Consider the following 57,509-nt stretch of genomic DNA (forward strand, 5'->3'; position numbering starts at 1 on the left):
GCCGTCGGGCCAGCGCCCGCAGGAAGCCGATGTTGCGCATCGCGGCCAGCACGAGGGCCACGAACACCACCGACCAGACGATCCGGTGGGCGAGGATCTCCACCGGCCCGGCCGGCCGGAGCAGTTTCAGGTAGATCGGGAAGAAACCCCAGATCAGGTACGCGCCGAGGCCGTACAGGTAACCGAGGCGGGTCTGGTTCACGGCTCCACAGTAAGTGGTGAAGCGGCCCCCTGCTCCTTTCCGGTGACCGGCGTCACCCGCGCGTCGAGCTGCATCCACTGGCCCGGCTCAACCGGGGTGAAGCCGACCTTGGCGTACACCCCGTGCGCGTCGGCGGTGGCCAGCACGACGCGGCGTACGCCCAGCTCGGCCAGGTGGTCGCGGACCGCGCCGGCCAGCCAGGTGCCCAGCCCCAGACCCCGGGCGGTCCGGTCCACGTAGACGTCGCAGAGCCAGGCGAAGGTGGCCCGGTCGGTGACCACCCGCGCCACCGCCACCTGCTGCCCGTCGCCCGGCCGGTAGACGCCGAAACCGAGCGAGCCGGCGAAGGCCCGCTCGACCGTCTCCCGCTCCCGCCCGATCGCCCAGTACGCGTCCGTGGCGAGCCAGCGGTGCACCCGGTCGAGGTCGAGCCGCGCCGGATCGGTGCTGAGCTGGTAGCCGTCGGGGCGGGTCAGGGTGAACACCCCTGCCACGCTAGTGCCGGTCTCCCCGCCCCTCACCAGCCAATTCCCGCCCACTGGCCTGACCGGTGGGCGGGAATCGGCGGGTGTAGCCGGTCAGTCGCGGTCGAGGACGGTGCCGAGGAGCCAGGTCACGATGCTGACGAGGAGTGCGCCCAGCACCGCGGCCGGCCAGAAGCCGTCCACGTGGAACGGCAGCCCGGCCTGACCGGCGATCCAGCTCGTCAGCAGGAAGAGCAGGCCGTTGACCACCAGTGCGATCAGGCCGAGAGTGAGCAGGTAGAAGCCGCAGCCGACCGTCTTGATGATCGGCTGGAGCACCGCGTTGACCACCCCGAAGATCGCCGCGACCAGCAACAGCGTGAGCACCTTGTCGGCGACCGTCTCGGCGTTCAGGGTGATGCCCGAGATGAGCAGAGTGGCCAGCCAGAAGGCCACCGCCGTCGAGGCCAGCCTGATCAGAAGACCCTTCAGGAAATCCATGGCCGGGATCGTGCCACGCTCCGTCCACCAGCGGAACCCGTGAAGATCGACGGATCGCGGCCGGATCAGCGGCGGATCGGGCGCCCGACCAGTTGCGACTCGATCGGCGTCGGCGACAGCAGCGCCCAACGCAGCGCCCGGCGGTTCACCACGGCGACCATCTCGTCCCGGATCCGGGTGAGCCACTCCGCCGAGCCGCCCAGGCCCAGGGCCGCGCCGGCCAGCGCCGCCTCGCTCGGATCGAGCGGTTGCAGGATCGCCAGGTCGGCCCGGGCCAGCGCCGCCGTGTCGGCCGGGGTGAGCTCGTCCCGCACCACCAGGACGGATCGCCAGGCGGCGACCGGTCCCGCCTCCGGCGGCACCGGTCCGGCGTCGACCACCAGCAGCAACGGGTGCAGCGGCGAGCCCGACGCGCCGCCGACCGGCCGCCCGGGCGGGATCAGCGGCACCGCCCCGCCGGGGCCGCCCACACCGCGTACGAACGGCTCCCACGCCCGTGGCCGGGTGGTCTGCACCACCACCCGAGCGCCCAGCGCCAGCGCCCGCAGCGCCATGAGCTGCGCGGCGCGTACCCCGCCGACCAGCAGCAGCCGGGTCGTCCCAGGGCGGAAGAGGCGTACGGTCACCGGGCCGCCCTGCCGGTTGGCGCCCACCATCAGGCCGGACTCGCCGAGGTCGAGTTCCAGCGTGTCCAGCTCGGCCGGGGCCGGCGTGGTCGTGGCCCGGGCCGCCGCCAGCGGCAGGGTGGCGGCCAGGCCGGCCAGTTGTTCGCCGTCGAGCCGGCGGATCTCCGCGCCGAGGTCGCCGGTGAGCCGGCGCAGCGCCCGCTCGGCGGCGGACAGCTCCACGGCGGTCCCGGCGGCCAGGCGTACGGTCAGCTCGGCCGGGACCGGCGCGGTGTCGGCGCCGGCGCGCGGACCGACACTGAGCGAGACGGTGGTGGCGGTGGCCGGCAGGGCGAGCAGTCCGGGCACCAGCCGCCGCCCCGCGTCGGTACGCGGATCCGGCCAGCGCCGCAGCCGCCAGGTGGCCTGCGCCAGCCCGCCCACCGCCAGCGCCGACCAGGTCTCGCGCACCGGCGCGCCGGCGTCGTGGTGGGCCAGCTCGGCGATCACCCGGAGTGCCGCCGCCCCGCCCAGCGGCCGGCCGGTCAGCGGGCCGAGCCGGCGGACGATCCGCCGTACCGTGCCGGAGAGGGCCCGGCGCAGCTCCTCGTCCGACCAGCCGTCGGCCCGCAGCACCCGGACGGCCAGCACCGCTCGGGCCCGGCCCGCCAGCCGCCCGTCGGTGAGCTGACGGTACGACGCCCCGGCCGCGCCCACGGCGACGGCCGGCGCCGGAGCGGGGGAGGCGGAGAGCAGCAGCTGGAGCCGGACCGGGGGGCTCTCCGGGGCCGGCGGCGGCAGCAGGGTCCGTGGCGCGGGAAGGGCCTGCGGGCCGTCGCCGAGCAGGTCGCCGGGGTCGCCGATCTCCAGCAGCGCGGTCATCCCGCCGGCGTCGTCGACCACGGCGGCCGGCTCGCCGGCGAGGTCCGCCGGACGCACGGTCGCCCCGGGAGCCGCCAGTTCCAGCACCGCACCCGCCCCGGAGGCCGCCGGCAGCGACCGCCGGCGGGTCAGGTGTGCCAGCCCCACCGGCAGCCACTCGTAGAGCCACCAGCCGCGGAACCGCACCCAGGCGGCGGGCAGCAGCAGCGCCGCCGACAGCGCGGCGGCCACGGTGGCCACCGCTCCCCGGCCGACGGCCGCGGCCAGCAGCGCCACCGCGACCTGCGCCGCCGCCACCTGTCCCGCGCGTACGCCGGGGACGGGACGGGTCCACTGCGGTGGGCGCCCGGAGGTCGGCGCCGGCCGCCCGGAAGTGGTCGCCGTCACCGCGCCTCCTCCGCCTGTTCGTCGCGTGACGTTGGCGTGGCACATCGTAAGCCTTCGTTGTCCACAGGGGAGCGGAGGGGGTAGCACAACCGGAGTCGGACGACTACCGTCAGCGACGAGTTCCGCCGAGTGCGCGCCGCACCCATCCCCCCAGATCCGGATCGCGCCCGGCGAGTCCACGGTGGTCGTTCCCGCGACCAGCCACGACCGAGGAGACGAGGTGACGTCCCGGGTGTCCCAGACCCAGGCAGAAGCCGCGGTGATGCAGCAGACCGCCGCGAGGTTCGAGCAGGTGGACCAGTCGTTGCAGAGCATGCTCAGCGGCCTGATGGCCGAGCTGGAGGTGTTGCAGCAGGCCTGGCGTGGCGCCGGTGGGCGCTCGTTCGAGCAGGTGAAGCAACAGTGGGCGCAGGACCAGGCGACGCTGCAGCGCGCCCTGCGCGAGACGGCCACCGCGATCCGCACCGCCGGAACGCAGTACGACGTCTCGGACACCGAGGCCGCCGGCCGGGTCGCCGGCACCCACCGCGGCATCCAGCTGCCGCTCTGACCGGGAAGGACGGATCCGATGGACCACGGTGTGCTGGTCGTCAACTTCGCCGCGTTGCAACAGGCCGGCGCGGACATCCAGAAGGCGCTGAACACCCTCGACAGCCAGCTCGGGCAGCTCGAACGGGACGCCGCGCCGCTGGTCGCGAGCTGGGCCGGCGAGGCCCGCCAGGCGTACGAGCAGCGGCAGGCGCGGTGGCGGGCCGCCTCGCAGGACCTGCAGGCCATGCTGCGTGACATCAAGCTCGCGGTGGAGGACTCCGCCGCCGACTACCTCGACACCGAGAAGCGGAACGCCAACCTGTTCCAGTAGTCGCCACCGCCCGCGCGTCCAGATCCGCACAGCCACCCGGCCACGGCCTTCACGGTTGTGCGGATCTGGAGGCGTGGTGCCCGGCAGGCCGGGCCGGCGGCGACCAGTCCCGGCACCGCTCGGCCGGGCTGTCGGGCGGCGGTCTCTCCCGGTCGTGGTCGCCCCGATGGTGCTCGACAAGCCGGCGACCCACGGCAGGGCCGGCGGGTCAGGCCGGGTCGGCCGGACGCCAGCGGCGCCGGGCCCCGCGCGGCAGCACCACCGCGAGCAGCACCACCACGAGGATCGCCGCCCCGGTCGCCCCGGCCACCAGCAGCGCCCGGTCCCGGGCCGCCGCCCGTCGGGTCCGCCGCGCCACCTCGGCCGGGTCCGGCCGGTCCACTCCCAGGGCCACGCCGCGGTGCGGGCGCGTCGCCGCCGGCCCCGCCGACTCGGTGACCGCCCGGTACGGGTTCAGCACCCCCGCACCGGACCCGCCTCCCGGGGCCGGATCGGTGCTGTCCACGATCCGCCGGGCCACCTCGACCGCGGACAACTCGGGACGATACTGCCGCAGCAGCGCGGCGGTGGCGGCCACGAACGGCGTCGCGTAGCTCGTCCCTTCCGCCCGGTGGTGCCCCTGCCCGGTTGCCGCCATCACCACATCGCTGCCGGGAGCCACCAGGTCGACGTAGGGGCCGGTCTGGGAGAACGTGGAGCGGACGCCGTCCGCGCCGATCGCGCCCACCCCGAGCACCCCGTCGTACGCGGCCGGGTACGGCCGGGGGTTGCCGCTGTCGTGCAGGTTGCCGGCGGCGGCCACCACCACGACGTCGCGGCGCAGCGCGTACGCGATCGCGAGGCGGACCGCCGGGCTGTCCACGTACAGCACGACGGAGAGGTTGAGCACATCGGCGTCGTGGTCCACCGCCCACCGGATGGCCCGCGCGAAGTCGGCCGCGCCGACCGTACGCCCCGACTCCCGCCCGTCGACCACCTGCTGCTCGCTGACCCGTACCGGCAGGATGCGCGCGCCCGGGGCGAGCCCTCGGAACGCCACCCCGGGCCGGGATGTGGCCGCGATGATGCTCGCCACCCCGGTGCCGTGCCCCGCGCAGTCCCGCGTGCCGTCGCCGCCCGGGTCGAGGAAGTCGGCACCGGCGAGCACCCGCCCGGCCAACTGTGGATGGGTGCGGTCGACCCCGGAGTCGACCACCGCGACGACCACCCCGGCGCCGGTGGCGAGCGGGGCGAGGCGGTCCGGCGCGTACCGTTGCTGGGGCCACGGCTGGTCCGCCACCGGGCGGGCCGGGGCGGGCGGCGCGGCGCAGGCCGACGGCGCCCGGGCCGCCGCCGGACCGGTCGGCGGTACGGCCGCGAGGACGGCCGCCAGGACGGCCAGGACCGGGCGCGCGATGAGCCGGGACATCGACCGCCTCCGTAACGTGTCGGCTCCGGAACAGGATGTTAGTGGCTCGTCGGCGTCCCGACGCACCGCGCCGGCCAGCCATTGTGATCTTGTTACCACCTTGTAGGTTGTAGGCGATGCCTGTGGCCTGTTCGCGGAAGGAGAGGTGGCCGTGACCGGATGGGAGCCGGCCACCGAGGCCGAGGTGGCGATGCGGGACGCGTTGCGTGCGCAGGACCAGCAGCTCTACTTCCGCATCCTGACCCGCGTCGATCTGCTGCTGCCGGTCGCCGCCGAGATGCCCGGGCAGGCCCCGTCCGGCTGGGGCACCTGGACCACCGGCGGCCGGACGCACATTCTCGCCTTCACCTCCGTCACCGCGTTGCGGGCGTGCCTGGGCGGGAACGCCGGCGCCACCCGCCGCGTCCCGTACGCCGAACTGGCCGCCGCGTGGCCGAACCACGAGTGGTGGCTGGCCGTCAATCCCGGCCTTCCGGTCGAGGGCTACCTGCCCGCCTGGTTCGTGGCGCAGCTCTCCCGGGGCGACGTCCGGCTGCCGGGTCGGACCATGGGTGCCCGCGCCCGCCTGGAGCGGGTGGAGACGGCCGCCCGGCTCCGCACCGGCACACCCGGCCGGGACGGCACGTCGCCGCTCCCCGACGCGTTCGCGGGCGGGGCGCCGGCCGCGCCGATCCCATCCGGCCCGGGCGGTCGCGTTCCGGCCACCGGGGACGAGTCGTCGACCGTACCGATCCCCACGCCGGCCACCCGGCCCCGCGCCACCGGATCGACCGGTCCGCCGGCGGTCCACCGGCCGGAGCCGGCGATCGACCCTCCGGCGCCGGACCGCCCAGCCCCGCTCAACCGGCGTCCCCGGGATGACGGACCGGTCCGCGACGCGTGGCCGGCCCGGCCACCCCGCACCGCGTCCGTCGGCGGCGCCGTCGGGCCGCCCGGTGACCGGCCCGCCCCCGGCTCCGACAATCTCTCCGGCTGGCTTAGAGACCTGCGCCGGCGTCCGGACGAGTCGGATCCGTTCGCCGGCGCCGGGCGTACCGGTTCGGCGAACGGCCCGTCCGGCGAACCCGCGCCGCCACCCCCCGCCCGGTCGTTCTTCGAGCCCTCCTCGTCCCGCCGGCCGCCGTCCCCGGGCCCGGTGCACCCGGTCGGTGAGCGCGCGGTTCCGCCGCCCCGGCTCGGCCAGGGCGGCCAGCCGTTTCCGCGCCGTCGCCCGCTGAGCGAGCCGGTGCCGGAGCAGCCCACCCGGCCGTTCGGAGTGGACGGCGGGGAGGTCACGCAGGCGCTCCGTCCGCAGGAAGCGGCCCGGCCGTTCCGGCCCAGCCCGGCCCCGAACGAGGAGGCCACCCAGGCTCTCCCCCGTCGTCACTCCGTCCCCGGCGACGGGCCGGGTACGGCCGAGCGGACCCAACCGATTCCTCCCGGGGCCTTCGCGCCGGCCGAGACGGAGGAACTGTCCTCGTCGATCGCCGAACCGGTGTCCGGCCCACCCGCGCCGCAACGGGGTTTCAAGCCGATCGTCATCGAGGGCACCGTGATCGAGTCCCGGGACCTCACCGGGCCCGAGGAGTCGCCCCCGAGCCCTCCGGCCTTCGACGCGGCGTCCGAGCCGCACGCCGTGTCGACCGTTCCCGCCGCCACCTCGGCGATGGCGACCGCGGCCGGTTCGCCGCACCGGACGGACGGCGACGGTTCGGGCACTCCCTGGGCCGGCCCCGCCGACCCCACCCTGCCGCTCACGATCGATCGGTCCGCCGAGCCGACGGTTTCGCTGTTCGAGCCGCCTGCGCCGGCCGCCCCGGCCGCCGCCGAGCCGACGGTTTCGCTGTTCGAGCCGCCCGCTGCGCCGCCCGCCCCGTCCGCCGCGCCGCCCGCCCCGTCCGCCGCGCCGCCCGCCCCGTCCGCCGCGCCGCCCGCCCCGTCCGCCGCGCCGCCCGCCCCGTCCGCCGCGCCGCCCGCGCCGGAGCCGGCGGCGTCCAGCGGACCGGAGCCGGCCCCGCCGGAGCCGGTGCCACCCGACTTCGTACCGGCGAACGACGTCGAGGAGGAACTGCTCGGCGCGGCGGGCAGCGGCAGCACCGACGGTTTCCTCTCCACCCTGCTGCTGGCCCGGGTGCTGCTGCCCGTCGCGGCCGGCTCCGCGCCGGGGAGCCGCCCCGGCGACCCCGGCTTCGTCTGGCAGACGGAGCAGCTCGACGGCGAGACGTACGTGGTGGTCTACACCTCGCCCGAGCGGCTGGCCGACCGCGTCGACGGTCCGGTCGACACGGTCCACGTGAAGTTCGTCCAGCTCATCCGGCGCTGGCCGGACGAGAGCTGGTCGTTCGCGGTGAACCCGGGCGCCCCGATCGGGGCGAAGTACCCCGGCGAGCAGGTCCTCGCGCTGGCCAACTGGGCCGCCGAGGTCGGCCTCGGGGACGACCCGGAGGGCGAGCCGGAACAGCCCGCCGCCGAGGCCGAAACCATCCCCGCGGCCCGTCCCGCCGCGCCGCCGGTCGACCCGAACCGGCCGGTGACCATGCAGAAGGCGCTCGCCCCGAGCCAGCTCGCCTACTACCTGGAGCGCGGCTACGACCGGGTGTCCGGCTTCGTGCACCGGGCCGGCGAGGTGGCCCACCTGAGCACTCCGGCGCAGCTCTTTGACGCGCTCGGCCTGGGCCACCCCGACTCACCGTTCTCCCGGGACGCCGAGGAGATCTACGTGCTGCGCTGGCCGGCGTACCGGCCGAGCCTCTACCGCATCCCGTACGGCGGGCAGAACGAGGCCGCGATGCGGGCGATGGAGGGCTGGGTGATCGAGCGTCCCCCGTTCCGTGGCAACGGCTTCGCGCCAGGGGAGAGCAGCGACGTGGTCGCCGAGTTCAAGGTGGACAGCGCCCGGCTGCCGCACGGTGCGCAACTGTGCCGGATCGGTGTGGACGGCATCGACCGGGTGGTGGCGATCCTGGACACCGACGCGCTGCTCTGGCGACGGGTCGGTGAGTCGTGAGCCGCGACGGCTACGTGGCCCGCTGGCGGGGCCGGGAGTACCAGGCCAGCCCGGACGGCGACGACGTCCGCCTCTACCAGCCCGAACCGGGCGAGGGCTTCGAGGAGGTACGCCCCGGGCGACACGTCCGGGTGGTGCCGGCCGCCGAGGTCGACGAGATGGCGTACGTCCGGACCACCTGCACCTGGCAGGGGCAGCCGTTCATCGTGCTGGCCGAGCACGACGGCTGGCTGCGGGTGGAGTACACGGGTGGGCGGTGGCCGGTGGCCCGCGCGCTGGGTCTCGAAGCCTTCGACTTCGGGGTCTACCAGGGCTGGGCGCCGGCGAACGAGGTCGCCGACCTGCGCGAGCAGCGGGTGTGAGTCAGGACTTCGCCCAGCGCAGGATCTCCCCGAGCACCACGTCCGGTGCCTCCATGTGCGGGAAGTGCCCGACCTCGTCGAGCAGCCGCCACTCGTACGGGGCGATCACGTAGCGGCCCGAGCCCTGGGCGGTACGCGGCAGGGACGACCGGTCGAGGGCACCGTGGAGCTGGAGGGTCGGCGTGACCAGCGGGCGTTGCATCAGCTTGACGAACCGGTAGCCGTGCAGCCGCAGCACCGACCGGAACGCCCACCGGTAGCCCTCCATGGCGCAGAAGGCCGCCTGCGGGATCTGCATCGCCTCCCGGCAGCTCCGGGCGTACGCCGCGAAGTCCGGGCCGTTCACCCAGCGTGGCCCGCCCCAGCGGCGCAGGATCGCCTCCACCTCGGCGGCGTCGTCCCGGGTCAGCACGTGCTCGTAGCGGGGTAGCTGGAACTTCAGGGTCGGGGTGGAGGCGGCGAACTGGCCGCGCGGGTCGGCGAAGATGGCGGCCCGCAGCCGGAGCGGGTGCGGCGCCCCGAGCACCACCAGCCGCCGGACCAGGCTGGGGTGGAACGAGGCGGCGGTCCAGGCGATGAGGCCGCCGGCTCCGGAGCCGACCAGGGTCGCCGACCGTTCGCCGAGCGCCCGGATCAGCCCGGCCACGTCGGCGGCGAGGGTGTAGCCGTCGTACCCCCGGGGTGGCTTGTCGCTCGCGCCGTACCCGCGCAGGTCCATCGCGACCGCCCGGAACCCCGCGTCGGCGACCGCCGGCAGCAGTTCCTGCCAGGCCAGCCAGTATTCCGGAAAGCCGTGGAGGAAGAGCACCATCGGGCCGGTGCCGGCCTCGACGACGTGGAAGCGGCTCCCGTTGGCGCCGACGAACCGGTGCGTCCACGGCCCGTCGGGGAGGACGCAGGACTCGTCGACGGGTCCGCGTCGCTGGTCGGTCATGTGGCACAGCCTAGGGCCGGCAACGCGCGGGTGGCTGTGCAGGTGGCGAGGATCAGGGGATTCTCCGGGAGACCACCGGAGGGGCCGGTGCGGGGGCACACGATTCCGCAAAGGGCGATGCCCGGGCAGGTGACCTGCCCGGGCATCGGGTGGTGCGTTGTCGTGCCGATCAGCGGCTCAGGAGAACTTCACCTTCATCGAGGTGCCCTTCTGCTGCTGAACCGTGATCTTGACGCCGGCGGCCGGGAGCTTGACGCCGTGGTTCGGCAGCTCCGGGTACCAGTACTGCTTGGTGTCGTTGAACACCGGCTGCGCGTCCTGGCCCCGGATGTACTGGGCCTGGCCGTTGATGTGCAGCGTGAACGAGTCGGCCTTGTTCAGGCTGAACGGCGCGTCGTAGACCTGGACGCGGGCCCGCCAGGGGTTGCCGGTCAGGTTGTAGATCGGCCGCGGGTGCGCGTCGATGATCAGGTTACGACCCTCACCCGGGTGGTCGAACGTGTCGTTGTCGGCCCACCGGAGGTTCCAGTAGGAGATGAGCAGACCCTCCTGGTACGCGTAGTGGTCCACGTAGTCCGGGCGGGTGTTCAGGTAGCCGAAGTAGTACGGGCCGGTCTTCAGGTACTTGTCGTACGAGACGTACGACCGGTTGCCGGCGATGTAGTAGTTGTCGAACTTCCGCTTGTAGCTCTCCTCGACGATGCTCCAGCCGCTGAGGGTCCAGCCGCTGGCACCCGCCTCGGCACCGTCGCTGAGCACGGTCTGCCCGTCGGCGGTGACGGTGATGGTGTCACCGTAGAAGCCACCGGCGGAGAGGCCACCGTCGGTCTGGTAGCGCAGCCGGAACTGCGCGACCTTGCCGGCGAGGGAGTTCAGCGGGATGTTGACGTCGACCCACTGCCCGTTGCTGGAGCCGTCCAGGGCGAAGCGTCCGGTCGAGATCTCCTTGAGGGCCTTGCCGTTGGCCGTGCCCGGCAGGCTCGACCAGGTCTGGCCACCGTCGGTGGACGCCTCGAAGAAGAGGTAGTCGTAGTCCTCCTCGATGCTGTAGCGACCCTTCATGGTGAGCGCGGCGCTGCTCTTCCCGGTGAGGTCGATGGTCCGCGTCATCGTGTTGTTCAGGTCGTCGGCGTTGCCCGAGAAGAACTGCTTGGTGCCCTCGAACGGCTTGCCGTTCTGGAAGGTGTACTCCCGCTGCGGGAGCACCACCACCGCGGCCTGCGCCTTGCTGGAGTTGTATTCCTGCGGGCCCAGCTCCAGGGTGCGCTTCTGGCCGGCCTTGACGACCTCGTAGTCGAGCCAGCCGAGCTGGAGCTTGTTCCAGGCGCCGAGGTCGCCGCCGCGCTCGCCGATGCCGCCGTCGTTCTTGTCGCCGAGGCGGCTCTGGGCCATCAGGGTCCAGTGCTCGTTGTTGTTGTCCCCGCCGTTGTTGATGTTGTAGTCGTCCGGCAGGCCGAGGTCGTGGCCGTACTCGTGGTAGAAGACGCTACGTCCACCGTTCTCCGGCTGGATGGTGTAGTCGCCGATCCAGACGCCGGTGTTGCCGATCTGGGTGCCGCCGAGCGGGTTGGCGGCCGGGCCGGTGTTGCCGATGTCGGAGGCGTAGGCGTACCAGCGGTGGCTCCAGATGGCGTCCTCACCCTGGAACGGGTCACCGTCGGCCTGGTCGCCGCCGGCGTGGACGATCTGGAAGTGGTCGATGTAGCCGTCCGGCTCGTTGAAGTCGCCGTCGCCGTCGTAGTCGTACCGGTCCCACTGGTCCATCGCCCGCACGTCGGCGGCGATCTCCGCGTCCGACCGGCCCTGCGCCTTCTGGTCGGCGACCCACTGGTTGGCGGCGTCCCGGACCAGGGCCCAGGTGTTGGAGCAGACGTTGGAGGCGCACGGGTAGCCGTTGGAGCGGCCGTAGCGCGCCTCGTTGTACCGCACCTTGACCCAGTTGGTGACCTCGCCGTCGACGCTGTAGCGGCCCGAGGACTGCGCCTCGTAGTACTGCTTCAGCGACTCGTCGCCGGGGGCGGTGCCGAAGTACAGCTTGCGGTAGTAGTCGGCGTTGTAGTCCGACTGCCAGACGGTGGAGTTGTCCACCGCCCGGTTGGGCTTGTCGATCTCGTTGCGTAGCGGCCCGTCGAACCGGGTCGGGCCCGCGGTGTTCGGGTCGGTGTCCTGGTCCGGGTAGCTCGGGTGCCGCTCGTTGCCGAACTCGACGAGGATCACGAAGATCTGGTCGGTCTGCTCGCGCGAGAGCTCGACGTACTGGTCCTGGGTCGGACCCTTGCCGGCCTTGGTGCTCTTGGCGGCCTTACCCGCCTTGGGACCCTTGGCCGCCTTCTCGCCGACCTTGACGACCGTGCTGCCGTTGATCTTCTCGGCCTTCGCCCGGCCGGAGAGGACCTCGCTCAGGCCCTCCTGGCGCAGTGCCCGGCGCTTCTCTTCCAGCGGGTTGGGCAGGTCATGGTCGGCCCGGGCGGGCTCGGCCACCGACGGAGCGGCGGCCGGCAGCTTCGCGGCCGGCGCGGCGCTGGCGGCCGTGCCTGCCACCAGTCCCGTCGCGGTCAGCGAAAGCCCGAGCAGACCCACTGCGACTTTCCGCACGTGGTACCTCCGGTGTGAGGGAACCGGCCCAACGGGGGTACGGGCCGGTGAGACGTCCCACTAGTGGGACTAATGGTGAAGATAAACATTCCAGTGACGGGTGGGAAGACAGGCGCTTCGATTTGTAGCAACTTTCTGTTGGGGTCGCCCCCTGCCGTCACATCCGCATCGGTCGATCGGCTGGTCGGGTTAGGTGACCGCCCCGGGTACGCGAAGAGGGGCCGGTGGCGTCGCCGCCACCGGCCCCTCTCGGAACCGCGGGTCACCCGATCAGTTGCTGACGTTCACGACCATCGGGTCGGTCGGGTTGGTGCCCTGCTTCACGATCTCGATCTTGATGCCGGTGCCGCCGACCTTGACCGAGTTCTGCGGGTTGCCGGGGCTCCAGTACCGGTCGACCTTGTTGTCGTGGAAGACCGGGTTCGGCGGGAGCTTCGGCACGGTCAACGCCACGCCGTTGCGGTGGAACGTCTGCGCCGGCTTGGCGTAGAGGCTGAACGTCGCGTCGTAACCGCCGCGCCGGTTGGTGATGTTGCCCGAGCCGATGGTGATCGCGCCCGGCCGGACGTCGACCGGCAGGTTCAGGCCGTAGCCCGGGTGCTCCGACGTGTTGTTGTCGCCGTACGCGTAGTTCACGTACCAGATGAGCAGGCCGGGCTGGTTCGAGAACCGCTCGACGAACTTCGGCCGGGTGTTGTTCCAGCCGAAGTTGTACCCACCGGTCCGCAGCGTGTCGTCGTACCCGACGTAGGTCCGGTTCTCGGCGATGTAGAACCGGGGGTAGGTGTCGGTCACCGAGCCGGTCATCCGGGTCCAGCCCCTGGCCGTCCACGCGGCGTCCTGCGTCTCCGCGTCGTCGGTCCAGACGACCGAACCGCTCTTCACCAGCGAGATGTTGTCCAGGAACACGCCGGCGAAGTGCACGCCGCCGTCGGTGGCGTAGCGGTAACGGAACTGCACGGTCTGCCCGGCGAACGCGGACAGGTCGTAGGTCAGGTCGACCCAGCCGCCGTTGCTGGAACCGTCGATCCCGGTCTCACCCGGGTCGATGAGCGAGTTGCCCAACTGGGTCCAGGTCGCCCCACCGTTCGTGGAGACCTCGGCGTAGAAGAAGTCGTAGTCCTCCTCCGTCTCGTACTGGGCCTTCGCCGTGATCGACGCGGTGGTCGCGCCGGTCAGGTCCAGCTGCCGGGTCAGGGTCGTGTTCAGGTCGTCCGCGCTGCCGCTCCACCACTCGTACGACCCGCCGAACGGCGTGTTGTAGTTCGTGGTCTGGGTCGTCGAGGGCAGGTTCACCACGACCGCCTGGGCCTTCGGCCCGTCGCTGTCACCGGCCGGGCCGAGGGTCACCTGGGTGCTGGCCTTGCCGTAGTCGACCGTCGAGTAGTTCAGCCAGCCGAGGTAGAGCTTCGACCACGGGTCCATGTAGCCCGGGGTCGAACCGATGTCGTCGGTGCCGTGGCTCAGCCACGAACCCGAGGCCATCAGGCTCCAGAAGCCGACCCCGTTGTCACCGCCCGCGGTGTCGTACAGGTCCGGCAGTCCGAGGTCGTGGCCGTACTCGTGGGTGAAGACGCCCAGACCGCCGTTCTCGGGCTCGGTGGTGTAGTCCCGGACCCAGAAACCGGTGTCGCCGATGCTCACGCCGCCGGCCTTGTTCGCACCCGGACCGGCGGTGCCCGCCAGGTTCGGGAACGCGGCCCAGCGGTGCGACCAGATGGCGTCGTCGCCCTGGGCGCCGCCGCCGGCCTCCTCGCCCTCACCGGCGTGCACGATCTGGAAGTGATCGATGTAGCCGTCCGGCTCGTTGAAGTCGCCGTCGCCGTCGAAGTCGTACCGGTCCCACTGGTCGAACTGGGCCAGGTAGTCCTTGACCTGCTGCGGGGTCCGGCCCGCCGCGATCTGCGAGTTGTACCAGGAGGTGACGCTGTCCTTGACGAGGTTCCAGTACCCGTCGGACTCCGCGATGGCGTTGCTGCCGTACCGGGCCTCGTTGTAGGGGAGTTTCACCCATGCCGAGACGTCACCGTCCACGGTGTAGCGGCCGCCGGACTGATTCAGGTAGAAGTCCCGGAACGACTCGCCCTCCCCGAAGAACATGTCGAGGTAGTGGTCGCGGCCGAAGTCGGGACGCCACAGGGTGCTGTTGTCGTCGGTGGCGTCGCCGTTCCAGTTGCGGTCCGGCTCGGGGATCTGGTTGCGCACCGGTCCGGGGGTGCCGCCGGTACGCGGGTCGGTCCGGTCCCCGAACTCGACCAGGATGGTGAAGATCTTGTCGACCTTCGGTGCCTGCTGGTACTCGACGAACAGGTCGTCCTTTACCTTGATGACCTTCGAGCCGTTGCGCGTCTGAAGCTTGGCCTTGCCCGTCACCAGGTCGGCGATCGCCTGCTTCCGGACCTCCCGGTGCTGGTCTGCCTTCGGGTCCGGGAGGTTGTCCTTGCCGTGGTTCGCCTTCTCGACGCCGGGGGCCGGCTCGGCCGCCGGTGCGGCGGCCGCCGGTGCCGTGACGACGCCGGCCGCCAGCAGCGCGGCCGTGGCGGCGGCCAGGCCCGCTGTGACTCGTCCCCTCAAAGGTTCTCCTCCTTTGTGGATCTGTTACACGACAGGAATAGCCACAGCCATCACTGTCATGTCATGCGTCACCACAATGGCAGAGGTAGGGATTCTTGTCACCGATCAATTGTCGCCTCGGGCAGCCTTCATACCGGGCCAAATCGGGACTAGATACCGCAGAGATTTGATGCCTGTTCACGTTACGTTTTGGCCACGATCACTCTGAGTGGTGAGTGGTTATAGGATCCCCAGGGAAAGCGCCGAAACCCAGGGAAATGTCACGTCTCGCTCTCCAATGGAATTCCGGGCGTACCAGGACGACGGGGCCCGTCCGGAGCAGTGTGCTCCAGGACGGGCCCCGCCGGGTGTGCCCGATCGACGACAGTCGGTCAGGTCACCGCTTTGCCGGGGTCACGAAGACCGTGGCGTAGGAGTTGTCCTTGGCGGCCCGCTTGATGGTGATCGAGACGCCGTACGCGACGCCCGCGTCACCCGGGTTGCCGGTGCCGAGCACGATGGCCCCACCGCTCAGGGTCGCCCCGTAGAACTCCGTCGCCGGGGTGCCGTCGGGGTTCACCACGCGGGTGGTGTACTTCGCGTTCTCCTTCGACGGGACCACCACGGAGGCGTCGTTGTCCCGGGCGTACGCCGTACCGTTGCGGATCTCGATGCCCGGGTACCAGCCCTTGGCGTCGGTGAAGGTCGCCACCGGAGCCTGGGCACCGAAGCTGGTGCAGTACTCGCTGTACGGCTCGCCCGCCGCCTCCAGGCACTCCCGGAACGGGTACGTCGGGTTCAGCGAGAAGGCCGCGTTGGACGACTGCGGACGGCTGGGCAGGTTCTTCAGCGTCGACGTGTCCTTGCTGGCCGCCGCGCCCGTACGGCGCAGCGGGTCGAAGTGCGAGTCGACGATGAGCAGGCCGCCCTTGGCGCCGTAGCTCGGCAGCGAGGTCATCTGGGCGGTGACGTGGTTGACGTTGCCCAGCATGGTGTCCCGGTACCAGACCAGCATGCCCGGGGCGTTGTACGCGACCTTCTCGACCTTCCACGCCTCGTGCGAGTAGGTCGTGTCGTAGGTGTACTTCAGGCCGGCGTCGAAGCCGTCGAAGTTACGCCACTCGGCCAGGTAGTACTGGGCCTTGACCTGGGTGCCCGGGTCGTTGTGCCAACCCGCGCCGGTGGTGTCGGTCCAGGTGCCACCGCTCTGGGTCCAGCCGTTCGCGCCGCCCTCGACGTCGTCGCTCCAGGTGGTGGCCCCGCCGCCGGTGACCGAGAAGTCGTCGGCGAACCAGCCGCGCTCCAGGAACGCCGCGTCCGTGTCGTAGCGCAGCCGCACCTGCACCGTCTTGCCGGCGTGCGCCGACAGGTCGATGTAGTCGTGGCGCCAGCCGTGCGTGTCGCCGGCCAGGCCGTACTTCTTGCCTCCGTAGTCGGCCATCCGCCCGTTCGGGTCGGGGTAGCTGTCGTTGGTGGAGACCAGCTTGCCGGACTCGTCGTACACCTTCTGCTCGGCCCAGGTGGCGCCGCCGTCGGTGGAGACCTCGACGAAGCCGAAGTCCCAGTCCTCTTCGATGATGTAGTTGTTCCACATCCAGAACTTGGCGTCGGCCGCCGCCGGGACGTTCACCGTGCGGCTGAGCTTGACGTCGGCCCAGTTCTGGTCGGCGCCGCTGTACCACATGTTGGCCCCGCTGTGCGGCTGGGCCAGGGTGACCACCTTGTTCGGCAAGTCGATCTTGATGCCGTCCTCGGTGCCGACCGGCGTACGTGAGGTCTGGCCGAGCTGCACCGCGTGCCCGTTGTCACCCGGCTTGAAGGTGAGCGGATCGGCCCAGCCGAGCACCCACTTGTCCCAGATGCCCATGTGGCTGGGCAGGGCCTGGAAGATCTCGCCGGAGTGCGAGCCAGAGGCCATCAGGTCCCAGAAGTCGACGTCCGAGTCGGCGTTGCCCGAGGTGTCGTAGAGGTCCGGCAGGCCGAGGTCGTGCCCGAACTCGTGGGAGAACACGCCGACGCCGGCGTCCTCCGGCTGCACGATGTAGTTCGACACCTTCAGGTTGGTGCCCGGAATGGTGTAGCCACCGGCCACCGCCGAGGAGTGCGCCCAGACCGCGTAGACGCCCTGGGCGCCGCCGCCGCTGGACTTGCCCTTGCCGGCGTGCACCAGCACCAGGTGGTCGATGACGCCGTCCGGCTCGTTGTAGTTGCCGTCCCCGTCCCGGTCGCTCTGGTCCTCGATGTCGTAGTCGGCCCAGGGGAAGTTCGGGTTCATCTTGGCCAGCGCGTCGATCGCGTCAGTGGCGAGGCGCGCGGCACCCAGCGGGTTGTCCGGGTGGCCGTTCATCGACTGCTCACGCCCGGGAACCCAGTTGCCGTTCTCGTCGCGGGTGCAACGGTTGGCGGCGTACCAGGCCTCCGAGTGCGGCAGCTTGATCCACGGGCTGGCCTGCCCGTCGACCGTGTACGCGCCCTTGGACATCTCCAGGTACATGTTGTGCATGGTCCGGCCGGCCAGGCTGACGCCCGGCTTGCCGTCCGGCCCGGTCAGGTCCTTCCGGACACGCTCGGTGATGCCCTGCTTGGTGTAGAGCATCTTGTTGTAGTGCTCGGGCGAGAAGTCCGGCACCCACATCGAGTTGTTGTCCTTGTGGGGCAGCGAGGCCGGGTTGGTGATGTTGTTGTGCGTCGGGCCGTTCTGGACGGTGCCGGGGACGCAGGTCCGGTCGTCGAAGACCGTCTTGGGGACCATGACGTTGGTGAAGTCGTCATTGGCCTCGTCGTTGAACTCCACCAGCAGCGTGAGCAGCTTGGCCGTCTGGGTGCTCTTGGCCTGCTTGATCTTACGCGGGCTCTGGCCGGTCTTGATCGCCTTGGCCTCGATCTTCGCCAGCTCCCGCGCGGTCGCCGGGTTGCCGCCGGCGAACTTGCGGTCGTAGGCCCGGGCCGCGTCGCCGGGCGAGGTGTAGATGCCGTCCTTGCCCTTGACCTCCTTGCCTGTGGTGTCCGGTTGCACCTCGGGCTCGGCGTAGTTGATGTAGTACTCGTCCGCGCCGATCGTGGCCGGTGCCGGACCAGAGGTCTGGGCGGCCGCGCTGCCCGTCACGGTCAGTGACGTGGCCGCGAGGGCGATGGCGGGCAGCGCGACGAGTAGGCGCCGGCGTGACCCGGATTTGGGAAATGTGTGCATGCCACTCCGTTCGTCGGGCATGGGAGGAGAAACGGACGCTAGACGCCGTAGCGATGATCGTCAAACCGTCCGATGTGGCTGAACCTAAAGGAGAAGGGACCCTCACCGACAGAGGTGAGTTGTCCCTCTGGCCGTTCAGCCCGTCGCGCCTCCACCGAACTTCCGACACGGGTGGCGGAAAAACGACGGTGGGTGACGCCCCCGTTCGGGCCGTCACCCACCGCCGCGGTACGACTCGCGTCAGTCCTCGTCGGACTTGCCGCCGCCCATGCCGGCGGAGATCAGCTCCATCACCGAGGAGTCCTGCAGGGTGGTGACGTCGCCGAGCGAGCGGTGCTCCGCGACGTCCCGCAGCAGCCGGCGCATGATCTTGCCGGAGCGGGTCTTCGGCAGCTCGGGGACCAGCATGATCTGCCGCGGCTTGGCGATCGGGCCGAGCGTCTTCGCCACGTGGTTGCGCAGATCGGCGATGAGCTGCTCGCCGGCCGCGCCGGAGGTGTCCGTGTTGCCGCGCGGAATGGCGAAGGCCACGATCGCCTGGCCGGTGGTCGGGTCGGTCGCGCCGACCACCGCCGCCTCGGCCACCGACGGGTGGCTGACCAGCGCGGACTCCACCTCGGTGGTGGAGATGTTGTGCCCGGACACCAGCATCACGTCGTCGACCCGGCCGAGCAGCCAGATGTGCCCGTCGTCGTCCTTCTTCGCGCCGTCACCGGCGAAGTAGACCCACTCGCCACCGGCGTTGGCCCCGGCGCCGAACCGCGACCAGTAGGTCTCGATGAACCGGTTGTCGTCGCCCCAGATGGTGCGCAGCATCGACGGCCACGGCTCCTTGAGCACCAGGTAGCCGCCACCGCCGTTCGGCACCGACTGGCCCTGGTCGTCCACCACGTCGGCGACGATGCCGGGCAGCGCGGTCATCGCCGAGCCCGGCTTGGCCTCGGTGACGCCCGGCAGCGGCGAGATCATGATCGCGCCGGTCTCGGTCTGCCACCAGGTGTCCACCACCGGCAGCTCACCCCGGCCGACGTGCTGGCGGTACCAGATCCACGCCTCCGGGTTGATCGGCTCGCCGACGCTGCCGAGCAGCCGCAGCGACGAGAGGTCGTACCCGGCCGGGATGTCCTCACCCCACTTCATCATGGTGCGGATCAGGGTCGGCGCGGTGTACAGGATGGTCACCTTGTACTTGTCGACGATCTCCCAGAACCGGCCCTTGTGCGGGGTGTCCGGGGTGCCCTCGTACATCACCTGGGTGGCGCCGTTGGAGAGCGGGCCGTAGACGATGTACGAGTGGCCGGTGACCCAGCCGATGTCGGCGGTGCACCAGTAGACGTCGGTCTCCGGCTTGAGGTCGAAGACGGCGTGCGCGGTGTACGACGCCTGGGTCAGGTAGCCACCGGTGGTGTGCAGGATGCCCTTCGGGCGGGCGGTGGTGCCGCTGGTGTAGAGGATGAACAGCGGGTGCTCGGCGTCGAACGGCTGCGCGGTGTGCTCCGGGGAGGCGGTCTCCACCTTCTCGTGCCACCAGTGGTCCTTCGCCGACCAGGCGACCTCCTCGCCGGTCCGGCGGACCACCAGTACGTGCTCCACCGACGGGCAGTTCGCCACCGCCTCGTCGACGGTCGGCTTGAGCGCCGACGGCTTGCCCCGGCGGAAGCCGCCGTCCGAGGTGATCACCACCTTGGCCGTGGCGTCCTGGATCCGGTTGGTCAGCGCGTCGGCGGAGAAGCCGCCGAAGACCACGCTGTGCGTGGCGCCGATCCGGGCGCAGGCCAGCATCGCCACCGCCGCCTCGGGGATCATCGGCAGGTAGATCGCCACCCGGTCACCCGCGACCACGCCCAGGTCGGTCAGCGCGTTTGCCGCCTGGCAGGTGAGCTTGTGCAGGTCGGCGTAGGTGAGGGTGCGGGTGTCGCCCGGCTCGCCCTCCCAGTGGATCGCCACCTTGTCGCCCCGGCCGCCCGCCACGTGCCGGTCCAGACAGTTGTACGCCACGTTGAGCTGCCCGCCCACGAACCACTTCGCGAACGGCGCGTTCGACCAGTCGAGCACCTGGTCCCACCTCTTGGCCCAGGTCAGCCGGTCGGCCTGGCGCTCCCAGAAGCCGAGCCGGTCACGCTCCGCCTCGGCGTACGCGTCGGCCTTGACGTTGGCGTTCGCGGCGAGTTCGGCCGGCGGCGGGAACTGGCGCGTCTCGTTCAGCAAGTTGGCCAATGCCTCGCTCATGCGTGCTCCTTCGTCGCGTGACCTGCGTCTCGTACGCCGCTGAGGTTAGTCGCGCGGCCGCCGCCCCGCGACAGCCTGGCCCGTCGCCGCGCGCCCAGCGGCCCCCGAGACGCGCCGAGTTGTCAGGCGGGGCCGCCTCCGGTGGAGCAGGGTTCCCTTCTCGCGCCTCGACTCGCGGGCGCGAGGGGTGGTGGTGCGGATCGCCTTCCGGCCGGGTGGCGCCCGGCCCGGGCGGCGGGGTGGATAGCGTGACGAGGTGACCACCGACCCGCTGGCCCCGCTGCTCGCGCTCGCCGACATCGCGTCCGCCGTCGAGCGGGCCCGCGACCGGGTCGACCTGGCCCACCGGCATCGCGCGCTGCGCCGCCACGGCGGTCAGGTCGCCGCCGAGGTCGGCCTGCGCAGCGCCGTGGCCAGCGCCGCGCTGGAGGGCCGGGGGTACGAGCGGGAGGAGGTACGCGCCGGCACGGTCACCGACCCGGTGCTCCAGGGGGCGCTGCGGGCGGCCGGGGCGCTGTCCGGGCTGAGTGAACTCTGGCCGAAGGCCCCCCGCCAGGTCCTCGCCCGGCTGCACGTCCTCGCGGCCCGGGATGTCGTCCCCGAGGCGGAACTGGGTCGGCCGGTGGCCGACCCGGTGGTCGCGGCGCGTCTCGACGGGCTGGCCGGGCTGGTCGCCGGTGGCACGAAGGTGCCGCCGCTGGTGCTGGCCGCGGTGGTGCACGGTGAGCTGCTGAACCTGCGGCCGTTCGCGGGCCCGTCGGGGGTGGTGGCCCGGGCAGCCGCCCGGTTGGTGCTGATCTCGACCGGTTTCGATCCGCGTGGCCTGGTCGCCGTCGACGTCGGCCACCGGGAGCGCGAGCCCGAGTACGTCGGTGCGGCCGGCGCCTTCGCGACCGGTACGCCGGACGGACTGCGTTCCTGGTTGCGCCACTACATGGCCGCCGTCGAGGTCGGTGCGGACCAGATCGCGCTCATCGGCGACGAGGTCCTCGCGGCCTCCTGATCCGTGCCTTCTCGGGCAAACCGCCGCCTTCGGGTGACGGGAGAGGCGACCCGTCCCGGAAGGGGCCGGGTGCCGGCGGCTCTCCCCGGCGTCCCGCCTTCGGCGGGACCGACGGGTGACGGCGCGGGAGGTCAGGCGGAGGGCGCGGCGGTGCGGGTGCGACGGTGCCGGCCGTACCAGGCGATCCCGATGGCGACGCCGACGCCGACGCCGAGGGCCGCGGCGGCGACCGGCACGGCGGGCCGCTCGCGCAGCCGGCGGCCGAGCGGGACCGGGTGCCGGAACTCCAGCACCGGCCACGAGTTCTCCACGGCCAACTTGCGCAGCGCCCGGTCCGGGTTGACCGCGGTCGGGTGGCCCACGCACTCCAGCAGGGGCCGATCACTGTACGAGTCGGAGTAGGCATACGAGTCGGCCAGGTCGTAGCCGCGTTCGGCGGCCAGCTCGCCGACGGCGTCGACCTTGCTCGGGCCGGCCGCGTAGAACTCGACCTCACCGCTGTAACGGCCGTCCTCGACCGCCATCCGAGTGGCGATCACGTCGGTCACCCCGAGCAGCTCGCCGATCGGCCGGACCATCTCGTCACCGGAGGCGGAGACCAGCACCACGTCCCGGCCGGCCGCCTGGTGCTCCTCGATCAGGGCGGCGGCCTCGGCGTACACGTAGGGGTTGATCAGCTCGTGCAGCGTCTCGGCGACGATCTGGCGAACCTGATCCACCTGCCAGCCCTTGCAGAGCGTGGCGAGGTAGTCCCGGGTCCGGGCCATGGTCTGCTCGTCGGTGCCGCCGAGCCGGAACATCAGCTGCGCGTACGCCGACTTGACCACGTCACGCCGAGTGATCAGCCCGTCCCGGTAGAACGGCCGACCGAACGCCAGAGCGCTCGACTTGGCGATGACGGTCTTGTCGAGATCGAAAAAAGCGGCACCTCGGCCCACGGCGCGAAAGTCTAGCCCGAGAAGGAAAAGGAGGCGGATGCCCGGGGTGGCGCGCCGGCGTTGCCGGGCGTGAGAGGCTCCGGCGACGACCTGGCCGGTGCCCGCGGGGCTCTGCCGACCGTGACGGCGATCACACTCTCCGAACACAATTTAGCGGTGGGTGGAGCCGGGACCACTCGACGTATACCGGTCCGCTGCGGCATGCTTGTGCTCGCGACGAGAGTTCACCTCTCGCCGGCCGGAAGGCCCTCGGCGGTTGCACCCCCCGTGACCGCTGAGTGGGTTCGGCTCGACCCCCCCGGAGCCGAACCGCCCGACGACCCCCGTCTCCCCCCGACGGGGGTCGTCCCTTTGCGGGGAGCGCTCCAGCGTCCGAGATCGGCCATTTGTCGCCGCCGGCCGCCCCATGCGGCGCGCCTGCCGGCCGCTGATCGACGGTTGCGTATTCGGCGGCTGCTATGGGCGATCCGTCCACCCATAGCAGATCAGCTCGCCGAGTGGGGTTTGTCCACAGTGCTGCCCGCCATCCACAGGCCGACCGTGGACGAGGGCCGCGACCCGGGCCGGTTCGGCAGGCTTCCCGGCGGCACGTTCGAGTCCGACCGCTGGAGGCCGCCATGCCGCCCCGTACCCCCCTCCCGCCGCACCACCGCCTTCCCCTGCTCGTCACCGCCGACGGCGAGCTCCTCGACGAACTGTTGCGGCTCGCCGCAGCGGGCGGCACCGAGGTCGAGTTGGCCGCCGATCCGGCCGCCGCCCGGGCCCGCTGGGCGCCGGCCCCGCTGGTGCTCGTCGGTGCCGACCAGGCGCAGGCCTGCCTGCGGGCCCGGCTGCCGCGCCGGCCCCGGACGGTGCTGGTCGGCCGCTCCGGACACCTCGACCCGGGTACGCAGGTCGCCGAGCTGATCGGTGCCGAGCACGTCGCGACCCTGCCCGCCGCCGAGCCGTGGCTCGTCGACCGGTTCGCCGAATGCGCGGGTGACATCTCCGGCACCGGCACGGCGCGCGTCGTGGCGGTGCTCGGCGGGCGGGGCGGTGCCGGGGCCAGCGTGCTGGCCGGCGGGCTCGCCGTCACGGCGGCCCGGGCCCGGCTGCGTACCCTCCTCGTCGACGCCGACCCGCTCGGCGGCGGCCTCGACCTCGTGCTCGGCTGGGAGCAGCTGGAAGGGCTGCGCTGGCCGGGCCTGACCGACACCGACGGGCGGGTCGACCCACCGTCGCTCGTCCGCGCCCTGCCCAGCCGGGGCGACCTGGTGGTGCTCTCCTGGGATCGGGGTGACCTGCTGCACCTGCCGGGCGAGGCGATGGCCGCCACCGTCGACGCCGCCCGTCGGGGCCGGGACGTCGTGGTCCTCGACCTGCCCCGCTACCTGGACGACGCGGCCGTCGTCGCGTTGCAGGCCGCGGACCGGGCGCTGGTGGTCGTACCGGCCGAGTTGCGGGCCACCGCCGCCGCGGCCCGGGTGGTGGCGGTCGCCGCCCCGCACTGCGCCGACCTGGCGGTGATCGTGCGCGGGCCGGCCCCGGGTCGGCTCAAGGCCGGCGAGGTGGCCCGGGCGCTCGGGTTGCCACTGGCCGGCACGCTGCGTCCCGAGCCGGGGATCTGCCGGGGCCTGGAGCGGGGTGAGGCCCCGGCCGCGGCCGGGAAGGGGCCGCTCGCCGCGCTCTGCCAGCGGATCCTCGACGAGTTGACCGGGGTGCCGGCGAGGGGCGCGGCGTGACCGGCCCGGCCGACTCGGGGGAACTGGCCGTCCGGGTCCGGCAGCGCTTCGCGGAGGCGGCCACCCCGGTCACCCCCGCGGCCATCGTCTCCGCCGTACGGGCCGAGCCGGGCACCGTGCTCGGGGACACCGCTCTGCTGCGGATCGCCGACCGGGTGCGCGACGATCTCGTCGGGGCCGGGCCGCTGGCCCCGTTGTTGGCCGACCCGCAGGTCACCGACGTGCTGGTGAACGGCACCCGGGTGTGGGTCGACCGGGGGCGCGGGCTGCACCAGGTGGCGGTGCCGCTCGGCACGGTCGACGACGTACGCCGGCTGGCGCAGCGGCTCACCGCGGCGGCCGGGCGGCGGCTCGACGACGCCTCCCCGTACGCCGATGCCCGGCTGCCCGACGGCACCCGGCTGCACGCCGTGCTGCCGCCGGTGGCGATCGACGGGCCGTACCTGTCGCTGCGCACCTTCCGGCAGCGGCCGTTCACCCTCGACGAGCTGGTACGCCGGGGCACCGTGCCCCGGCCGGTGGCGCCGTTGCTGGCCGCCGTCGTGGCGGCCCGGCTGGCGTACCTGGTGACCGGAGGCACCGGTTCCGGCAAGACCACCCTGCTCAACACGCTGCTCGGGCTGGTGCCCGGGACCGAACGGATCGTGCTCGTCGAGGACGCGTCCGAGCTCCGTCCTGTGCACCCGCACGTGATCGGTCTCCAGGCGCGCACGTCCAACGTGGAGGGGGCCGGTGCTGTCGGGCTGAGCGACCTGGTCCGGCAGGCGCTGCGGATGCGGCCGGACCGGCTGGTGGTGGGCGAGTGCCGAGGCGCGGAGGTGGTCGACCTGCTCGCCGCGTTGAACACCGGCCATGACGGTGGCGCCGGGACGCTGCACGCCAACGCCGCGACGGACGTACCGGCCCGGCTGGAGGCGCTCGGGCTGCTCGGCGGTCTGCCCCGGGCCGCCCTGCACGCCCAGGTCGCCGCGGCGCTCCAGGTCCTGCTGCAGATGCGGCGCACCGCCGAGGGGCGGGTGTTGGAGTCGGTCAGCCTGCTGCTCCCCGAGGGACCGGACCGGCTCGTCACCGTGGTTCCCGCCTGGATACGCGGGCGCGGGCTCGGCATCGCCGCCCGGCCGTTGGGCGCACTGCTACGGGAGCGGGACGTGACCGTGCCGCCGATCCTCTGCACGGCCTGGCCGGGCTCGGCGGGTCCGTCGTGACCGTGCAGGGCTGGCTGGTGACCGTGCTTCTGGTCGCCGCCGCGGCGGCGGTGGCCTGGCCGGTGCGCGCCGGCCGGGCTCGGCGGCGTGCCGTCCTCGAATCAACAGGCCGGGACCGGATGCCGTCGGCGCCCCACGTCGCCAGCCGTGCCCACGGGCGTCGAATCAGCGGAGGCCGCACGACGGCCGGTGGCGCGCGGGGCGGGGAGCGATCCGTCCCCGACCGGCCGCCGATCCGCCCACCCGGACGACGCGACGGGACCCACCCGGCCGCCGCGCCCGTACCGGCGGGCGGGCGCCGCCCTCGGGCCGCCCTGTCACTCGGACCGACCTCGCTCGGCGCGGCGGTGACCTGGTCGATCGGAGGCACCGCCGAACCGCTGGGCGGCACGCTCACCGGCGGCCCCAGCATCCACCTGCGGGCGGCTGGTGCCGACCCGGGACGCGCCGAACCCGGGCCGCCGGGCGGGCCGGATGCCGTCGGTTCGGCCGACGCGACAGCGGTCGACCAGGTTTTCCGCGGTACGACCGGCGACCAGGCCCACGGTCTCACCGATGGCCAGGCCCGGGGTGGTCCGGTCGCCGCGCTGTTCCGAGTTCTCGGCCTGCCGTACGCGCCGAGAGCGACCGGCCGCGTCGCGATACGAGGGCGGTTGGTGGAACGGGTGGCGGGGGTGCTGGCGTCCCGGCGCGGTCTGCTGCCGGCGGTCCTGCTGGGCGGCGGGACGGGAGCCGTACTGGGCGGGCCGGTGGCGGCGATCGTGCTGGCCGTCTACGGGGTGCTGGCGGCCCGGGCGGTCCGGCGTCGGCGCGAACGTCAGCTGGCCGACCGGGCGCGCCGACGCGAACTGGACCAGCTCTGCGCACTCGCTGCCGATCTCCGCGCCGGGCTGCCGGTCGAGGGCGCGGTCGCGGACGGTCCGCACCGGATCGCCCGGTTGGCCCGGGCCGCCGTGCGGCTGGCCGACCGGACCGGGGCACCGCTGGCCGAACTGCTCGAACGCGTGGAGGCGGATGCCCGGGCCGCCGATCGTGGCCTTGCCGCGGCTGCCGCCCAGGCCGCCGGGGCCCGCGCGACCGCGTGGCTGCTCGCCGCTCTGCCGCTCGGCGGCATCGGCCTCGGCTACGCCATCGGCGTGGATCCGGTTGCCGTGCTCCTGCACACGACCGTCGGCGGTGGCAGCGCGCTCGCGGCCGTCGCGTTGCAGTTCGGCGGCTTGCTCTGGGCCGAACGGCTGGGTGCGACGCCGGGGCGGCCCGACTGATGTCCCGTCAGGTGATGGCCGCGGGTTGCCTGGCCGGGGCGGCGCTGCTGCTGGTCGCCGCCGGCGGTCCGGCCGCGCGACCGGGGCGGCGACTTCGTCTGCTCATCCGACCGGCGGCGGAGCGGACCAGGCCACCGTGGTGGCCGGACCGGGTCCGGCTCGGCGCGGGCCTGGCCGGAGTGGCCACGCTGATCGTGGTCGGCGGTTGGGCCGGTCTCATCGTCGGGGTGCTGGCCGGCCTGGCCGCCGACCGCCTGCTGCGGCGGATCGAGCCCCGGGCGGTCCGCGACCGGCGGCTCCGGGAGACCGCCGATCTGCCCCTCGCCGCCGATCTGCTGGCGGCCGCGCTCCGGGCGGGAGCACCGGTCGACCGGTCGGTGCTGGCGGTCGCCGAGGCGCTCGGTGGGCCGCTCGCCGACCGGCTCGGCCGGGTGGGCCGGACGCTGGAACTCGGTGGAACGGCGGCGGAGGCGTGGGCCCACCTGAATCCCGTGGCCGGGGCCGAACGCCTGGTCACCGCCGCGATCCGCTCGTCCAACAGCGGTACGGCGCTGGCCGGCGCACTCACCCGCCTCGCCGACGAGCTGCGTGCCGACCGGGCGATCGCGGCCGAGGCGGCGGCTCGGCGGGCAGGTGTGCTGATCGTGCTGCCGCTCGGGCTCTGCTTCCTGCCCGCCTTCATTCTCGCCGGCCTGGTGCCGGTGATCGTCGCCGTCCTCGGCGACGTGCTGTGAACCCACGAGGAAAGGAGTACGACATGCGCAGACTTCTCGCCCGTCTGCGGGGTGACGCCGGGATGAACACGGCCGAGTACGCCGTCGGCACCCTCGCCGCGGTGGCCTTCGCCGGCATCCTGCTGAAGGTGCTCACCTCCGGCAACGTGCAGTCCGCGCTCACCGCCGTCATCGACCGGGCGCTGAAGTGACCGGGCGCCGGTGGGTCGGCCGTCGCGGATGCGGTTCGGACTCGCGAGCGCCGCACCGGGCCGCGGTGCCCGGCGCGAGCCCGGGTCCGGCGGAGCCTTCCCTCCCGACCGCTGGTACGCGCGGTGCGGGGGTGACGACCGCCGCCTCGTCGGGACGGCCGTGGGGTGCCGGGGAACGGGGTTCGTTCACCGCGGAGCTGGCGGCCGGCCTGCCGGCGCTCGTCCTGCTGCTCGTCGCCGGTCTCACCGCGGTCGAGGCGGTGACCACGCGGGCCGGATGTCTGGCCGCGGCTCGGGAGGCGGTGCTTGCCGCCTCCCGTGGTGAGCCGGGCTCGACGGTCGCTGCTCGGCACGCCCCGGCCGGGGCCGACATCTCGGTCGCCGTTTCCGGCGACCAGGTCACCGCGACCGTCCGGGCACCGGTCCGTACGCTCGGCGCGCGGCTGCCCCGGATCACCGTGTCGGCGACCGCGGTGGCCGCCGTCGAACCCGGTACGCCAGGGCCATGGCCGTGAGCAGGGACCGACGACCGGCCCGCACCACGCGGTGGCGCTACGGCCGGCAGATCGGCGACGGGGGCCGCCCGGCGACGGACCGGGGCGGGGCGACCGTCTGCCTGCTCGCGGTAGGTCTCGTGTTCGTGCTGGTCGGGCTCTTCGGCGCGGCGCTGGGCGCGGCCCGGACGGCGCGGCAGCAGGCCCGGAACGCGGCGGACTTCGGGGCCCTGGCGGGCGCCGGTCGGGCGCTCGACAGCGAGGACGTCGCGTGCGGACGGGCCGACGAGCTGGCGCGGGCCAACGGCGGCCGGCTGGTGGCCTGCCGGCTCGACGGGCTCGATGTCGTGGTCACGGCGGAGGTAAGGGTCGCGCCGTTGCCCGGGCTGGTCCGCACCGCGACCGCGACCGCCCGGGCTGGTCCGGTGCGTGGCTGACCGCCGCCGACCGGGCACGGAACGGCGGCGGCGCGGGGAACCTTGGGCCCGGCCCGGGTCGGGCGGTCCGGGTCCACCGGACCGCCCGACCAAACGTCGGTCGGCCACCGGGAGGTGGACGCCTCAGCGGCTCTGCAGCGCGTCGAGGCCGACCGCCATGGCGATGACCAGCCGTCGGTCGATCTGCGGGTGCTGGATCTCGACCAGGTACCGGTCGCGGAGGCCCCACTTCTTGACGACCGAGAACACGGGCTGGCCGTCGGCCACGAAGTCGAAGTGGTACGGCAGCCAGGAGAGCGAGTCGACGAACCGGCGCAGCAGCGCCACCGGGAGGCTGCGCTCCTGCCCGGTGATCGCGGGCAGGCCGGCCTGCTCGACGTGCCAGGTGGAGCGGAGCAGCGACTGGGCGAAGTCCTTGCGGAACAGCCCGATCGGGGTGCCGGAATGGTCGGTCACGTCGTACGTGGCGCCGAGGTCGAGCCGCTGGCGGGCCTTGAAGCCGAGCAGCGGGGTCTGCTTGGAGTCGTCGGTGTAGATGGTCACCTGCTCCTTGAACGCGAGCCGCTTCTGCTGCGCGAACGCGAGCAGCCCGCCCTCGGAGCCGTCCGGCGCCACCGCGTGCACCTCGTACTGGTTGACCATCATCCGGATCCGTTGGCGGATGAGGAACTGGTGCTGGGTCTGCAAACTGTCGAGCTGCACGAGATCTCCTTCGATTGATGAACGCCGGAGTTTCGCACAGTTCGGTACTCGGCGTACTCCCCAGATCCCACCCGTCGGGGCTCCGGCCGGCGTCAGCGCCCGCCGTCCACGGTCGCCTTCATCGCCCAGGCGTTGAGCACCTGGTGGATGCCGCGCAGGCGTCGGCCGCCGCCAGGTTGGCCAGGACCACGTCGAGGACCCGGACCGCCCCGGGCTTGGAGAGCGGATTGTTGCCGTTGCCGCACTTCGGGGACTGGACACACGACGGGCAGCCCGACTCGCAGCCGCACTCGGCGATCGCGTCGCGGGTGGCGCGCAGCCAGGCCGCCGCTGTCCCGTACGCCCGTTCGGCGAAGCCGGCACCGCCGGGGTGGCCGTCGTACACGAAGACGGTGGGCGCCTCGGTGTCCGGGTGCACGGCGGTCGACAGCCCACCGATGTCCCAGCGGTCGCAGGTCGCCATCAGCGGCAGCAGGCCGATCGCGGCGTGTTCGGCGGCGTGCAGGGCACCCGGGACGTCGGCGGGTTCCACGCCGGCAAGCGCCAGGGACTCCGGAGAGAGGGTGAACCAGACGGCCACGGTACGCAGCTCGCGGGCGGGCAGGTCCAGCGGCCGGGTGTCGATCACCTCGCCGGTGGCGATCCGCCGTCGCTGGTACGACGCCACCTGGCTGGTCACGTCCACCTCGCCGAGAAAGAGCCCGACCGGCCCGGCGTCCACGTACGACCGGACCGACACCACGGAGAGCGAGGTGACGTCCCGGGCGTGGGTGGACCAGTCCGGTTCCTCGGCGTGCACCAGCGCGCACCCGTCGGCGAGGTCGAGCGAGTCGACCACGTACGAGACGCCCTGGTGCAGGTAGACCGCGCCGGAATGGAGGAGGAAGTGCGCGGAGCCGCCGTCGACGGTGCCGAGCAGCCGTCCGGTCGACGCCTCGACCACGCATACCGGTGCCCCGTCCTCGCCGCGCAGGTCGACCTCGGGGCGTTCCCGGTGCCGCCAGTACCAGCCGGTGGGCCGCTGCCGCAGGGCGCCGGCCTCGACCAGCGAGTCGACCGCCTCCTTCGCTCCCGCCCCGAAGAGTTCCAGGTCGGCCGGGGTGAGCGGGGCCTCGAACGCGGCGCAGGCGAGCTGCGGAGCGAGCACGTACGGGTTGGCCGGGTCGAGCACGGTCGCCTCGACGGGCCGCCCGAACAGCGCCTCCGGGTGGTGCACCAGGTAGGTGTCGAGCGGGTCGTCCCGGGCGACGAGCACCGCGAGGGCCTCGTCGCCGGAGCGTCCGGCCCGCCCGGCCTGCTGCCAGAGCGACGCCCGGGTGCCGGGCCAGCCGCAGATCAGCACCGTGTCCAGCCCGACCAGGTCGACGCCGAGTTCGAGGGCGTTGGTGGAGGCGAGCCCCAGCAGGTCGCCGTGCAGCAGCGCGCGTTCCAACTCGCGCCGCTCCTCCCGCAGGTAGCCGGCCCGGTAGGCGGCCACCCGGTCACCCAGCCCGGGCACCGCCTCGTCCAGCGACCGTCGGGCGTTCGCGGCGACCACCTCGGCGCCGCGCCGGGATCGGACGAAGGCGAGCGTGCGGACCCCCTCGACGACGCTGTCGGCGAGCAGGTCGGCGGTCTCCCGGAGCGCGGACCGCCGGACCGGAGCCAGGTCCGCGATCTCCTCGACCGCCGAGGACGGGGGCAGCAGCGGCGGTTCCCACAGCGCGAAGGTCACCCCGCCCCGCGGCGAGGTGTCCTCGGTGACGGCCGTGACCGGCAGGCCGGTGAGCCGTTCGGCCGCCGCCGCCGGGTCGCCCGACGTCGCCGAGGCCAGCACGAACACCGGCGAGCCGGCGCTCGCCGGACCCGAGGTGCCGCGCGGGCCGGGGAGCGCCTGCGCGGGGGTGCCGCGCGAGCTGGCGAGCGCCTGGATGGGGGTGCGGCCGCCGTACCTCGCGCACTGCCGGCGCAGCCGACGCAGTACGTGCGCCACGTGCGAGCCGAACACGCCACGGTAGGTGTGGCACTCGTCGACCACCACGTATGCCAGCCGGCGCAGGAACCCGGACCACTGGGCGTGCCCGGGCAGGATGCCGTGGTGCAGCATGTCCGGGTTGGTCAGCACGAACCGGGAGTGCTGGCGGATCCACTCCCGCTCGGCGCGCGGGGTGTCCCCGTCGTAGCAGGCCGGGCGTACCCCGTCGAGATCGAGGTCGGCGACGGCGCGCAACTGGTCGGCGGCGAGCGCCTTGGTCGGGGCCAGGTAGAGCACGGTGGCGCGCGGGTCGGCGAGCAGCGTGGCCAGCGCCGGCAGTTGGTACGCCAGCGACTTGCCGGACGCGGTCCCGGTGGCCACCACCACGTGCTGCCCGGCGTACGCCAGCTCGGCGGCCTCGGCCTGGTGCCGCCACGGGGCGACCACCCCGCGCCGGGCGAACGCCGCCCGCAGCTCCTCGGGGGTCCACGCCGGCCACGGGGCCGGCTGCCCGGCGCGGGCCGGCACCCGCTCGACGTGGGTGACCGGGTCGGCGGCGTGCCGGGTGCGCAGCCGGCGAAGCAGCTCGCCCGGCGGTAGCCCCGGGCCGCCGCGCGCCGAACCGGCGGCTGCGGACGGCGGCTTCGGGTCGCGGGGCGGCGGCAGACGGTCGGACGGCGGCTTCAGGTCGTGGCGCGGCGGCGGACTCGCCGAGCTGAAGTCGTCGATGGTCACGTCCTGCACCTTCGGGAACACGGTCGGGGGTGATGAAACGCGGGGGGCCTGGGTAAGAGAGCCTCGGCCGGTGAACACGGGCATTCCGGCGGAGATGGTTAGATGCCCAGGAGAGCTTACCGAGGAGGGACCGATGGAGCTGTCGCTGGCGACCCGTACCGTGGGGGAGCACACGGTGCTCGAGGTCGGCGGTGAGGTGGACGTGTACACCGCGCCACGCCTGCGGGAGCGGCTCCTCGAACTGATCGACGGCGGTGCCCGCCGGGTCGTGGTCGACCTGGGGCGGGTGGACTTCCTCGACTCGACCGGCCTCGGCGTGCTGGTCGGCGCGCTGAAGCGGCTCCGCTCGGCCGGTGGCTCCTTCGCCCTGGTCTGCGACAAGGAGCCGCTGCTCAAGATCTTCCGGATCACCGCGCTGGACCAGGTCTTTCCGCTGCATCCCACGGTCGACGCGGCGATCGACGCCGACCCGACCGGCAGCGGCGCGTGATGGCGACGGTCAAGCTCTCCTTCTCGCCGGCTCCGGTGCACGTCCGCACCGCCCGCCTGGTCGGTGTCGCGGTGGCCCGCCGCGCGGGCGTACGCGAGGACCTGCTCGACGAGGTGCGCCTGGCGATCGGTGAGGCGTGCACCCGGGCGGTCGCCCTGCACCGGCAGTACGGGCTGTCCGACCCGGTGCTGGTGGAGATGTCCGACAACGGGGCGTACGCGGTCCGGGTGGTGGATCGGGCCCCGATCGAGGCGGGCATCGGTCTCGCCGCTCTGCCTCCCGACGAGTTGGCCAAGGAGTCGCTCAGCGAGGACGCGTTGACCACCGGCGTCGGTTTCGCCCTGCTCGCCGGCTTCGTCGAGGACCTCCAGGTACGCCCGGTCGACGAGGGCGTCGGCACCGAGGTCCGGATGGTGTGGCCGGTCGGCCGCTGACCTGAACCTGTTCGCAGGCCGCGTTCCCGCCCGGGAGCGCGGCCTCGTCGTGCTGCCGGGGCCATATATCAGAAATTTTCGCATAACACAGCGACGAAGATCATCGGGACACGGTGCCCCCTCGGTGTGACCCTCAACACGCCAGAGGGCTACAGTACCCGGGTTATCAGCAAGTGATCCGTCCCGCAGCCAGCGGGAATGGGTGTTCATCGCTGGTCCGCCGGGGTGGGTTGGCGCACGCTTGCGAGTCCGCATCCAGGCGTCGATCCGTGCGTCTCCACCGATCGACGCGAGTGTTCGGTACAGGAGGACATAGATGTCCGGGACCTTGGCCGCCGACGGCGGCGCTCTGTCCCTTACCGGAGCCAACATGACGTATGTCGTCATCGCCGCGGTCATCGCGCTGGTGGCACTCGTCTTCGCCGCCACCTTGACCAAGGCGGTGCTGGCAGCCGGTACGGGCACGAAGAACATGCAGGAGATTTCCGGGGCTGTGCAGGAGGGCGCGTCGGCGTACCTGCTCCGGCAGTTCCGCACCCTGGCGATCTTCGTGGTCATCGCCGTCGTGCTGCTGTTCCTGCTGCCGGTGCACGACACCGACGGCAACCAGACCCTGGTGAAGATCGGCCGGTCGGCGTTCTTCGTGGTGGGCGCCGGATTCAGCGCGTTCATCGGCGGCGCCGGCATGTGGCTGGCCACCCGCGCCAACCTGCGGGTCGCCGCGGCCGCCCGGGAGAGGGAAGGCGGGCGCGAGGGCGCCATGAAGATCGCCTTCCGGACCGGTGGCGTGGTCGGCTTCCTCACCGTCGGCCTCGGTCTCTTCGGTGCCGCGCTGGTCGTCATCCTCTACAAGGGCGACGCCCCGACCGTGCTGGAGGGCTTCGGCTTCGGCGCCGCGCTGCTCGCCATGTTCATGCGGGTCGGCGGTGGCATCTTCACCAAGGCCGCCGACGTCGGCGCCGACCTGGTCGGCAAGGTCGAGCAGGGCATCCCGGAGGACGACCCGCGCAACGCGGCCACCATCGCCGACAACGTGGGCGACAACGTCGGCGACTGCGCCGGCATGGCCGCCGACCTCTTCGAGTCGTACGCGGTCACCCTGGTCGCCGCGCTGATCCTGGGCCGGGCCGCGTTCGGCGAGGAGGGCCTGGTCTTCCCGCTGATCGTCTCCGGCATCGGCGCGATCATCGCGATCATCGGGGTCTTCATCACCCGGCTGCGGGCCACGGACCGCAACGGCCTGACCGCGATCAACCGGGCCTTCTTCCTCTCCGCGCTGATCTCCGCGGTGCTGGTGGCGGTCGCGGCCTTCGCCTACCTCCCGGCGACCTTCGGCGAGCTGGCGGGCGGGCTGACCGACGTCGACCGCAACCCGCGGCTGGTCGCCATCGGCGCGGTGCTGATCGGCATCGTGCTGGCCGCCGCGATCCAGGCGCTCACCGGCTACTTCACCGAGACCAACCGGCGTCCGGTGCAGGACATCGGCAAGAGCTCGCAGACCGGCGCGGCCACCGTCATCCTCGCCGGCATCAGCGTCGGCCTGGAGTCGGCGGTCTACTCGGCGCTGCTGATCGGTGCCGGAGTCTTCGGCGCGTTCCTGCTCGGCGGCAGCTCCATCACCCTGTCGCTGTTCGCGGTCGCGCTGGCCGGCACCGGCCTGCTCACCACCGTCGGCGTGATCGTCGCGATGGACACCTTCGGCCCGATCTCCGACAACGCCCAGGGCGTGGCCGAGATGTCCGGCGACATCGACGAGCACGGCGCGCGGACGCTGACCGAGCTGGACGCGGTCGGCAACACCACCAAGGCGATCACCAAGGGCATCGCGATCGCCACCGCGGTCCTGGCCGCGACCGCGCTGTTCGGCTCGTACACCGACACGCTGCGCAGCTCGTACTCGGACGCGGGCGTGGGCGACGTGGGCGCCGAGATCCTCAACGCGCTCAACGTGGCCAACCCGCGCAACCTGGTCGGCCTGATCGTCGGCGCGGCGGTGGTCTTCCTCTTCTCCGGCCTGGCCATCAACGCGGTCTCCCGCTCGGCCGGCGCCGTCGTGATGGAGGTACGCCGGCAGTTCCGCGAGTTGCCCGGCATCATGGACCGCACCCAGCGCCCCGAGTACGGCAAGGTCGTCGACATCTGCACCCGGGACGCGCAGCGCGAGCTGATGACCCCCGGCCTGCTGGCCATCATGGCGCCGATCGCGGTCGGCTTCGGCCTCGGCCCGGGCGCGCTCGCGTCGTACCTGGCCGGTGCGATCGGGGCGGGCACGCTGATGGCGGTCTTCCTGGCCAACTCCGGTGGCGCCTGGGACAACGCCAAGAAGCTGGTGGAGGACGGCGCGTACGGGGGCAAGGGCTCCGAGTCGCACGCCGCCACCGTCATCGGTGACACCGTCGGCGACCCGTTCAAGGACACCGCAGGTCCGGCGATCAACCCGCTGATCAAGGTGATGAACCTGGTCTCGCTGCTGATCGCGCCGGCCGTGGTGGCCTGGAGCGTGGGCTCGGACAAGAACACCGCCCTGCGGATCACGATCGCCCTGGTGGCCGCCCTGGTCATCGTGGCGGCCGTGGTGTTCAGCAAGCGCAAGGGCGTGGCGATGGCCGAGTCCGGTGACGACGCCGACGCGGGCACCCCGGAAGAGCGGGTGGAGCCGGTCAGCGCCTGAGATCGGTGAGACGGTGACGGTTCCCGGTCGGCGGCCCCGCCGGCCGGGAACCGGCCCGTTCGGTGGTTCCGTGCCCGAAACCTGACCGCTGGTTCTTCCATTGGAAGGCCGTACGCTGCTTCGCATGCGTACGCGCCGGGCGGCAACCGCCGGAAAGCTCACGGTGGTCCTGGCCACGCTCGGTCTCGTCCTCGCCGGGTGCGGCGGCCCCAGCCCCCGGGCCTGGGCCGCGTCGGTCTGCCAGGCGCTCACCCCGTGGCGCGCCGAGATCAACAAGCTGACCAGCAGCACCCAGCAGCAGATGACCGCGCGGACCACCCCGGCGCAGGCCAAGGAGAACCTGGTCCGGCTCTTCGCCGGGGCCGAGCAGGCCAGCGAGACCGCCCGGCGCAAGGTCGAACAGGCCGGCGTGCCGGAGACCGAGCACGGCGAGGAGATCTCCGCCGGGTTCCGCGCCTCGCTGAGCAAGGTACGCGACGCGTACGGTCGGGCCCGGGCCGCCATCGACGGGCTGGACACCGCCCAGCCGGGCCCCTTCTACGACGGGGTGCGGGCCGCGGTGGACACCCTCAACAAGGAGTACGCCGCGAGCGCGCTGGACACCAGCAAGCTCAACTCACCAGAGCTCAAAGAGGCCTTCGACGAGGTCCCGGAGTGTCGCTGACGCCACCATCCCCGAACCCGATCCGCCAGCCCTCGCTGTTCTCCACCGAGGCGGCCGACCCGTCCCTGGCGGACCTGGCCGGCCTGCTCGCCGGGCCGGCGGAGCTGGTCCGGATGGGCGGCACCGCCCGGATCTCGGTGGTGGTGGCGGCGGCCTGGCGGGTGCACGTGCTGGTGGCCGAGCTGGACGCGCGGGGGGTGGCGGCGAGCTGGGAGCCGACCGACGACGGCCGGCACCTGGTCCGCACCGCGTACGCCACCACGCTGGCCCCGCTCGCCACGGCCTGGCTGCGCGGCGCGGCGAAGCGGCCCCCGGCCGGTTTCCACCTCAACGGGCGCCGGCTGCGGCTCTGGCTGGCCGCCGCCGGGTTGTCCGATCCGGCGGGTTTCCAGCTCGGCCTCGGCTCGGCCGACGAGGAGTGCTGGCCCCGGGTACGGACCGCGCTCGCCGCGGTGGGGCTGCCGGCGGCGTTCGTGGAGCCGGACGAGGGCGGGCCCGCGTACCGGATCACCGGGCGGCGGCGAATGGCCCGGCTGGCCGAGCTGGTGGGTGACCGTCCCCGGGCCGCGCCGGCCGCCGAGTGGCCCGGCGCCGGGTGACGCCGTGGCCCCTGGTCGGCGGTTGACCTGAGCGCAACCCCACCGGCTGTCCGATCCCGGACACCTCCGCGTGGAGGTTTGCCCAGGAAAACGGACCGGTGTCGGTTCGCCCGAGGGTGCGTGATCGTCACAGTGACCCGCTCGACGCCCTACCCACGGTGTACGGTGACGCCGTCCGGCGGGTGTCGCCGCGCGAGCCGGCCGGCAGTCGCCCGAACCAGATCGTTTGCCGCCCACGAAACCCGGAGCGCGAGCGGCGCGTTACGTTGGACATCCGGACCGCCGGTGGTCCGGCTGGTGCGACACTGCCCGAAACAGGCAGTGGGCAAGACGGCCCGGGCGCGGGCCGAACGCAGGAGTGAGGTCGGAGAGAGACGTGCCGAGCAACGCTGGAACCACCCGTCTGGTCATCGTCGAGTCACCGGCGAAGGCCAAGACGATCTCGGGCTACCTCGGCCCGGGGTACGTCGTGGAGGCCAGCTTCGGCCACGTCCGGGACCTGCCCCGCAACGCGGCCGACGTGCCGGCCAAGTACAAGGGTGAGCCGTGGGCGCGGCTCGGGGTGGACGTCGACAACGGCTTCCACGCCCTCTACGTGGTCTCGCCGGACCGTAAGCAGCAGATCAGCAAGCTGACCAAGCTGGCCAAGGAGGTCGACGAGATCTTCCTGGCGACGGACGAGGACCGCGAGGGCGAGGCGATCGCCTGGCACCTGGTGGAGACGCTCAAGCCCAAGGTGCCGGTCAAGCGGATGGTGTTCCACGAGATCACCAAGCCGGCCATCCAGGCCGCGGTGGCCAACCCGCGCGAGATCGACCGGGACCTGGTCGACGCCCAGGAGGCCCGGCGCATCCTCGACCGGCTGTACGGCTACGAGGTCTCCCCGGTGCTGTGGAAGAAGGTCATGCCGAGGCTCTCGGCGGGCCGGGTGCAGTCCGTGGCGACCCGGATCGTGGTCGAGCGGGAGCGGCAGCGGATGGCGTTCCGCACCGCCGAATACTGGGACATCCTGGCCAGCCTCGCGGTGGCGAACCCCGGCGACGGGCCGCGCGGATTCAACGCCACGCTGATCGCGCTGAACGGCGACCGGATCGCCACCGGCAAGGACTTCGAGCCGACCACCGGCCGGGTGAAGGCCGGCGCGGGCGTGGTGCACCTCGACGAGGGCGGGGCCCGGGGGCTCGCCGCCCGCCTGGAGGGGCGGCCGTTCACGGTCACCCGGGTCGAGGAGAAGCCCTACCGCCGCCGCCCGTACGCGCCGTTCATCACCTCCACCCTCCAGCAGGAGGCGGCCCGCAAGCTGCGGTTCTCGTCGCAGCAGACGATGCGCACCGCGCAGCGGCTCTACGAGAACGGCTACATCACCTATATGCGTACCGACTCGGTGAACCTGTCGGAGACCGCCATCGCGGCGGCCCGCCGGCAGATCGTCGAGCTGTACGGCGAGCGCAACGTGCCGCCGGAGCCGCGTCGCTACACCGGCAAGGTGAAGAACGCGCAGGAGGCGCACGAGGCGATCCGCCCGGCGGGGGACAACTTCCGCACCCCGGGCGAGGTGGCCAAGGAGCTGTCGGCCGAGGAGTTCAAGCTCTACGAGCTGATCTGGCGGCGCACCATCGCCTCGCAGATGACCGACGCGGTCGGCTCCAGCGTCTCGGTGCGGATCCGGGCGGTCTCCTCAGCGCAGGAGGAGGCCGACTTCGGCGCGACCGGCAAGACCATCACCGACCCGGGCTTCCTGCGCGCGTACGTCGAGTCGAGCGACGACGAGAACGCCGAGGCCGAGGACGCCGAGCGGCGGCTGCCCACCCTGGTCAAGGACCAGCCGCTGACCGCCGAGGAACTGGCCGCGCAGGGCCACCACACCCAGCCGCCCGCCCGCTACACCGAGGCGTCGCTGGTCAAGGCCCTCGAAGAGCTGGGCATCGGCCGTCCGTCGACGTACGCGTCGATCATGCAGACCATCCAGGACCGCGGGTACGTCGTCAAGCGCGGCCAGGCGATGATCCCGTCGTTCCTGGCGTTCGCGGTGATCGGGCTGATGGAGCGGCACTACCCGCGCCTGATCGACTACGACTTCACCGCCAGCATGGAGAACGAGCTGGACGAGATCGCCGGCGGCGACCACGCGGCGGTGGACTTCCTCACCTCGTTCTACTTCGGCAGCACCAACGGCACCGGCGACCAGGCCATCGCCCACGCCGGGGGCCTCAAGAAGCTGGTGACGGAAAATCTCAGCGACATCGACGCGCGCAGCGTCAACTCGATCCCGCTCTTCACCGACGACGAGGGGCGCGAGGTCGTGGTCCGGGTCGGCCGGTACGGGCCGTACCTCCAGCGGGCGCTGCCGGGCGAGCAGCCCACGCCCGCCGGTGAGGGCGAGGAGGGCGGTGCCCACGGTGACCGGGCGCCGATCCCGGAGGGGCTGGCACCCGACGAACTGACCCCGGAGAAGGTGCACGAGCTGTTCCTCGGCGGCGGGGGCGAGCGCAAGCTCGGCGACGACCCGGCCACCGGCGAGCCGATCGTGCTCAAGTCCGGCCGGTTCGGCCCGTACGTGGCCAGCGGGGAGCGCCGGTCCTCGCTGCTGCGCTCGCAGTCGCCGGACGCGCTCACCTTCGACGAGGCGCTCAAGCTGCTCAGCCTGCCCCGGCTGGTCGGGGTGGCGCCGGACGGGGTCGAGGTGTTCGCCAACAACGGCCGCTACGGCCCGTACGTCAAGCGCGGTGACGAGTTCCGCTCGCTGGACTCGGAAGAGAAGATGTTCACCGTCACGCTGGACGAGGCGCTCGCCCTGCTGGCCGCCCCGAAGACCCGCCAGCGCCGGGCCGCCGCGCCGCCGCTGCGGGAGATGGGCGCCGACCCGCTGACCGAGAAGCCGTTGGTCATCAAGGACGGCCGGTTCGGCCCGTACGTCACCGACGGGGAGACCAACGCGTCGCTGCGGCGCGGGCAGACCCCGGAGGCGCTGACCCTGGAGGAAGCCTCCGAGATGCTCGCCGAGAAGCGGGCGAAGGGTCCGGCGCCGAAGAAGGCGGCGGCCAAGAAGGCCACCCCGGCCAAGAAGACGGCGGCCAAGAAGACGGCGGCGAAGAAGACCACCCCCGCCAAGAAGGCCACAACCAAAAAGACCCCATAAGGGAATCCGAGGAGATCTTGGTACTTTCCTGCCCTGGGAGGGGCGGATACGTACCAAGATCTTTGGGCGCTCGGCCGGGCCAGCAGCGGTGAGCCTGCTTGAGACTGAGCACGTCCTCCTGGTGGAACAACAACCAGGTCAGCTCGTCCGCATGCAGCGCCAGCCCCAGCCGCGGCCCTGCCCTTTCCTCGCCCCACACACCCTCCCATCCTCACCACCATCCGCCCACACGCCACCCCCTGTGGACAGCTGACGAATGTGGTCAGGCGTCGAGGATTCGGGTGAGGTAGGGGTTGGTGAACAACCGGTTGGGGTCGAGGCGGTCGCGGACCGCCAGGAAGTCGGCGAACCTCGGGTACGCCGGGGCGAGCGACGCCGCGTCCCGGTAGTGCAGCTTGCCCCAGTGCGGCCGGCCGCCCAGTTCCGTCGCCACCTCCTCGAACGCCCGGAAGTACGGCTCGAAGGGCATGCCGACGTACTGGTGGATGGCGAGGTAGACCGAGTCCCTCCCGTACCCGTGGGAGAGCCAGATGTCGTCGGCGGCGGTGAACCGCACCTCGACCGGGAAGAGCACCTTGAACGGCAGCCCGTCCACGATCCGCCGGAGCGCGTCGAGCGCGGCCGGCAGGACGGCGCGGGGCAGGGCGTACTCCATCTCCACGAAGCGGACCCGGCGCGGGGTGCAGAAGACCTGGTCGGATCGGCCGGTGTAGGTGCGTTCGGTGAGCGCCCGGGCGGAGACCGCGCTGATCCCCGGTACGAGCGCCGGCACGGCCCGGCCCAGCCGGCAGGCTCCGGCGAAGACGCTGTTGGCCAGGAACTCGTCGTCGAGCCAGCCGCGCCAGCGGGGCAGCGGCCGGTCGTCGGCGGGCACCCGGTCGTTGGTCTTGACCTGGACCCGCGCGGTGTACGGGAACCAGTAGAACTCGGCGTGGTCGTGCTCGCCGACCAGCGACGGCAGGTCGGCGAGCACGGTGGAGAGCGCCGCCGGCTGTTCGTGCGCGCGGAGCACGAAGGCGTCGACGCAACGCAGGGTGACCTCGACCAGGACCCCGACCGCGCCGAGCCCGACCCGGGCCGCGGCGAAGACGTCGCGGTGCGCGTCGGCGGAGCAGTGCAGCACCTCGCCGGTGCCGGTGACCAGGGTCAGCGCGGTGACGAAGGTGGAGAGGCAGCCGAGCCGCGCACCGGTACCGTGGGTGCCGGTGGAGAGCGCCCCGGCAACGGTCTGCGCGTCGATGTCGCCGAGGTTGGGCAGGGCCAGGCCGTGGGTGGCGAGCAGTTCGTTGAGGGCGTGCAGGGTCATCCCGGCCGGTACGGTGACCAGCCGACGGGCGGTGTCGACGGTGACGTCGGTGTCCAGGTCGGACAGGTCGAGCCGGTGCCCGTCGGTCAGGGCCGCCCCGGTGAACGAGTGACCACTGCCGACCGCGCGGATGGTCCGGCCGGCGTCGGCGGCGGCACCGACCGCCTCGACGACCTCGGCGACGGTCCGGGGACGCGCCACGAGGGCGGTGGTGCTGCGCTGATTGCCGGCCCAGTTGGACCAGACGGCTGGCGTACCGGACATGGACGCTCCTCGACATGAATACGAACTGAATTCATATCAGGAACGTTGTGCCTGGTAAATACCGCAATCGGGGTTCCGCTCGTTGTACCGGTAGTCACCGTCTGGTGACGTCTAGATATGTTCATATCCGTCGAAGGGGGGTGGCGCCGAGTGTCCACACCAGCCGCCACGACCGGGCCGTTGCGCCGGGTACCGGTGCAGGGTCGAAGTGTCGCGCGGGTCCAGCGGATGCTGGACGCCTGCGCCGAGCTCGTCGACGAGGTGGGGTACGAGGGCTTGACCACCACTCTGCTCGCCGAGCGGGCAGAGGTGGCGATCGGCTCGGTCTACCAGTTCTTCCCGGACAAGCGGGCGATCGTGCAGGCGTTGACCCTGCGCACGATGGAGTCCTACCTCCAGCGGCTCGACGAGCGGTTCGCCTCCGACGACCTGACCCACTGGTGGGACGGCGTCGACGCGGCGATCGACGAGTACATCACGATGCACCGCACCGTCCCGGGGTTCCGTACCCTGCACTTCGGCGACGTGGTCGACATGCACCTGCTCGACGAGCAGCGGGACAACAACGGCGTGATCGCCGACCAACTCGCCCGGCTGCTCACCGAACGGTTCGGCCTGGCCGACGTACCCGACCTCCGGTTCCATCTGGAGGTCGCGGTGGAGGCGGCCGACGCCCTGATCAAGCTGGCGTTCCGGCGCCGTGCGGAGGGCGACGAGCGGGTGCTGGCCGAGGCGAAGGCGCTGGTCCGGGAGTATCTGCACCGGCAGGTCGACGCCCGGACGGAGGTGGCCCAGCCGGGCTGAGTCAGCCGTCCGGCCCGGTGCCGGCGGTGTGAAACGGTGCGACGCCCGGGGGCGACCGGGCGGAACGAGCAGCGGCGGGTTCCCGAGGTACGCCGGGACCCGCCGTCACCCTTTCCGCCTTCCTCCTAGAGGAACGCGTGGCCCTCGCCCCGATAGCTGGGCACGGTGGCGACCACCTCGTCGCCCTCGACCAGGTGCAGCTCGTTGACCCGTTCGCACAGCTCACCGGCCTTGGCGTGACGGAACCAGACCCGGTCGCCCACCCGCAGGGCGGTCGCGGCCGCGCCGACGAGGGGGGTCTGCACCTCGCCGGCGCCCTCGGCCCCGAGCAGCTTCAGGCCCGTCGGCAGCCACGGGCGCGGCAGCCGGCTCTCCCCGGCCGAGCCCGAGGCGATCCAGCCGCCACCGAGCACGGTGGCCAGCCCGGGCGCCGGCCGGCGGACCACCGCGCAGGCGAAGAACGCCGCCGGGGTCGGGCGCCAGGCCCGGTACGCGTCGAACAGCGTCGGCCCGTACAGGCCCGATCCCGCGGTGACCTCGGTGACCGCGGGATCGGCGCTGGTGGCGGCCACGCTGCCGGTGCCGCCGCCGTTGACGAACTCCAGGTCGGCGTGCTCGCGTATCGCGGCGACCGCCGCCGCCCGCCGGTCCAGCAGTTCCCGGTACGACCGGCGTTGGGCGACCCGGATCGCCGCGCCGCGTACCGCCTGCCCGGGCGGCGCGTCGCCGAGCCCGGCGATCTGCGCCTCGTACGACATCAGGCCGACCAGCCGGAAGCCGGGCCGGGCGGCGACGGCGGCGGCGAACGCGCCGGCCGCCCCGGCGCTGTGCACCGGAGAGCGGCGGACGCCCATGTGCACCCGTCCGCCGAGGAGCCGCCAGGAGGCGTCCAGGTCGAGGCAGATCCGCAGCGCCGGCCGGCCCTCGGGCGGGCACACCGCGTCGATCAGGTCGAGCTGGCCGGGGTCGTCGACCATCAGGGTCACCGCGGCGGCGAGCGCCGGGTCGGCGGCCAGTTCGGCGAGCGCTCCCCGGTCGGCCGTGGGATACGCCACCAGCACGTCGTCGCTGACGCCGGTGCGCGCCAACCAGACCGCCTCGGGCAGGGTGAACGCCATCACGCCCCGCCAGCCGGGCCGGGCCAGCACCCGGCTCAGCAACTCCCGGGCGCGCACCGACTTGCTGGCGACCCGGAGCGGCTTGCCGTCGGCCCGGCTGGCCAGCGCGTCCGCGTTGGCGTCGAAGGCGGCGAGATCGACCACGGCGTACGGCGGGTCGAGGTGTGCGGTCGCTCGATCGAGGCGATCGCGAAGTTTGTCAGGATCGATGGCCACGTGTGCACGCTAACTGTTTGGGGGTCAATGCGAAATACCCTCGCGTCTGTCCGGGCTGCGGGCGGTGGCACCGGCGGCCTAGGCTCGGCGAGCAGGCGAATGTCGCGGAGGGAACGCTTCGCGCCCGCGACTAGAGTGTTCCACCGGGGATGCCCAGCTCTGGGCCGGCACGTGGAGGTACGGCCATCGAAAGCCAGAAGAACGGCGAGTCGCCCGGCGTGTCGTCGCCCACGGCCCAGGCCGACCGGTCCGGAGCCGCCGCCATCCGCTCGGTGCTGCGTATCCGGCCGTTCCGCCGGCTGTGGATCGTGCTCGGCGTCGCCTCCTTCGGCGACTGGCTCGGCCTGCTCGCCACCTCCGTCTTCGCCGCCGCCCAGGTCGAGGGCGACACTGCCAAGGGCGCGGCCTTCGGCACGGTGATCGCGGTCCGGTTGCTGCCCGCCCTGCTGCTCGGCCCGGTGGCCGGCGTCTTCGCCGACCGCTTCGACCGGCGCTGGACGATGGTCATCTGCGACGTCCTGCGCTTCGTGCTCTTCGCCTCCATCCCGCTGTACGCGCTCACCGGTGCCAGCGGCGGGCTGGTGGTCACCTGGGCGGCGGTCGCGACCTTCCTGATCGAGACGATCACCCTGATGTGGATCCCGGCCAAGGAGGCCGCGGTCCCCAACCTGATCCCCCGCGCCCGGCTCGAGACCGCCAACCAGCTCACCCTCATCACCACGTACGGCATCACCCCGATCGCCGCCGCGATCGTCGCCGCGGTGCTCGACCGCGGCGTGCGCGGGCTGGTCGGGGGCAACCTGTCGTGGGCCGAGCCGGCGCAGCTCGCCCTCTGGCTCAACTCGTTCTCCCGGCTCGCCACCGCCCTGGTCGTCGTCTTCGGGATCAGGGAGATCAGCCAGGTCCGGACCGGCGGGCGCGAGCCCACCGAGCAGAGCATGATGCGCCAGTTCGCCGAGGGCTGGCGGTTCATCGGCCAGACCCCGCTGGTCCGGGGTCTGGTGCTCGGCATCTTCGGTGCGTTCGCCGGCGGTGGCATCGTGGTCGGCACGGCCAAGTTCTTCGCCGCCTCGCTGGGCGCCGGCGACGCGGCGTTCTTCCTGCTCTTCGGGGCGATCTTCGTCGGCCTGGCGATCGGCATCGGGGCCGGGCCGATGATCGTGCGGGACATGTCCCGGCGGCGCTGGTTCGGCATGAGCATCGTGCTGGCCAGCGCCTCGGTGCTGGTGCTCGCCTTCGCGATCCACCTGTCCATGGCGATCTTCGGCGCGATCCTGGTCGGCGCGGGCGCCGGCATGGCCTTCCTGGCCGGCACCACCCTGCTCGGCGGCGAGGTCGCCGACGAGGTACGCGGCCGGGTCTTCGCGGTGGTGCAGATCGGCACCCGGCTGGTGCTGATCCTGGCCATCGCGCTGAGCAGCATCCTGGTCGGGGTCGGCGGCTCGCGCCAGCTGACCATCGCCGACCTGGGCATCTCGGTCTCCTCGACCCGGCTGCTGCTGCTCGCCGCGGGCGTCGCCGGCATCTTCGCCGGGATCAGCGCGTTCGGCCAGATGGACGACAAGAAGGGCGTGCCGGTCCTGGCGGACCTGTGGGGCTCGATCCGGGGCCGTCCGCTGATGCCGGCCGAACCCTTCGTCTCCAGCGGCCTCTTCGTGGTCTTCGAGGGTGGCGAGGGCGCCGGCAAGTCCACCCAGCTCGCCGCGCTCGCCGACCGGCTGCGCGGCCAGGGGCGGGACGTCGTGGTCACCCGCGAGCCGGGGGCCACCGCCGTCGGCGAGCGGATCCGCGCGCTGGTGCTGGAGACCGAGGGCGCCGAGGCCCCGTCGCCGCGCGCCGAGGCGCTGCTGTACGCCGCCGACCGGGCGCACCACGTCGCCACCGTGGTCCGGCCGGCGCTGGTCCGGGGCGCGGTGGTGATCAGCGACCGGTACGTCGACTCGTCCCTGGCCTACCAGGGGGCCGGCCGTACGCTGCCGGCGGAGGAGGTCTCCTGGCTCTCCTCGTGGGCCACCGGCGGGCTCAAGCCCGACCTGGTGGTGCTCCTCGACGTCGACCCGCGCACCGGCCTGGGCCGGGTCGAGTCCCGCAGCCAGGGCGCCGACCGGCTGGAGGCCGAGTCGATCGCGTTCCACGAGCGGGTCCGGTACGCCTTCCTCGACCTGGCCGCCGCCGACCCCAAGCGTTACCTGGTGCTCGACGCCGCCCGGCCGGCCGAGGAGATCGCCGCGGCGGTCGCCCGCCGGGTGGAGGAGCTCCTGGTCGACCCGGCCGGCATCGTGCACCCGCGTCCGGCGCACGGTCCGGACACCACGGTCCAGCCCGAGTTATCCGAGGCGGAACTGGTGGCCATGGAGCGCCCCAACTGATGCCCGACGTCTTCGCCGACCTGGTCGGGCAGGACGAGGCGGTGGCGACGCTGCGCCGCGCCGCCGCCTCGGCCGCCGCCCTGCTGCGTGCCGTCGCCGCGCCGGTGACCCGCGTCGCCGGGCCGGTGGCCGGTGCCGGGTCCGGCGACTCCTACGACGAACTCGACGCCCTTGCCGAGGAGTTCGACGTCGAGCCGGCGACCGGTTCGGCCGGGACGACCGCCGGTCCGGGATCGGTGGAGGCGGACGAACCGGTGGGTGGCCCCGGGGCGGGAATGACGCACGCCTGGATCTTCACGGGGCCGCCCGGCTCCGGCCGGTCCGTGGCCGCGCGGGCCTTCGCCGCGGCGTTGCAGTGCGAGCACGGCACCGGCTGCGGCACGTGCCCCGGCTGCCACACCACGATGGCCGGCACCCACGCCGACGTCCGGCTGGTGGTACCCGAGGGGCTCTCCATCGGCGTCGGCGAGATGCGCGCGCTGGTGCTCCGGGCGGCCAGCACCCCGTCCGGCGGGCGCTGGCAGGTCGTCATCATCTCCGACGCCGACCGGCTCACCGAGGCGGCCGGCAACGCGCTGCTCAAGGCGATCGAGGAGCCGCCACCGCGTACGGTCTTCCTGCTCTGCGCCCCGTCCACGCACCCGGACGACGTCTCGGTGACCATCCGGTCGCGGTGCCGGCTCGTGCCGCTGCGGCAGCCGCCGGCCGGCGCCGTCGCCGAGGTGCTCGTACGCCGGGACGGGATCGCGCCCGACGTGGCCGAGTGGGCCGCCGCGGCGGCCCAGGGGCACGTGGGCCGGGCCCGGCGGCTGGCCTGCGACCCGGAGGCCCGGCAGCGCCGCGACGCGGTGCTCGCCGTGCCGCGCCGGCTGACCGGGGTGGGTGCGGCGTTCGACGCGGCCTCCGCGCTGATCGAGGCGGCCGAGGCGGAGGCGGCGGCGTCGGTCGCCGAGATCGACGAGGCGGAACGGGCCGCGTTGCAGACCGCGCTCGGCGCGGGCGGCACCGGCCGGGGCGCGGCCGGTGCGATGCGGGGCGCCGCCGGCCAGCTCAAGGACCTGGAGAAGCGGCAGAAGTCGCGGGCCACCCGGGCCCAGCGGGACGCCCTCGACCGGGCGCTGGTCGACCTCGCCGGCTTCTACCGGGACGCGCTGGCCAGCGCGCTGCGGGCGCCGGTGGCCCCGGTGCACACCGACACCGTCGCGATGGCCGAGGCCGGCGCGCGGAAGTGGGACGCCGAGGGGGCGCTGCGCCGGCTGGAGGCCGTGCTGGAGTGCCGGGCGGCGATCGAGGCGAACGTCAAGCCGCGGATCGCGGTGGAGGCGATGATGCTCGCCCTCTGGAAGGGGTAGGCCCCCGTTTCCGGCGTTGTCCACAGGGCATCGACAGGCTCGATTGACGTGCGGTACGGTCCGGGGTGCCGCGGTGACGGTGGCGGCACGCTCAGTGATGGTCAGCCGGGAGGAGTCCGCCCATGCCGCGGGGGGAGATCGACGAGGCCTGGATCGAGGAGGCGGTGCGGCGCTACCGGCGCATCGAGACCCTGCAGGCCGAGTTCGACCAGGCGGTCGACACGGTCGAGGTCACGGTCCGCTCGCCCGACGGGCTCGTCGAGGTGGTGGTGACCGCCGGTGGGCGGATCACCGACGTCCGCTTCCTCGCCGCGCTGCACCAGCGCAACCCCCGGGACGTCGCCGGCTCGGTGCGGGCCGCGGTCACCGCCGCCGCCGACGCGGCCCAGTGGGCCCGGGAGAAGCTGCACAACGAGACCTTCGCGGCGTACCGGCCGCTGGCGGGAGCCTGACATGGAGACGCTGCGCGCCCTGGCCGCCCGCCTCGACGAGGCCAGCGCCACCCTCGCCACCCTTTCCCGCACGGTGACCGCCACCGACCCGCCGCACCCCGCCTTCGGCGCGCACGCCGAGGGCCGCCCCGGTGAGATCGGCCGCGCCCTGCACCGGCAGTGGACCGCCGCCACCGGCGACCGGGCCCGGGAGGCCCACGCCGCCGCGACCCGGCTGGCCGCCGCCGCGTCCGCCCTGCGCGACGCCGCCGACCGGTATTCGAGCACCGACGACGCCGTCCGTCGCCGGTTCGTCCGGGAGGCGTGATGGACGCCCTGGACCGCCTCGCCGAGCCGGGCCTCGACCTGCTCGCCCGGGTCGACACGCTGCTCGCCGCCGGCGCGCCCGAGGGGCACCGGCTCTGGCCGCTGCTGCGCCGCATGCAGGTGCTCCCCGGCGCGGCGGTGCGCGAGTTCCTCGACCTGCATCCGGCGCCGCTGGCCGACGCCGGCCACGCCGTGCGCCGGCTGACCCGGGGGTACGACGACGCCTGCACCCTGCTCGCCGATCCGGTCGCCTGGTCCGGGCCGGCCGCCTCGGCGTACGACGAGGCCCGCACCACCCTGCTCCGCCACCTCGACGAGGGGCCGGAGAGCCTGGTGGGGCGCCTGGAGTCGACCGCCGGATACGCCGACGCGCTGGCCGACTGGGTGGAGGGGAGCCGGCTCGCCCTGGCCCGGGCGCTGGCCGACGTGCTGCGCTCGGCCGAGGCGGTCACCGTGTGCGCGGCGACCGCGGCGGGCCGCGACGATCGTGCCGGGGCGCTCGCGGCGGCGGAGATCGCCACCCGGGTGCTGGCCGTGCTCGGCGTGGCCTACGACGGCGCGGAGACGCTGCTGCGCCAGTGGGCGCCGAGCTTGGCGGAGACGACGTGGCGGGATCGGCCGGCCGGCGTCAGGGCGGCCAACTCGACCATGCGGATCGGCTAGCAGGGCTTCCGTGCGCCGCCGGCCACGCAGACACGCCACGGCGTCGCCGGCAACTGTCAGCCGGCGACGCCGTGGTCATCCCCTGCACCCCCCGCAGGTCTGCCTCCACTCAACGCGGTGTGCCGTCGTTTGTCGTCCGGCTGGGCGATGTTTCAGCCGTCCGGGCGAGGATCTTCGGCACGAGGGGGTGGGGGTGGTTCGGTCGAGTCGACAGTCATGGATCGCTGCGCCGGGTGACCGGGCGGCGACCGGGGGGCCGGGCCGGAACCGCGCCGGGGTCGTAGGGTGAAGGGCATGGGCATGCTCTGCGCGGTCAGTTTCAACCGGTACGGGCGCCTCTACTACCTCGACCCGGGCGAGTTGCGCCCACAGGTGGGCGACAAGGTGCTGGTGCCCACCGACGAGGGACCAGAGGTGGCCGAGTGCGTCTGGGCCGCGCAGTGGGTGGACGAGGACACCGCCGGGTTCCCTCGGCTGGCCGGGCTGGCCCAGGAGGAGGATCTGCGCCGCGACGAGCTGCTACGCCGGCGCAAGGCCGACGCCAAGGTCGCCGCCAAGCGGCTGATCCGCGAGCACGGGCTGCCGATGAAGGTGGTGGCCGTCGACCACGTCTTCGCCACACCGGAGAACGGCAGCGACCGCACCACGATCTACTTCACCGCGCCGCACCGGGTCGACTTCCGCTCGCTCGTCCGCGACCTGGGGGCCACCCTGCACTGTCGGGTGGAGCTGCGGCAGCTCTCGGCCCGCGACTCGGCGCGGGTGCAGGGCGGGATCGGCTCCTGCGGCCGGGACCTGTGCTGCGCCACCTTCCTGAACGACTTCGAGCCGGTGACCATCCGGATGGCCAAGGACCAGGACCTGCCGCTCAACCCGCTGCGCATCTCCGGCGCGTGCGGCCGACTGATGTGCTGCCTCAAGTACGAGCACCCGCTCTACCAGCGGTTCCAGGAGTCCGCCCCGGCGATCGGCAGCCGGGTGTCCACGCCGGAGGGCGAGGGCAAGGTCGTGGGCCACAGCGTCCCCCGCGACTCGGTCACGGTACGCCTGGACGCCGACGGCACCCGCTGCTCGTGCAGCCGGGCCTCCGTCTGCGCCCCCCGCCAGGCCCACGACCAGCACTACAACTCCTGACCGGCCCGCCCCCTGGCTGCCGGGCGCCCCGGCAGCCGCTGCGGTGACGCAATCTCCTTGATCCCCATCGCTGGGCGGTCAGCGGAGGACGATGGGGGTTCGGCCAGGCGGGGGGCCAGCGGCTGCCGGGGGACCAGCCAGGAGGCGGTGGGCGACTGGTCGGGGTTGAGCTGCCAGGCGTGGGAGACCCGGTCCAGCGCGATCGGATAGATCGTCAGCGTGCCGTCCGGGTCGATGCGGATCCGGAGGAACGCCTTCGAGTCCTCGATGCCCTGCCCGGCGAAAAGCTCGTTGACGTTCACCCCGAACGCCCCGGCCACCAGCAGATAGAGCGCCACGAGCTGGCTGGCGACCAGGCCGATCACCGGCCCGTACAGCACCGCTGCGGCGGCCAACGGCAGCGGCCACGGCCAGTCGTAGAAGGGCAGCTTCAGCCAGAGCCAGGCGCCCGCGGCGGCGAGCGCGACGTGGGCCAGCCCGTGCGAGACACCGAGGATCCAATGCCGGACATGCCGTTTCCCCTCGGCGGTGGGGGGTTTCGCGAAGAACGCCGCGCTCAGCATGGTCACCAGGAACATGATCACCAGCGGCACGCTCAACAGCCGCTGCTCGGTGGCGCCCACCCGGTTCGCCGTCACCGCGGCCATGGCCAGCATCAGCAACGTGTGCAGGGTGCCCAGCAGGGTGGCGAACCCCGGATTGCGGAACGGCAGGCGGGCGAAGATCCCCCAGCCGTAGCGCCGCGAGCGGGCCTTCTCCGGGAAACGGGCCGCCAGGTCGTACTCGCGGGTGCGGCTGGCGCGGCGGGACAGCGTGTCGCGCGGTGGCACCTCCAGCCGCTCGGGCAGCGTGTGCGTGGGGTAGAGGTAGGCGCCGCCGCCCCCGCAGGTGATGAGCTGCCGCTCCGGGCCGGTGTAGCGGGCGTAGTGGTGCAGGTCGCCGGAGACCAGCAGCCGCACCTGCGCCCCGGTCGGGGCGATTATCGTACGGATGAAGTAGTCGATCGAGTCGTACGCGGTGGGATGGTCGGCGGCCTTGACCCAGGTCGGCGCCGGCACCGCCAGGATCACCTTCGACCGCGGGGTGAGCTTACGGGCCACCTCGTCGAAGTAGGCGAGCTGCGGGTCGTCCAGGTAGGACCCGGACTGGTCGTCGAGGCCGAGCAGCCACCAGCCGGCCGGCAGCTCCGTCGCGAAGTACGACCGGGACTGGCCGGTGCCCCAGCCGGCGAAGTTCCGGTCCCGGGACCGGACGAACAGCCGCAGGAAGGCGGTCAGGCCGTCGTACCAGTCGTGGTTGCCGGGGACCGCGAAGATCGTCGGCCGTTCGGGCGGCGCCACCGGCAGCGCGGCCTGGTAAGGCCCCTTGCACCGGTCCTCGTACGCCTCGTAGGCCGCCGACGGGTAGACCTGGTCGCCCCCCATCACCAGGGTCTGCGCCCGGGGCAGCCGGTGCCCGTCGACCGTCAGCTCCGGCTGGGCGAGCAGGTACGCCACCGAGTACGTCGCGTCGAAGCCGTCGCCCAGGTCGGCCACGTAGTCCAGCCACAGCCCGCCGTCCGGCCCGACCTGCCGGAACGTCCCGTCGCCGAACGCGTTCTGCAACTCCCGCTTGTCCAGGTACGCGCCGAACAGCATCGCCAGCAGGGTACGCAGCCCGGTGCTGATCAACAGCAGTGGCGCGAGCCAGGGGACCGGTTTGCGCGGGGTGAAGCCCAGTTCCAACGGGTCCAGGCTGCGCGGCCGGCGGTTGGCCCGCTCGCCGGGGTGCGCCTCGGGGATCGGCTGCTGCGGCGGTGCGTGATCGTCGCTCACCCGCCGCAGGGTAGTCGTGCCCGAACGCCGACGCTCTCCCGCGAACGTACCGAATCCGCCTCGATGTCCGGATCCCGGAGCCTGCCGGGGGATCCCCTTCGGTTCGCGGCGAGATGTGCCGTACACTTGGCGATCGTTGCCGCCTTAGCTCAGTCGGCTAGAGCGACGCACTCGTAATGCGTAGGTCGACGGTTCGATTCCGTCAGGCGGCTCGGTGCAGAAGCCCAGGTCAACGGCCTGGGCTTCGCCGTTTCCCAAGGTCGACAACGCCGCCACTCGCAGGCTGAGTCCTTAGATAGTCCTTGTCCCGCGCCGCGACCGCCTCATCAAGGCGGCCCGCAAGCGGGCTGCGCCGGCCCGGCCCCGGCCTGCTGGCGACCTCCGGCCGGCATCGGCCGGGCCGGCCGGCCACGCTGCGGATGATAAGTCTCGAAGATCTCGGGGCTCCGCCCCGAACCCCGGCCCTCCTCAGAGATCGACCGGGGGCGCTGGCTTCCTGGCAGTACCGCTAAGTCAGCCGGGACCCTTCCGGGCAGTCCCGATCGCCGGTGAGCTGGATGAAGACGGAAGGCCCTCTGTCCATCGCCATCCATGCGATGTCCTGGCCCGCGTCGAGGCTGTCCAGCGCGTTGCCCCAGGCCTGCAACTTCGAGGCGCTCAGGATCAGGCTGGTGCGGCCACTCACAAAGGGAGTCTCAACGACGATCTCTCCAGCAAGTCCGGCCGACCATGTCGGTTCCGGGCCAAGGACCTTGATGCGGACGCTGTTCCCCTCGTCGTCGGCGAGAACGACAAGATCCATCGGAGCGACGTCGGCCACTGCTCTCCCTCGGACGGGTACCTGGCAATCCTCGCCCGCCCACGCCGCCTGCGCCACTGTATGGCAGTAGTCGCCGGCCCTTTGCCCGGAACCGGCCAGTCCGGCTCAGGCTGATCCCGCTCCCGCTCCCGCTTGGTACGCTTCGCGCTCCGGCGAGGAGGCGGGTAGATGCCCCTGAACGGGCTGTTCGACAACTTCGTCACGGCCGTCGGGGACCAGCTCGCCGGGTACGGCTTCGAGCGCGGAGAGGACGGGCCCGTCTTCCGCCTGTTCTCACCCGAGGGCGACGCGCTCATCATCGAGGTGCAGATCTCAGATCATTCCAGCCGGTCGGAGAAGGTCTTCTACATCAACGTCGCCCTGGTGCTCGCGCCGAAGTGGGCATGGGACCGGCAGCGAACCGGACGGCCGGATTCGGAGCTACCCCGGCACCACAACGGCATGTGGCGGAGGCGGCTGGGTTCTTCCGGCCTGTGGGGCGACGACCAGTGGCGCATCGCCGACGACGGCACCGCAGCCGAGGTGTCCGACCGGGTGCGACGGCACCTGGAAGCGATCGTGCCGCAGCTCCTGCCCCTGCTCGATCGCGCCGTCGTGCTCGACGGGACTCCGGACATCCTCGGCCCGGGAGGCTGGCTGCTGCGTGCTTGGCTGCTCGCGGAACAGGGCCCGACCAGGGAGCTGAAACACCTGCTGTTCGCGGAGAGACCGGCGCACACCCACAACTCAGTCCCGGTCAGAACCGTGTGGAACTATGCGAACAGCAGGGCGGCGGCTGAGGTGTCTCGGCGCAGGTACGATGGCGACGGCCCATCGCGCAACTAGCGGATCGGAACACGGCCATGATGACCGGGACCCCTGGCACCGCCCTGGCGCCGATCCTCGTTCTGCTCGTGGTGCTCGCCCTCGACGCGTGGGTCTACTCGGACGCCAGGAAGCGGCTGCGGCGCGGTGATCCGGTCTCGGTCTCCGTCGGGTCGGTCCGGGTCGAGACGCCGGAGGCGTGGTTCCTGGGCTGTCTGATCTTGTGGGTGGTGTTCTTCCCGCTCTACCTGGTCGCCTCGGGGCGGAACCCCTTCGCCCACGGCAGCCGTTGACCGACCACGAAAAGACCCCGTGACCAGGCGGGCTGCCAGGGTCACGGGGTCTTTTCGTGGCGCGGCCGGGCCGCCTCGGGTCAGCTGAAGGCCAGGCCCGTGACGTGCGGCAGCCAGTAGCCGAGGTACGCCCCGGCGGTCACCTGGTAGGAGAGCTTCCCGTTGACCCAGGCGGTGGAGCCCAGCGGCGCCATCGACGTCTTGGAGAAGGTCAGCGTCTTCGTGCCGGTGATCTTTCCGGTGCTGTCGTACGCGTAGCCCGTGTAGGTGCCCGGCTGGAAGCCCAGCACCCGGGTCGGGTTGTAGGTGTGCTCGACCGCCTTGCCGAGCAGTTCCCGGGCCCCGCCCGTCTCCAGCACGAGATAGCCGGCGAGCGCCCCGTTGGTGATGCGGTAGTAGTAGTTCCGCCCGTAGACGCGGATTCGCTGGTCGGCGTGCGCGATCGACGTCGACGACAGGGTGAGTGACTTCGACCCGGTGATGTTGCCCGAGCTGTCGAAGGTGTAGCCGGTGTGGGTGCCGGCGAAGAACTGCACCGTTCCGTCCACGTCCGGGGCGGGGTAGTCGGAGCGCAGCAGATACGCGTCCGTGGCGAACTCCGGCGCCCAGGTCATCTCGTACAGCTTGAGCGACTGTTCGGTGTGGATGCCGTGGTACTTGAGGTGCGGCGTCGGGCAGCCGATGGAGTAGTTGCTGGCCCAGCGCAGGTTGCGGATCGGGTCGGGCAGGTAGCGACGGACGGTGGTGGCGGCGCCGTCGAGGACGTCGGCGGCCCGCTGGTCACTGGTGCCGGCCCAGTAGTCGTACAACCCGTACAGGGCGAAGATGTGGCCGTTCATCACCCGCTCGCCCCGAACGCTGGCCGATTCGGGGTACTCCTCCAGCCACAGGTGGCCGGCGGTGTCGACCCACACCGCCCAGGGCAGGGCCGGGTCCGGGGGCAGGGTGAACGCGGCGAAGGTGTTGTCGGCGGCCTCCCGCCACTTCGCGTCCCCGGTGACCTGCCAGAGGCGCGTGAACAGGGACAGCAACACGCCTTCGGCCATGCCGCTGTACCAGGGGGCCTGGAGGAGGGGCCGGCCCGCGCAGCGGTTGAGGTCGAAGTCGTACGGGTAGAACCACGCCCCCCGGGACTCCACCCTGCGGTCGATGTTGCGCTGCGCGTTGGCGATCGCCCGGTCCAGGTAGACCTGCTGGCCCGTGTTCAGGTAGGCGGTCACGTTCGACAGCCCCCACTGGCCCTGCGCGACCGGGTGGTCCCAGGTCTTCCCGTTGAAGGAGAACATGCGTACGCCCTGGGCGTCGTGGAGCCCCTTGTCGACCAGCGGCGCCGGGTCGTCGCGGTAGGGCAGGGCCGCGTCGTCCAGTTTGTGGAAGGTGTAGCCGTCGCGCTGGTAGGCGGGCAGCCCGGCGGCGGTGGCCCGGGCCGTCGCCTGCTGCTTCTTCGCCTTGGCCACGTCCCGGCTGGGGCTGCGCGGGGTGCTGCCGTCGGGCGGCAGGTCACCGCTGGTGACGGAGACGTTGGACGACCGGTCCGGGCCCGACGGCTGGGCGTGGGCGGGCGCGGCGGTGAGGGTGAGGGTGGCGGCGGCGACGGCCGCGGTCAGGCCGCGACCCACCGTGGTCAGGTTCATCGAGATCCCCCGTTCGATTCCGAACGTGGATCCTAGCGGCATTCACCTATCCGTCGACGCCCCCGTCGGCGCGCCGGCCCGGCTCAGGAGTAGATGCTCTGCACGTAGTCCGGGCCGTAGTGGCGTTCGAGGTCCGCGAGGCTCTCCACCGGGGCCTCCACCTCCTTGACCAACCGGGCCCGGGTCGGCAGGACCTCCGGACGCCAGGTCTCCGGCTGCCACAGCTCCGACCGGAGGAACGCCTTCGCGCAGTGGTAGAAGATCTGCTCGATGGACACCTCGACGGCCAGCACCGGCCGGTGCCCCCGGACCATCATGTCGTCGAAGTACGGGGCGTCGCGGACCAGCCGGGCCCGACCGTTGATGCGCAGCGTGTCGGTGCGGCCGGGAATCAGATAGATCAGCCCGACGTGCGGGTTGGCCAGGATGTTGCGGTAGCCGTCGGCCCGCCGGTTGCCGGGCCGCTCCGGGATCGCGATGGTCGCCTCGTCCAGCACCTGCGTGAAGCCGGGCGGGTCGCCCTTCGGCGAGACGTCGCAGCTCCCGTCCGCGCCGGCCGTGGCGACCAGGCAGAACGGCGACGCGGCCAGCCACTCCCGATCGCGCGCGTGCAGCACCGTGCGCTCCTTGTCGAGCGACCGGCGGTTGGGCGTGCCGAGCAGCTCGCGCAGTTCCTCCGGTGAGGTGATCTCCGTCGTCACGACTTCCTCCCCCGTCCGTTGACGTTGCTGGGGATTCCGGCCCGCGACCGGCCGGCGTCCGCCATCGTCAGCCTAGGTGAGCGCGTCGAACGCGAGGTTTGCCCCCGGGAGCGGCGGGTACGGCCAAGCCGCAGCGCGCTCGGACGCGACCGATGGAGGCCGGATGGAGAGCCGACTGAAGGTGCTGGGTCACCCGCTGCACCCGATGCTGGTGATGTTCCCGGTGGCGCTCCTGATCACCGCGGTGATCTTCGATGTGGTCGACGCCGCCGGTGGGCCGAACTACCTGGCCGAGGCCGCGTACTGGAACATCGCGGTCGGCCTGATCGGCGGCCTGCTGGCCGCGGCGGCCGGCTCGGTCGACCTGTTCGCCCTCCCCGCCGGCACCCGCGCCAAACGGGTCGGGCTCACCCACGCCGCCGCGAACCTCGCGGTGATCCTGCTCTTCGCCGCGGTCTGGGTGGTTCGGCTGAACGCCGACTCCCGGGCCGCCGGGGGAGCCCTGATCGCCATCGAGGTGGTCGCCGTGGCGATTCTCGGAATCGGCGCCTGGCTCGGCGGCGAGCTGGTGGACCGGCTGGGCGTGGGCGTCGACCAGGAGGCCGACCTGAACGCCCCAAGCTCGCTGCGACCCTCCTCGGCGCCCCAGCGGATCGGAGACGTGCGATGACCGAACAGAGCGGCGGCCGGGGCTGGCGCGGCCGGTACCAGGGCTGGGACCCGATGGGCGAGCTGCAGTCCCTGCGGTCCGAGCTGAGCCGGCTGGTCGGTGGCCGGTCCGGCCCGCCGGAGGTCGAGGTGGGTGAGGTCGCCGACGGCTGGGAGGTGGTCGTTCGGCTGCCCGGCGTGGCGCCCGAGGAGGTGGCCGTCGAGCTGGACGACCGGGAACTGTGCGTACGGGCCCGCTCGGAGGCCGAGGTGAACGCCGACCAGGGCATCCCGGGCGGCCTGCAGACGCGGGGTTTCGAGTATCGGGTGGACCTGCCGTCCAGGGTGGACCCGGACCGGATCGACGCGGTCATGGACCACGGCCTGCTGCGGGTACGGCTGCCCCGGGCGTCCCGGCCCGCGCCGCGCACCATCACCGTCGGCCGCGCCGGCCCCCACGCCGCCACCGGGGGTACGCGGATCCTGGCCGACCCGGCCGCCGACCGGGAGCTGCACCACCCGGACACCACGCTCGACGAGATCGATCGGCCGTAGTGGTCGCGTGACCAGCCCGTCCGTGCTCGGCCCGGTCGGCGAGCGGGTGCCCGACGTCGAGCGGATCGCCGTGCTGCGGGCGAACGCGCTCGGCGACTTCATCTTCATCCTGCCCGCGCTGGCGGCGCTGCGGGCCGCGTACCCCGGGGCGGAGATCGTGCTGCTCGGCGCGCCGTGGCACGCGGCGCTCTGGCGCGACCGCCCCGGCCCGGTGGACCGGGTGCTGGTGGTGCCCGCCGCGCCCGGCATCCGCGACGCCGGCCCGGGTGAGCCGCCGGCGGAGCTGGCGGACTTCCTGGCGGCGGCCCGCGCGGAGCGTTTCGACCTGGCACTGCAGCTGCACGGCGGCGGGGCCAACTCCAACCCGCTGGTCGCCGGTCTGGGCGCGCGGGTCACCGCCGGTCTGCGGGCCGAGGACGCGCCGCCGCTGGACCGCTGGATCCGGTACGTCTACTACCAGCACGAGGTGATCCGCTACCTGGAGGTGGTGGCCCTGGTCGGGGCGGCGGCGACCACGATCCTGCCGGCCCTGGCCGTCACCGAGGCCGACCGGGCCGAGGCCCGCGAGGTGCTCGGCGAGCCGACCCGCCGCCGCGTGGCGCTGCACCCGGGGGCGACCGACACCCGGCGGCGGTGGCCGCCCGAGCGCTTCGGCGACGTCGCCCGCGCGCTGGTCGGCGACGGGTACGAGGTGCTGGTCACCGGCACCCCCGCCGAGCG

At 72.8% G+C, this 57,509-nt stretch carries 48 protein-coding genes, 1 tRNA gene and 1 pseudogene (2 of these 50 only partly in view); 31 read left to right on the forward strand and 19 right to left on the reverse strand.

The genetic code is table 11. From position 1 onward, the window contains the following. From rarD to eccE, 4 genes are all read right to left on the reverse strand, one after another. Window positions 1-202 carry the 5' portion of an EamA family transporter RarD gene (gene rarD, locus GA0070621_RS25305; RefSeq protein ID WP_091200429.1) on the reverse strand. The gene continues 725 nt to the left of window position 1, outside the view, so the window shows 202 of its 927 coding nt (coding positions 1-202); the start codon lies at window positions 200-202; the stop codon falls past the left edge of the window. Further along, a complete protein-coding gene (locus tag GA0070621_RS25310; RefSeq protein WP_091200430.1) occupies window positions 199-687 on the reverse strand; it encodes a GNAT family N-acetyltransferase in 489 nt (162 codons plus the stop codon). The genes rarD and GA0070621_RS25310 overlap by 4 nt, the downstream gene beginning before the upstream one ends. 93 nt (window positions 688-780) lie before the next feature. Further along, window positions 781-1,167, reverse strand: coding sequence for a phage holin family protein (locus tag GA0070621_RS25315; protein WP_091200432.1), 387 nt, complete (start codon window positions 1,165-1,167; stop codon window positions 781-783). 65 nt (window positions 1,168-1,232) lie between these two features. Next, on the reverse strand, window positions 1,233-3,041 hold the full coding sequence (eccE, locus tag GA0070621_RS25320) for a type VII secretion protein EccE (RefSeq protein ID WP_091200434.1): 1,809 nt from the start codon (window positions 3,039-3,041) through the stop codon (window positions 1,233-1,235). Between the two features lie 232 nt (window positions 3,042-3,273). Here eccE and GA0070621_RS25325 point away from each other — a divergent pair, with 232 nt between their 5' ends. Beyond that, window positions 3,274-3,591, forward strand: a complete 318-nt coding sequence (locus GA0070621_RS25325; RefSeq protein ID WP_091202839.1) for a WXG100 family type VII secretion target — start codon at window positions 3,274-3,276, stop codon at window positions 3,589-3,591. 18 nt (window positions 3,592-3,609) lie between these two features. Then, window positions 3,610-3,903, forward strand: coding sequence for a WXG100 family type VII secretion target (locus GA0070621_RS25330; RefSeq protein ID WP_091200436.1), 294 nt, complete (start codon window positions 3,610-3,612; stop codon window positions 3,901-3,903). 208 nt (window positions 3,904-4,111) lie between these two features. Here the strand turns inward: GA0070621_RS25330 and mycP are convergent, their stop codons facing one another. Next, a complete protein-coding gene (mycP, locus tag GA0070621_RS25335; RefSeq protein ID WP_091200442.1) occupies window positions 4,112-5,311 on the reverse strand; it encodes a type VII secretion-associated serine protease mycosin in 1,200 nt (399 codons plus the stop codon). Window positions 5,312-5,462: 151 nt separating this feature from the next. Here mycP and GA0070621_RS25340 point away from each other — a divergent pair, with 151 nt between their 5' ends. Continuing rightward, window positions 5,463-8,297 carry an SseB family protein gene (locus GA0070621_RS25340; RefSeq protein WP_091202840.1) on the forward strand — a complete coding sequence of 945 codons (2,835 nt, stop codon included), beginning with the start codon at window positions 5,463-5,465 and terminating at the stop codon, window positions 8,295-8,297. Continuing rightward, window positions 8,294-8,659, forward strand: coding sequence for a hypothetical protein (locus GA0070621_RS25345; protein ID WP_091200444.1), 366 nt, complete (start codon window positions 8,294-8,296; stop codon window positions 8,657-8,659). Before GA0070621_RS25340 ends, GA0070621_RS25345 begins: the two co-directional genes overlap by 4 nt. A 1-nt stretch (window position 8,660) precedes the next feature. Here the strand turns inward: GA0070621_RS25345 and GA0070621_RS25350 are convergent, their stop codons facing one another. From GA0070621_RS25350 to acs, 5 genes are all read right to left on the reverse strand, one after another. Continuing rightward, window positions 8,661-9,593, reverse strand: a complete 933-nt coding sequence (locus tag GA0070621_RS25350; protein ID WP_091200446.1) for an alpha/beta fold hydrolase — start codon at window positions 9,591-9,593, stop codon at window positions 8,661-8,663. Between the two features lie 177 nt (window positions 9,594-9,770). Next, a complete protein-coding gene (locus GA0070621_RS25355; RefSeq protein ID WP_091200448.1) occupies window positions 9,771-12,173 on the reverse strand; it encodes an immune inhibitor A domain-containing protein in 2,403 nt (800 codons plus the stop codon). Between the two features lie 285 nt (window positions 12,174-12,458). After that, window positions 12,459-14,762 carry an immune inhibitor A domain-containing protein gene (locus GA0070621_RS25360; protein WP_167667354.1) on the reverse strand — a complete coding sequence of 768 codons (2,304 nt, stop codon included), beginning with the start codon at window positions 14,760-14,762 and terminating at the stop codon, window positions 12,459-12,461. A 376-nt stretch (window positions 14,763-15,138) separates the two neighbouring features. Beyond that, window positions 15,139-17,931 carry an immune inhibitor A domain-containing protein gene (locus GA0070621_RS25365; RefSeq protein WP_091200449.1) on the reverse strand — a complete coding sequence of 931 codons (2,793 nt, stop codon included), beginning with the start codon at window positions 17,929-17,931 and terminating at the stop codon, window positions 15,139-15,141. A 240-nt stretch (window positions 17,932-18,171) separates the two neighbouring features. After that, the gene (gene acs, locus GA0070621_RS25370) at window positions 18,172-20,160 is read right to left on the reverse strand and encodes an acetate--CoA ligase (RefSeq protein WP_091200451.1); all 1,989 of its coding nucleotides are present in this window, start codon (window positions 20,158-20,160) and stop codon (window positions 18,172-18,174) included. A 256-nt stretch (window positions 20,161-20,416) separates the two neighbouring features. Between acs and GA0070621_RS25375 the strand changes: the two genes are divergently transcribed. Next, on the forward strand, window positions 20,417-21,163 hold the full coding sequence (locus GA0070621_RS25375) for a Fic family protein (RefSeq protein ID WP_091200454.1): 747 nt from the start codon (window positions 20,417-20,419) through the stop codon (window positions 21,161-21,163). A gap of 131 nt (window positions 21,164-21,294) precedes the next feature. Here GA0070621_RS25375 and GA0070621_RS25380 read toward each other — a convergent pair whose 3' ends face one another. Beyond that, complete coding sequence (locus GA0070621_RS25380) at window positions 21,295-22,101, reverse strand: HAD family hydrolase (RefSeq protein ID WP_091200457.1); 807 nt, start codon at window positions 22,099-22,101, stop codon at window positions 21,295-21,297. Between the two features lie 617 nt (window positions 22,102-22,718). Here GA0070621_RS25380 and ssd point away from each other — a divergent pair. The 7 genes from ssd to GA0070621_RS25415 all read left to right on the forward strand — a co-directional run bounded on the left by ssd (window position 22,719) and on the right by GA0070621_RS25415 (window position 28,148). Further along, on the forward strand, window positions 22,719-23,822 hold the full coding sequence (gene ssd, locus GA0070621_RS25385) for a septum site-determining protein Ssd (RefSeq protein WP_091200459.1): 1,104 nt from the start codon (window positions 22,719-22,721) through the stop codon (window positions 23,820-23,822). Continuing rightward, complete coding sequence (locus tag GA0070621_RS25390) at window positions 23,819-25,027, forward strand: TadA family conjugal transfer-associated ATPase (protein WP_091200461.1); 1,209 nt, start codon at window positions 23,819-23,821, stop codon at window positions 25,025-25,027. The genes ssd and GA0070621_RS25390 overlap by 4 nt, the downstream gene beginning before the upstream one ends. Before the next feature lie 347 nt (window positions 25,028-25,374). Beyond that, a complete protein-coding gene (locus GA0070621_RS31315; protein WP_167667356.1) occupies window positions 25,375-26,292 on the forward strand; it encodes a type II secretion system F family protein in 918 nt (305 codons plus the stop codon). Continuing rightward, window positions 26,292-27,026, forward strand: coding sequence for a type II secretion system F family protein (locus tag GA0070621_RS25400; RefSeq protein WP_091200463.1), 735 nt, complete (start codon window positions 26,292-26,294; stop codon window positions 27,024-27,026). The genes GA0070621_RS31315 and GA0070621_RS25400 overlap by 1 nt, the downstream gene beginning before the upstream one ends. Window positions 27,027-27,049: 23 nt before the next feature. Next, complete coding sequence (locus GA0070621_RS25405) at window positions 27,050-27,217, forward strand: DUF4244 domain-containing protein (protein WP_091062778.1); 168 nt, start codon at window positions 27,050-27,052, stop codon at window positions 27,215-27,217. A gap of 131 nt (window positions 27,218-27,348) precedes the next feature. Beyond that, window positions 27,349-27,732, forward strand: coding sequence for a TadE family type IV pilus minor pilin (locus tag GA0070621_RS25410; RefSeq protein ID WP_091200465.1), 384 nt, complete (start codon window positions 27,349-27,351; stop codon window positions 27,730-27,732). Then, on the forward strand, window positions 27,723-28,148 hold the full coding sequence (locus tag GA0070621_RS25415) for an Rv3654c family TadE-like protein (protein WP_091200467.1): 426 nt from the start codon (window positions 27,723-27,725) through the stop codon (window positions 28,146-28,148). Before GA0070621_RS25410 ends, GA0070621_RS25415 begins: the two co-directional genes overlap by 10 nt. Window positions 28,149-28,271: 123 nt before the next feature. Here GA0070621_RS25415 and GA0070621_RS25420 read toward each other — a convergent pair whose 3' ends face one another. Together GA0070621_RS25420 and GA0070621_RS25425 are read right to left on the reverse strand one after the other, a co-directional pair. Then, complete coding sequence (locus GA0070621_RS25420) at window positions 28,272-28,850, reverse strand: LURP-one-related/scramblase family protein (RefSeq protein ID WP_091200471.1); 579 nt, start codon at window positions 28,848-28,850, stop codon at window positions 28,272-28,274. 118 nt (window positions 28,851-28,968) lie between these two features. Beyond that, window positions 28,969-31,560: a DEAD/DEAH box helicase gene (locus tag GA0070621_RS25425; RefSeq protein ID WP_407940315.1), complete on the reverse strand. Its 2,592-nt coding sequence runs from the start codon at window positions 31,558-31,560 to the stop codon at window positions 28,969-28,971. Between the two features lie 112 nt (window positions 31,561-31,672). Between GA0070621_RS25425 and GA0070621_RS25430 the strand changes: the two genes are divergently transcribed. The 6 genes from GA0070621_RS25430 (at window position 31,673) to topA (ending at window position 39,536) form a co-directional block, all read left to right on the forward strand. Then, a complete protein-coding gene (locus GA0070621_RS25430) occupies window positions 31,673-32,029 on the forward strand; it encodes an STAS domain-containing protein (RefSeq protein WP_091202845.1) in 357 nt (118 codons plus the stop codon). Beyond that, window positions 32,029-32,463, forward strand: coding sequence for an ATP-binding protein (locus GA0070621_RS25435; protein ID WP_091200473.1), 435 nt, complete (start codon window positions 32,029-32,031; stop codon window positions 32,461-32,463). Before GA0070621_RS25430 ends, GA0070621_RS25435 begins: the two co-directional genes overlap by 1 nt. A 316-nt stretch (window positions 32,464-32,779) precedes the next feature. Continuing rightward, the gene (locus GA0070621_RS25440; protein ID WP_091200475.1) at window positions 32,780-35,134 is read left to right on the forward strand and encodes a sodium-translocating pyrophosphatase; all 2,355 of its coding nucleotides are present in this window, start codon (window positions 32,780-32,782) and stop codon (window positions 35,132-35,134) included. 124 nt (window positions 35,135-35,258) lie between these two features. Further along, window positions 35,259-35,798 carry a hypothetical protein gene (locus GA0070621_RS25445; protein WP_091200478.1) on the forward strand — a complete coding sequence of 180 codons (540 nt, stop codon included), beginning with the start codon at window positions 35,259-35,261 and terminating at the stop codon, window positions 35,796-35,798. Continuing rightward, complete coding sequence (locus GA0070621_RS25450; protein ID WP_091200480.1) at window positions 35,789-36,397, forward strand: hypothetical protein; 609 nt, start codon at window positions 35,789-35,791, stop codon at window positions 36,395-36,397. Before GA0070621_RS25445 ends, GA0070621_RS25450 begins: the two co-directional genes overlap by 10 nt. 376 nt (window positions 36,398-36,773) lie before the next feature. Continuing rightward, complete coding sequence (topA, locus tag GA0070621_RS25455) at window positions 36,774-39,536, forward strand: type I DNA topoisomerase (protein WP_091200482.1); 2,763 nt, start codon at window positions 36,774-36,776, stop codon at window positions 39,534-39,536. Window positions 39,537-39,798: 262 nt separating this feature from the next. On the opposite strand, the gene GA0070621_RS25460 is transcribed toward topA, so the two are convergent. Continuing rightward, window positions 39,799-41,106 carry a D-arabinono-1,4-lactone oxidase gene (locus GA0070621_RS25460; protein ID WP_091200484.1) on the reverse strand — a complete coding sequence of 436 codons (1,308 nt, stop codon included), beginning with the start codon at window positions 41,104-41,106 and terminating at the stop codon, window positions 39,799-39,801. Between the two features lie 228 nt (window positions 41,107-41,334). Here GA0070621_RS25460 and GA0070621_RS25465 point away from each other — a divergent pair, with 228 nt between their 5' ends. Next, entirely contained in the window at window positions 41,335-41,910 is a 576-nt protein-coding gene (locus tag GA0070621_RS25465; protein ID WP_091200486.1) for a TetR family transcriptional regulator, read from the forward strand. A gap of 125 nt (window positions 41,911-42,035) precedes the next feature. Here GA0070621_RS25465 and GA0070621_RS25470 read toward each other — a convergent pair whose 3' ends face one another. Then, a complete protein-coding gene (locus GA0070621_RS25470; protein WP_091200488.1) occupies window positions 42,036-43,244 on the reverse strand; it encodes an amino acid deaminase/aldolase in 1,209 nt (402 codons plus the stop codon). Between the two features lie 218 nt (window positions 43,245-43,462). On the opposite strand from GA0070621_RS25470, the gene tmk reads away from it, so the two are divergent. From tmk to GA0070621_RS25500, 6 genes are all read left to right on the forward strand, one after another. After that, window positions 43,463-45,613 carry a dTMP kinase gene (tmk, locus tag GA0070621_RS25475; RefSeq protein ID WP_167667369.1) on the forward strand — a complete coding sequence of 717 codons (2,151 nt, stop codon included), beginning with the start codon at window positions 43,463-43,465 and terminating at the stop codon, window positions 45,611-45,613. After that, window positions 45,613-46,965, forward strand: a complete 1,353-nt coding sequence (locus tag GA0070621_RS25480; RefSeq protein ID WP_091200490.1) for a DNA polymerase III subunit delta' — start codon at window positions 45,613-45,615, stop codon at window positions 46,963-46,965. The genes tmk and GA0070621_RS25480 overlap by 1 nt, the downstream gene beginning before the upstream one ends. A gap of 122 nt (window positions 46,966-47,087) precedes the next feature. Beyond that, window positions 47,088-47,417, forward strand: coding sequence for a YbaB/EbfC family nucleoid-associated protein (locus GA0070621_RS25485; protein WP_091200492.1), 330 nt, complete (start codon window positions 47,088-47,090; stop codon window positions 47,415-47,417). A gap of 1 nt (window position 47,418) precedes the next feature. After that, the gene (locus GA0070621_RS25490; protein WP_091200495.1) at window positions 47,419-47,724 is read left to right on the forward strand and encodes a hypothetical protein; all 306 of its coding nucleotides are present in this window, start codon (window positions 47,419-47,421) and stop codon (window positions 47,722-47,724) included. Then, a complete protein-coding gene (locus tag GA0070621_RS25495) occupies window positions 47,724-48,386 on the forward strand; it encodes a hypothetical protein (RefSeq protein ID WP_091200497.1) in 663 nt (220 codons plus the stop codon). Before GA0070621_RS25490 ends, GA0070621_RS25495 begins: the two co-directional genes overlap by 1 nt. Window positions 48,387-48,680: 294 nt before the next feature. Next, on the forward strand, window positions 48,681-49,520 hold the full coding sequence (locus GA0070621_RS25500; RefSeq protein ID WP_091200500.1) for a PSP1 domain-containing protein: 840 nt from the start codon (window positions 48,681-48,683) through the stop codon (window positions 49,518-49,520). A 92-nt stretch (window positions 49,521-49,612) separates the two neighbouring features. On the opposite strand, the pseudogene GA0070621_RS25505 reads toward GA0070621_RS25500, so the two are convergent. Continuing rightward, window positions 49,613-51,301 (reverse strand): annotated as a pseudogene (locus GA0070621_RS25505) (metallophosphoesterase family protein); the annotation flags it as partial. A 171-nt stretch (window positions 51,302-51,472) separates the two neighbouring features. Between GA0070621_RS25505 and GA0070621_RS25510 the strand changes: the two are divergent. Next, a tRNA-Thr gene (locus GA0070621_RS25510) sits at window positions 51,473-51,546 on the forward strand. A 296-nt stretch (window positions 51,547-51,842) separates the two neighbouring features. On the opposite strand, the gene GA0070621_RS25515 is transcribed toward GA0070621_RS25510, so the two are convergent. Next, window positions 51,843-52,154: a DUF5959 family protein gene (locus GA0070621_RS25515; protein WP_091200502.1), complete on the reverse strand. Its 312-nt coding sequence runs from the start codon at window positions 52,152-52,154 to the stop codon at window positions 51,843-51,845. Window positions 52,155-52,322: 168 nt separating this feature from the next. Between GA0070621_RS25515 and GA0070621_RS25520 the strand changes: the two genes are divergently transcribed. Beyond that, window positions 52,323-52,979: a DUF4304 domain-containing protein gene (locus tag GA0070621_RS25520; RefSeq protein WP_091200504.1), complete on the forward strand. Its 657-nt coding sequence runs from the start codon at window positions 52,323-52,325 to the stop codon at window positions 52,977-52,979. A gap of 17 nt (window positions 52,980-52,996) precedes the next feature. Continuing rightward, entirely contained in the window at window positions 52,997-53,251 is a 255-nt protein-coding gene (locus tag GA0070621_RS25525) for a hypothetical protein (RefSeq protein WP_091200505.1), read from the forward strand. Between the two features lie 80 nt (window positions 53,252-53,331). On the opposite strand, the gene GA0070621_RS25530 is transcribed toward GA0070621_RS25525, so the two are convergent. Both GA0070621_RS25530 and GA0070621_RS25535 read right to left on the reverse strand, forming a co-directional pair. Further along, window positions 53,332-54,885, reverse strand: coding sequence for a D-glucuronyl C5-epimerase family protein (locus GA0070621_RS25530; protein ID WP_157740052.1), 1,554 nt, complete (start codon window positions 54,883-54,885; stop codon window positions 53,332-53,334). 83 nt (window positions 54,886-54,968) lie between these two features. Further along, the gene (locus GA0070621_RS25535; RefSeq protein ID WP_091200510.1) at window positions 54,969-55,586 is read right to left on the reverse strand and encodes a pyridoxamine 5'-phosphate oxidase family protein; all 618 of its coding nucleotides are present in this window, start codon (window positions 55,584-55,586) and stop codon (window positions 54,969-54,971) included. 163 nt (window positions 55,587-55,749) lie between these two features. On the opposite strand from GA0070621_RS25535, the gene GA0070621_RS25540 reads away from it, so the two are divergent. The 3 genes in view from GA0070621_RS25540 to GA0070621_RS25550 are tightly spaced (at most 7 nt apart) and all read left to right on the forward strand, a layout consistent with a single transcriptional unit that may run on beyond the window. Then, window positions 55,750-56,256, forward strand: a complete 507-nt coding sequence (locus GA0070621_RS25540) for a DUF2231 domain-containing protein (protein ID WP_091200512.1) — start codon at window positions 55,750-55,752, stop codon at window positions 56,254-56,256. Continuing rightward, window positions 56,253-56,789 carry an Hsp20/alpha crystallin family protein gene (locus tag GA0070621_RS25545; protein ID WP_091200514.1) on the forward strand — a complete coding sequence of 179 codons (537 nt, stop codon included), beginning with the start codon at window positions 56,253-56,255 and terminating at the stop codon, window positions 56,787-56,789. Before GA0070621_RS25540 ends, GA0070621_RS25545 begins: the two co-directional genes overlap by 4 nt. Before the next feature lie 7 nt (window positions 56,790-56,796). After that, window positions 56,797-57,509, forward strand: partial view of a glycosyltransferase family 9 protein gene (locus tag GA0070621_RS25550; RefSeq protein ID WP_091200516.1) — the 5' portion only. 394 nt of this gene lie beyond the right edge of the window; the window shows 713 of its 1,107 coding nt (coding positions 1-713); the start codon lies at window positions 56,797-56,799; its stop codon lies beyond the right edge, outside the window.

It is taken from the genome of Micromonospora narathiwatensis (genome assembly GCF_900089605.1).
Classification (GTDB): Bacteria; Actinomycetota; Actinomycetes; order Mycobacteriales; family Micromonosporaceae; genus Micromonospora; species Micromonospora narathiwatensis.

Excerpts from the sequence above, each read along its gene's own strand:
- GA0070621_RS25405 (WP_091062778.1), top strand. The coding sequence starts at position 27,050 with ATGCGCAGACTTCTCGCCCGTCTGCGGGGTGACGCCGGGATGAACACG.
- GA0070621_RS25465 (WP_091200486.1), top strand. The coding sequence starts at position 41,335 with ATGCTGGACGCCTGCGCCGAGCTCGTCGACGAGGTGGGGTACGAGGGC.
- GA0070621_RS25525 (WP_091200505.1), top strand. The coding sequence starts at position 52,997 with ATGATGACCGGGACCCCTGGCACCGCCCTGGCGCCGATCCTCGTTCTG.
- GA0070621_RS25315 (WP_091200432.1), bottom strand. The coding sequence starts at position 1,167 with ATGGATTTCCTGAAGGGTCTTCTGATCAGGCTGGCCTCGACGGCGGTG.
- GA0070621_RS25440 (WP_091200475.1), top strand. The coding sequence starts at position 32,780 with ATGTCCGGGACCTTGGCCGCCGACGGCGGCGCTCTGTCCCTTACCGGA.
- GA0070621_RS25520 (WP_091200504.1), top strand. The coding sequence starts at position 52,323 with ATGCCCCTGAACGGGCTGTTCGACAACTTCGTCACGGCCGTCGGGGAC.
- mycP (WP_091200442.1), bottom strand. The coding sequence starts at position 5,311 with ATGTCCCGGCTCATCGCGCGCCCGGTCCTGGCCGTCCTGGCGGCCGTC.
- acs (WP_091200451.1), bottom strand. The coding sequence starts at position 20,160 with ATGAGCGAGGCATTGGCCAACTTGCTGAACGAGACGCGCCAGTTCCCG.
- GA0070621_RS25330 (WP_091200436.1), top strand. The coding sequence starts at position 3,610 with ATGGACCACGGTGTGCTGGTCGTCAACTTCGCCGCGTTGCAACAGGCC.
- ssd (WP_091200459.1), top strand. The coding sequence starts at position 22,719 with ATGCCGCCCCGTACCCCCCTCCCGCCGCACCACCGCCTTCCCCTGCTC.
- GA0070621_RS25400 (WP_091200463.1), top strand. The coding sequence starts at position 26,292 with ATGTCCCGTCAGGTGATGGCCGCGGGTTGCCTGGCCGGGGCGGCGCTG.
- GA0070621_RS25480 (WP_091200490.1), top strand. The coding sequence starts at position 45,613 with ATGCCCGACGTCTTCGCCGACCTGGTCGGGCAGGACGAGGCGGTGGCG.
- GA0070621_RS25435 (WP_091200473.1), top strand. The coding sequence starts at position 32,029 with ATGGCGACGGTCAAGCTCTCCTTCTCGCCGGCTCCGGTGCACGTCCGC.
- GA0070621_RS25545 (WP_091200514.1), top strand. The coding sequence starts at position 56,253 with ATGACCGAACAGAGCGGCGGCCGGGGCTGGCGCGGCCGGTACCAGGGC.
- GA0070621_RS25530 (WP_157740052.1), bottom strand. The coding sequence starts at position 54,885 with ATGAACCTGACCACGGTGGGTCGCGGCCTGACCGCGGCCGTCGCCGCC.
- GA0070621_RS25460 (WP_091200484.1), bottom strand. The coding sequence starts at position 41,106 with ATGTCCGGTACGCCAGCCGTCTGGTCCAACTGGGCCGGCAATCAGCGC.
- GA0070621_RS25490 (WP_091200495.1), top strand. The coding sequence starts at position 47,419 with ATGGAGACGCTGCGCGCCCTGGCCGCCCGCCTCGACGAGGCCAGCGCC.
- GA0070621_RS25500 (WP_091200500.1), top strand. The coding sequence starts at position 48,681 with ATGGGCATGCTCTGCGCGGTCAGTTTCAACCGGTACGGGCGCCTCTAC.
- GA0070621_RS25485 (WP_091200492.1), top strand. The coding sequence starts at position 47,088 with ATGCCGCGGGGGGAGATCGACGAGGCCTGGATCGAGGAGGCGGTGCGG.
- GA0070621_RS25365 (WP_091200449.1), bottom strand. The coding sequence starts at position 17,931 with ATGCACACATTTCCCAAATCCGGGTCACGCCGGCGCCTACTCGTCGCG.
- GA0070621_RS25495 (WP_091200497.1), top strand. The coding sequence starts at position 47,724 with ATGGACGCCCTGGACCGCCTCGCCGAGCCGGGCCTCGACCTGCTCGCC.
- GA0070621_RS25430 (WP_091202845.1), top strand. The coding sequence starts at position 31,673 with ATGGAGCTGTCGCTGGCGACCCGTACCGTGGGGGAGCACACGGTGCTC.
- GA0070621_RS25415 (WP_091200467.1), top strand. The coding sequence starts at position 27,723 with ATGGCCGTGAGCAGGGACCGACGACCGGCCCGCACCACGCGGTGGCGC.
- GA0070621_RS25445 (WP_091200478.1), top strand. The coding sequence starts at position 35,259 with ATGCGTACGCGCCGGGCGGCAACCGCCGGAAAGCTCACGGTGGTCCTG.
- GA0070621_RS25350 (WP_091200446.1), bottom strand. The coding sequence starts at position 9,593 with ATGACCGACCAGCGACGCGGACCCGTCGACGAGTCCTGCGTCCTCCCC.
- GA0070621_RS25540 (WP_091200512.1), top strand. The coding sequence starts at position 55,750 with ATGGAGAGCCGACTGAAGGTGCTGGGTCACCCGCTGCACCCGATGCTG.